The organism is Henriciella sp. (genome assembly GCF_029937755.1).
Classification (GTDB): Bacteria; Pseudomonadota; Alphaproteobacteria; order Caulobacterales; family Hyphomonadaceae; genus Henriciella.
The window spans coordinates 1-49021 of the sequence record NZ_JAPYPG010000010.1; the positions used below are offsets into that span (position 1 = coordinate 1).

Here is a 49021-nt window from a genome sequence, read left to right on the forward strand (position 1 = left end):
TCGCCATCCGCGAAGGCGGCCGCACCGTCGGCGCCGGCGTCGTCTCCAGCGTCAAGGAATAGGACATACGCTCAGGGCTGATGCAGCCCTGAGCCCGATCCATCGCGCCAGCGGGGATCAAGACATCAAAGGGCCGCTCCAGATGGGGCGGCCCTTTTTTTATTTGAGGGAGAAGCTGGAAGGCAGAAGTTCGGCAACCGTCATCACAGCGCGGATGCCCTCCGGGCCAGCCAGGCTTACCTTCACATCCGGCCCGGCAAACTCGGCGAGTTTCTGACGGCAGCCGCCGCAGGGCGCCACGGGTGTGTCGGCGTCGGCATAGACCAGGACTTCGAGAATCGCCTTGTCGCCGGCGGCCACCATGGACGTAATTGCGCCGCCTTCCGCGCAGATGCCTTCCGGGAAGGAGGCGTTCTCGACATTGCAGCCGACATGGATGCCTGACTTCGAGCGCACCGCGGCGCCGACCCGGAAACCGGAATAGGGCGCATGGGCATTTTCGCGGACGGCGCGGGCGGCTTCGAACAGGTCCTGGCTCAAGGATAATCTGCCTTGTTGGGGGCTGACGGCACCCTTCATACCACCGATTGTGAGGGCCGCCATACGGGGCAACTGCGCTTTCTGCATGTTGCTGCAAAGAATCCGTCATGCAGTGTTGACGAGCCCCCCACAATCTCATACACCGCGCCCTTCGAAGGGTCGGCTGTGCCTCGGGCAAACGCTTCCCACCGAACTAGACAATTCAGCCGATTGCGTCCGGGCGCTTCTAAGCGTGCGCCTTGGCGCGACATTTCATGTGGACGGGATACCGTACGATGGACAAACAAAATATCCGGATCAGGTTGAAAGCGTTCGACCACCGCGCCCTCGACATGTCGGCGAAAGAGATCGTTTCCACCGCGAAGCGCACTGGCGCTGATGTTCGCGGTCCGATCCCGCTGCCGACCCGCATCGAGCGTTTCACGGTCAACCGCTCGCCGCACATCGACAAGAAATCCCGCGACCAGTTCGAGATCCGTACGCACAAGCGTATTCTCGACATCGTGGATCCGACCCCGCAGACCGTCGACGCTCTGATGAAGCTCGACCTCTCGGCCGGCGTCGGCATCGAAATCAAACTTGAGGGAGCGCGCTAAAATGGCCCTTCCGGCAGAGCGTACAGGCGTCATTGCCAAGAAACTCGGCATGACCCGCATCTTCAACGAGGATGGCCGCCACGTTCCTGTGACGGTCCTCTCGCTTGATGGCTGCCAGGTTGTCGGCCTTCGCACCGATGAGGATCGCGAAGTCACCGTCAATCGCGGCAAGAAAAAAGAGAAGACCAAGGTTACCCGCAATGATGGCTACAAGGCCGTCGTGATGGGGGCCGGTGAGGCGAAAGCCAAGCGCACCGCGAAAGCCCAGCGCGAAGCCTTCGCCAAGGCTGGTGTCGCGCCGAAGCGGAAGCTCGTCGAGTTCCGCACCAAGGGCGAGACGCTGCCGGAAGTTGGCGCGGAAGTCCTGGCTGACCATTTTGTCGCCGGGCAGCGCGTTGACGTTGCTGGCGTGACCCTCGGCCACGGTTTCTCCGGCGCCATGAAGCGCTGGAACTTCGGCGGCCTGCGGGCCACCCACGGTGTGTCCATCTCCCACCGTGCCCACGGTTCCACTGGCCAGTGCCAGGATCCGGGCAAGGTCTTCAAGGGCAAGAAAATGGCCGGCCATTATGGCTCCGAGCGCGTGACCGTCCAGAACCTGGAAATCGTCCGCACCGATGCCGAGCGTGGTCTGATCCTGGTCAAGGGTGCGATCCCCGGCCATGACGGCGCTTATGTCGAAGTCCGCGACGCGGTGAAGACGGCACGTCATGCCGATGCACCGGTTGAGGGCTCGTTCCGTGGCAAGAATGGCGACGCGAAAGCCGCAGACGCCGAGAATGCGGAGGCTGGTGAATAATGGAACTCGCAGTCAAGACACTTGATAACAAGGCTGCCGGCAAGGCGACGGTTGATCCGGCGATCTTCGGCCTGGAAGACATCCGGTCCGACCTGCTGCACCGCACGGTTCGCTGGCAGCTGGCCAAGCGCCAGGCCGGTACGCACAAGACCCAGCGCCGTGACGAAGTTTCCGTCACGACCAAGAAGTATATCCGCCAGAAGGGCTCCGGCGGCGCCCGTCACGGTGCCCGTAATGCCGGTATCTTTGTCGGTGGTGCTGTGGCCCACGGCCCGCGTGTCCGCAGCCACGCGCACGATCTTCCCAAGAAGGTCCGCAAGCTGGCGCTGGCGCATGCGCTTTCGGCCAAGGTCAAGGAAGGCTCGCTCATCGTCCTGAACGAAGCGAAGCTGGACGAAGCCAAGACGAAAGAGCTTTCAGTCAAGTTCAAGGCGCTCGGTGTCGAGAATGCCCTGATCATCGGTGGCGCGGAAGTCGACGCGAATTTCGCCAAGGCAGCCCGCAACATTCCGAATATCGACGTCCTGCCGGTTGCCGGCCTGAACGTTTACGACATCCTGCGTCGCAAGCAGCTCGTCATCACGAAAGATGCCCTTGAGGCTATCGGTGCGCGCTTCGATGCCAAGGAAGGGAAGTAATCCATGGCTGACGTGAAAGCACATCATTACGACTCTCTTCTGCAGCCGGTGATCACCGAGAAATCGACGCTGCTGTCGGAAGAAAACAAGATCGTTTTCGAGGTTCCGCTGACCGCCAACAAGGCGGACGTCAAGGAAGCTGTCGAAGCGCTGTTCAAGGTCGACGTGACCAAGGTCAATACGATCAAGGTCAAGGGCAAGACCAAGCGCTTCCGCGGCAAGCTTGGCCAGCGCTCCGATTACAAGAAGGCGATCGTCACCCTTAAGGACGGTCAGTCCGTCGACATCACGACCGGACTGTAGGAGAGGATCATGGCACTTAAGACTTTCAATCCTACTTCGCCCGGCCAGCGCCAGCTTGTCATCGTCGACAAATCAGAGCTGCACAAGGGGCGCCCGGTCAAGTCGCTGACCGAAGGCCTGAGCAAGTCCGGCGGCCGGAACAATCGCGGCCGTGTAACGGTCCGTGGCATCGGTGGCGGCGCCAAGCGCCTGTATCGCAAGATCGATTTCAAGCGTAACCGCTGGGACGTTCCTGCGACTGTCGAGCGCCTGGAATACGATCCGAACCGCACGGCCTTCATCGCGCTCATCAAGTATGAGGATGGCCAGCAGTCCTACATCATCGCGCCGCAGCGTCTGGCAGTCGGTGACAAGGTCGTCACGTCGAAGACCGCAGACATCAAGCCGGGTAACGTCCTGCCGCTGAAGAACATTCCGGTCGGCACGATTGTCCATAATGTCGAGCTGAAGCCGCAGAAGGGTGCCCAGATGGCGCGCTCTGCCGGGACCTATGTCCAGATCGTCGGCCGTGACGCGGGCTATGCCCAGATCAAACTGTCCTCCGGCGAGCTTCGCATGGTTCCGGACAGCTGCCTGGCAGCCGTTGGTGCCGTGTCGAACCCGGACAATATGAACAAGGTGCTCTCCAAGGCGGGCCGGTCCCGTTATCTTGGCAAGCGCCCGAAGGTTCGCGGTGTCGCGATGAACCCGGTCGACCACCCGCACGGTGGTGGTGAGGGCAAATCGTCCGGCGGCCGTCACCCTGTGACGCCGTGGGGTCGCAAGACCCGTGGTCCGAAAACCCGCAAGACGAAGGCTTCGGATCGTCTGATCATCCGTCGCCGTAATTCGAAGCGCTAGGGAGCGAAGAGAGATGCCACGTTCCGTCTGGAAAGGCCCGTTTGTCGATGGCTACCTGCTCAAGAAAGCAGAGAAAGCCCACGCATCCGAGCGCCGCGAAGTCATCAAGACCTGGTCGCGCCGGTCTACCATCATGCCGCAATTCGTTGGCCTGAACTTTCAGGTTCACAACGGCAACAAGTTCGTGCCGGTCCTCATCAGTGAGGAAATGGTCGGTCACAAGTTCGGCGAGTTTGCGCCGACGCGGACCTACTATGGCCACGGCGCCGACAAGAAAGCGAAGAGGAAGTAAGCCATGGGTAAGGCAAAGAATCCTCCAAAGCAGGCGTCCAACGAGTCGCGCGCTGTCCTGCGCATGTACCGTTCCAGCCCGCAGAAGCTGAACCTCCTGGCTCAGCAGATCCGCGGTCTGCCGGTTCAGAAGGCGATGGACGAGATGAAATTCTCGCGCAAGCGCGCTGCCCAGGATGTCTACAAGACGCTCTATTCGGCCATGTCGAATGCCGAGAACAATCATGGTCTCGACATTGACAGCCTGGTCGTCGCTGAAGCGCATGTCGGCAAGAACCTGGTCATGAAGCGTATCCGCGCTCGTGCTCGTGGCCGCGCCGCGCGCATCATGAAACCTTTCTCGCAGCTGACCATCGTGCTGCGTGACTCCTCAGTTGAAGCGGAGGCCGCATAATGGGCCAGAAGATCAATCCCGTTGGGTTCCGTCTCGGTGTCAACCGGACTTGGGACAGCCGCTGGTATGCGGACACGGCTGATTACGGCCGTCTTGTCCACGAGGACCTGAAGATCCGCAAGACGATCAAGGACCAGCTGAAGCAGGCCGGTATTTCGCGCATCGTCATCGAGCGTCCGCACAAGAAGTGCATTGTCACGATCCACACTGCCCGTCCGGGCCTTGTGATCGGCAAGAAGGGCGCCGACATCGAAGTGCTTCGCAAGAAGCTTTCGAAGATGACGGAAGACGAGGTTCGCGTGAACCTGGTCGAGATCCGCAAGCCGGAAATCGACGCCACGCTCGTCGCCGAAGACATTGCCCGCCAGCTTGAACGCCGCGGCTCTTTCCGCCGCGCCATGAAGCGTGCAATCCAGAACTCGATGCGCCTTGGCGCACTCGGTGTTCGCGTGATGGTTGCCGGCCGCCTTGGTGGCGCCGAGATCGCGCGTACCGAGCAGTATGCAGAGGGCTCCGTTCCGCTGCACACGCTGCGCGCCGACATCGACTATGGCACCGCCGAAGCAGAGACGACCTACGGCATCATTGGCGTGAAGGTCTGGATCTACAAAGGCGAGATCATGGAGCACGACCCGATGGCACAGGACCGCAAGGCGGAAGATTCCGGCCAGGCCCGTGCCCGTTCGACCAACCAGCGCGGCCCGGCTTCCGGTCCGCAAGGCGCAGGAGCGTAACCGATGCTGCAGCCGAAACGCACCAAATACCGTAAGGCCTTCAAGGGCCGGATCACGGGCAACGCCAAGGGCGGCTACACGCTGTCCTTCGGCAGCTACGGTCTCAAGGCTCTCGAGCCGGAGCGCGTCACCGCGCGCCAGATCGAGGCGACCCGCCGTGCCGTGACCCGCGAGATGAAGCGCCAGGGCAAAGTGTGGATCCGCGTCTTCCCGGACACCCCGGTGTCTGCGAAGCCGATCGAGGTTCGCATGGGTAAGGGCAAGGGTTCGGTCGACCGTTGGGTCGCCCGCGTTGCCCCCGGCCGTATCCTTTTCGAGATCGACGGTGTTCCGGATGCCGTGGCCCTCGAGGCGCTTCGCCTCGGTGCCGCCAAGCTTCCGATCAAGACCAAGATCGTCAAGCGCATTGAGGGGATCTAGTCATGAACATCACTGATCTGCGTTCGAAGAGTGCCGACCAGCTGCGCGACCAGCTCAAGCAGCTGAAGAAGGAACAGTTCAACCTCCGTTTCCAGCAGGCCACCGGCCAGCTGGAGAAAACGGCCCGCGTCAAGGAAGTCCGCCGCGATATCGCGCGCGTGAAGACCCTCCTTGCCGAGCAGGCCAAGACGGAAGCCGAGGCGTAGGAGAGAAGATATGCCGAAACGCGTAATGGAAGGCGTCGTGGTTTCCACCAAGCAGGACAAGACGGCTGTGGTCCGTATCGACCGCACCTTCCTGCATCCTGTTCTGAAGAAGATCGTGCGCCGCTCGAAGAAGTATCACGCCCATGACGAGACCAATTCGGCCGTCGAAGGGCAGCGTATCACCATTCAGGAGTGCCCCCCGCGCTCCAAGCTGAAGACCTGGGAAGTTGTGCCGGGCGATGGAGCTGACGCATGATCCAGATGCAATCAAACCTCCGCGTCGCCGACAATTCCGGCGCCCGCCGCGTCCAGTGCATCAAGGTACTGGGTGGTGCAGGCCGCCGCTATGCGTCTGTTGGTGACATCATCGTGGTCTCGATCAAGGAAGCGATTCCGACCGGCCGCGTGAAGAAGGGCGATGTGCGCCGGGCAGTCGTGGTCCGCATCGCGAAAGATATTACCCGCCCCGATGGCTCCGTCATCCGTTTTGACACCAATGCCGCTGTGCTGGTGAACAATACCGGCGAGCCGATCGGAACCCGGATCTTCGGCCCGGTTCCGCGCGAACTTCGCGCCAAGAACCACATGAAGATCGTCTCACTGGCTCCGGAGGTGCTGTAACCATGGCTGCCAAGGTGAAAAAAGGTGACCGCGTCGTCATCACGGCCGGCCGGAACAAGGGTGCCACAGGCGAAGTCCTGAAGGTTATCCCGGCTGACTCCCGTGTTGTCGTGCAGGGTGTGAACGTCGTGAAGCGCCATCAAAAGCCGGGTCAGATGGATCCGGGCGGCATCAAGACGTTCGAAGCTCCGGTCCATGTCTCCAATGTGGCGATCATGGATCCGCGTGACGGCAAGCCGACCCGTGTCGGTTTCAAGGTAGACGAGCATGGGCGCAAGACGCGCTATGCCAAACGTTCTGGCGAGTCGATCGATGTCTGAGAATTATGAACCCCGCCTCAAGGCGAAGTACAAGAAAGAGATCCGGACCAAGCTGCAGGAGGAGTTCAACTACTCCAACGACATGCAGGTCCCGAAGCTCGACAAGGTCGTGATCAACATGGGTGTTGGCGAAGCTGTCGCTGACTCCAAGAAGATCAAGACGGCCCTGGCAGAGCTGGAGCGGATTTCCGGCCAGAAGCCGGTGCCGACCAAGGCCCGCAAGTCCATCGCCGGCTTCAAGCTGCGCGAAGGCATGATCATCGGTGCCAAGGTCACGCTCCGCCGCGACCGTATGTATGAGTTTCTCGATCGTCTGACCACGATGGCCCTGCCGCGTGTTAAGGACTTCCGGGGTCTGAACGGCAAGAGTTTCGATGGCCGTGGCAACTACGCCATGGGTCTCAAGGAGCAGATCGTGTTCCCGGAGATCAACTATGACGACATCGAAGACATTCGCGGTATGGACATCATTGTCTGCACCACCGCCAAGACGAACGAAGAAGCCAGGGCACTGCTTTCGCATTGCGGCTTCCCGTTCAGGAACTAGCGCTTGAGGACGAAACGAAATGGCTAAGAAAAGCGCAATTGAGAAGAACGAAAAGCGTCGCCGGATGGTCGCACAGTATGCGGCTCGCCGGGCGAAGCTCAAAGCGATGGCGATGGATGAGGATCTGCCGCTGGAACAGCGTTTCCAGGCACGCCTCAAACTCGCCGAGCTGCCGCGCAATTCCGCGCCCAGCCGTATTCGCAATCGCTGTGAGGTGACCGGGCGTCCGCGTGGTTACTATCGCAAGATGAAAATGTCGCGCATTGCGCTTCGTGAACTCGGCTCTCTCGGCATGGTGCCGGGGCTTGTAAAGTCGAGCTGGTAGGAAAGGAGGACCAGGATGAATATATCGGATCCCCTTGGCGATCTCCTGACCCGTATCCGCAATGCGCAGATGCGTGGCATGACCAAAGTCGTCTCGCCGTCGTCGAAACTGCGCATTCGTGTGCTCGACGTACTGCAGAGCGAAGGCTTCATCCGTGGGTACACGGAAGTCGAGAAAGACGGCCATCGCAATGTCGAGATTGAGCTTAAATATTTTGACGGTACGCCGGTCATCTCCGAGATCCGCCGGGTCTCGAAGCCGGGCCGCCGTGTCTACTCGTCGGTGAATGATCTGCCGCTGGTCCGTAACGGACTGGGTATCTCCATTCTCTCCACGTCCAAGGGTGTCATCTCTGATGCCGTGGCGCGGAATGAGAATGTGGGCGGCGAAGTTCTCTGCCGGGTATTCTAGGACGAGGATGAACTGACATGTCCCGTATTGGAAAACTGCCCATTCCGGTCCCGAACGGCACAACCGTGTCCGTCGAGGGAAACAAGGTCCAGGCCAAAGGCCCGAAAGGCGAACTCGCCTTTGTCGTCTCCGAGATGGTTACCGCCACGCTCGAAGACGGCGAGCTGTCGATCATGCCGCGCAAGGATTACGTCGAAGAGGCGAATGAGCGCATCAAGGCAAATGACGAGAAGGGCAAGAAGAAGATGACCTTCGCCGAGGCTCTGGATCCGAAGGTGCGCACCCAGTGGGGCACCGCACGGGCCAATGCCGCGAACGTTGTTCTCGGTGCCACCAACGGCTTTTCGAAGTCACTGGAGCTCGTCGGCGTCGGCTATCGTGCGCAGATGCAGGGTTCGGACCTGAAGCTTTCGCTCGGCTATTCGCACGACGTGATCTTCAAGGCTCCGGAAGGCATCAAGATCGAGACCCCGAAGCCGACTGAAATCACCGTTTCCGGTGCTGACAAGCAGGCTGTCGGACAGGCTGCCGCCGAGATCCGCCAGTTCCGCAAGCCGGAGCCCTTCAAGGGCAAGGGTGTGCGCTATGTCGGCGAATATGTCCGCCGCAAGGAAGGCAAGAAGAAGTAACCGCCATGAAGACGACACGCGAAAAGACACTCCGCCGCGCCCAGCGCGTTCGTGCCAAGCTCCGCAAGGTTGCCGAAGGCAAGCCGCGCCTGTCGGTTGCGCGCTCGCACAAGAATATCTCGGCGCAGATCATCGACGACGAGAAGGGCATCACTGTCGCTTCCGCCTCGACGCTGGAGCAAGGCCTGCGCGACAAGCTCAAGTCGACCAGCGACACCGGTGCTGCCCAGAAGATCGGTGAACTCATCGCCGAGCGCGCCAAGAAGGCGGGCGTCGACGACGTTGTCTTCGATCGCGGCGGCTACATGTTCCACGGCCGGGTGAAAGCCCTGGCAGACGCCGCCCGTGAGGGCGGCCTGAAGTTCTAGGAGTCCGATATGGCAGACGAACAGGGCAGAGGTCGCGGCCGCGGACGCGGACGTAACGACCGCAACGATGAGCAAAGCGAGATTGTCGACAAGCTAGTCGGCATCAACCGCGTCGCCAAGACGGTGAAAGGCGGCAAGAACTTCGGTTTCGCTGCCCTCGTCGTGGTTGGTGACCAGAAGGGCCGTGCCGGCTTCGGCAAGGGCAAGGCCCGTGAGGTTCCGGAAGCGATCCGCAAGGCAACTGAAGACGCCAAGCGCAACATGGTTCGCGTCCCGCTTCGCGAAGGCCGCACGCTGCACCATGACGGCAAGGGCCGCTGGGGTGCCGGCAAGGTCATCCTGCGCGCAGCCCCTCCCGGTACCGGTGTGATTGCTGGTGGTCCGATGCGTGCTGTCATGGAAGTGCTGGGCATTCACGATGTGGTCGGCAAGTCGACCGGTTCGTCGAACCCGTACAACATGGTTCGCGCAACTTTCGAGGCGCTCAAAGGCCAGGCGAGCCCGCGCTCGGTTGCGTCCAAGCGCGGCCTGAAGGTCCAGGACATTGTCGGTCGTCGCACCGATGGCGCGTCCGAGACCGGCATTTCCGAAACCGCCTGATTGAGTGAAAGGACCTGATGATGGCGAAGAAGAAATCAGACACGATCAAGCTGCGCCAGACCGGCAGCCCGATCCGCCGCAAGCCGGCCCAGCGTGGTACGCTGGTCGGTCTCGGCCTGAACAAGATCGGCCGCGAAAGCGAGCTTAACGACACCCCGGCCGTGCGCGGCATGATTGCCAAGGTGTCTCATCTTATTGAAGTCGTAGAAGAGTAGGCGTATAGGGGCGACCCTTTCGTACGCCAGTCAGGAATAGAGCGATGAAACTCAACGAACTCTCTCCCAATGCGGGCTCGACCCATGATCGCCACCGCGTTGGCCGCGGCGTCGGCTCCGGCAAGGGCAAGACTGGCGGTCGTGGTGTCAAAGGCCAGAAGGCACGTTCGGGTGTTGCCCTGAACGGGTTCGAAGGCGGTCAGATGCCGATCTATATGCGTCTGCCGAAGCGTGGCTTCAAAGCGCTGAACTCGAAGAATCATGCCTGGGTCAACCTGGGCCGCCTGACCAAGGCGATCGAGGCCGGCAAGCTGAAGGCCGACGACATCACCGAAGAGACGCTGGTTGCGTCCGGTGTGATCCGCCGCACGAAAGACGGTGTTCGCCTGCTTGCAAAGGGCGATGCGCCGAAGAAGGCCAACATTACGGTGACGGGCGCCAGCAAGGCTGCTATCGAAGCCATCGAAAAAGCGGGTGGGAAGGTGACCGTGACGGGTCCGGCAACTGCTGAAAAAGCAGAGTAAGCCGCGGCTTTTTCGTCTAAACACCTTCACAAACAGGTTTTCGCCGCCAATGTTGGCGGCGATTTCTTTTCCGGGAGGAGGGTCTCTTGGCCACAGCCGCTGAACAAATGGCGCGAAACATGAATTTCGGCACCTTCGCCAAGGCGAAGGACCTTCAGGCCCGAATTCTGTTCACGCTCTTCATTCTCGTTCTCTACCGTCTGGGTACGTTCATTCCCGTACCGGGCCTCGACGCCGAAGCCTTCTCACAATATTTCGCGCAGCAGTCCGGCGGGATGCTGGGCAGCCTCAACATGTTTGCAGGCGGTGCTGTTGAGCGGATGAGTGTCTTTGCGCTCAACGTCATGCCTTACATTACCGCGTCGATCATCGTGCAGATGATGACCAGCGCGGTACCTTCACTTGAAAAGCTCAAGAAGGAAGGCGAGGCCGGACGCAAGCAGATCAACCAGTATACGCGCTACCTGACCGTGGGCTTTGCCTTCTTCCAGGGCTTCGGCATCTCCATGGGGCTGTCGAACTTCGCGCATGAGGGCCTTGCCTCCTGGTTCTTCATCCTGACCTGCGTCACGACCTTTGTCGGCGGCACCATGTTCCTGATGTGGATGGGTGAGCAGATCACCGCACGCGGCATCGGTAACGGCATCTCGCTGATCATCTTCGCCGGCATCATTGCCGAAATGCCGAAGGCGATCTTCAACCTGTTCGCCGGTGGCCGGGAGCAGGGCATCAATGTTGTGTTCGTGCTCGCCATTGTGCTGCTGGTCATTGCCATCCTGCTGTTCATTGTCTTCATCGAACGCTCCCAGCGCCGGATCCTGATCCAGTATCCGAAGCGCCAGGTCGGCAACCAGATGCAGCAGGGCCAGTCCTCCTTCCTGCCGCTGAAGATCAATACGTCCGGCGTCATCCCGCCGATCTTCGCGATCGCAATCCTGATGCTGCCGCTGACAGCGGTTGGTCTGGGCGGCGGCAGCACCGTCGATCCGCAGGGCGGCGCGACCGATCCGGGCATCCTGCAATGGCTGGCGCTTCACTTCTCGCCGGGCAGCTGGACCTACATCGTCACCTATGGCGTGCTCGTCGCATTCTTCTGTTTCTTCTACACCTCCATCATGTTCAATCCGGAGGAGACAGCAGACAATCTGCGCAAGTATGGTGGCTTCGTTCCGGGCATTCGTCCCGGCAAGAACACCGCGGCCTATCTGGACTATGTCCTTACCCGGCTGACCACGATCGGTGCCGTCTATCTCGTCTTTGTCTGTCTGTTGCCGGAGGTTCTGCGGCGCTACGTCCCGGAAATTCCATTCTACATCGGTGGTACTTCGTTGCTTATCGTTGTATCCGTCACAATGGATACAGTGACACAGATCCAGTCCCAGCTGATCGCTCATCAGTATGAAGGGCTGATCAAGAAATCGCGGCTGGGAGGCAAGCGTAGACGATGAACCTGATACTTTTCGGTCCACCGGCCGCCGGCAAGGGGACGCAAGCCAAGCGTCTGGTCGAGCAGCATGGCTATATCCAGCTTTCGACCGGTGACATGCTTCGCGCAGCCCGCGCATCCGGATCCGAGCTTGGCAATCGTGTCGCCAAGATCATGGACGAGGGCGGCCTGGTCTCCGACGAGATCGTGATTGACCTGATCGACGAACAGCTGGCCGCCCACAAGGACGCGCCGGGTTTCATCTTCGACGGGTTCCCGCGTACGGTCGGCCAGGCGAAAGCGCTGGATGAACTGCTAGAAACGCGCGGCATGAAAGTGGATTGCGTGATCCGTCTCGTTGTCGACGAGACCCAGCTGATGGAGCGCGTGACCAAGCGCTTCGAGGAGCAGGGCCGCAAGGATGATAATCCGGCGACTTTTGCAGCCCGGCTCGAAAAGTATAATATGGATACAGCCCCGCTTCTTCCGTTCTATGCGGAGCGCGGAATCCTTCGCGAAGTCGATGGAATGGCGAGTATAGAAGAGGTAACGGAGGGCGTCGAACAGGCGCTGAAACAGACCGCATAAAAGCCGCACTTCACCAGTTGACGCGGCGATTTGCACGTCTATAACGACGCACTTCGTTAAGAGGTCGGGTTCGCGCGCGCGAGGCGTTGGTTTTCGTTTCGCGCCGAGCCCGTTTTCGGCAGTTTTAGGAGACAGGCCCGTGGCCCGTATTGCAGGCGTAAACATTCCGACGAACAAGCGTGTCGAGATCGCGCTTCGTTATATTCACGGCATTGGCCCGGCCAAGGCCCGCGAAATCACCGAGAAGATCGGCATTGAACGGGACCGTCGCGTCTCGGACCTTACCGACGCCGAGGTGATCCAGATTCGCGAAACCATCGACGGCGACTTTCTCGTCGAGGGCGACCTGCGCCGTGAAGTGTCGATGAACATCAAGCGCCTGATGGATCTTGGCTGCTATCGTGGCCTGCGTCACCGCAAGCGCCTGCCGGTCCGTGGCCAGCGGACCCATACAAATGCCCGTACCCGCAAGGGTCCGGCGAAACCCATCGCCGGCAAGAAGAAGTAGGACCAGACCGATATGGCTCGTGATACGACCCGCGTTCGCCGCCGTGCCCGCAAGAACATCTCCTCAGGTGTCGCGCATGTGACGTCGAGCTTCAACAATACGATGGTGACCATCACCGACGCGCAGGGAAATGCAATTTCCTGGTCGTCCGCCGGGACCATGGGCTTCAAGGGGTCGCGTAAGTCGACGCCTTATGCTGCCCAGGTTGCGGCTGAAGATGCCGCCAAGAAGGCCCAGGAGCATGGTCTCCAGACCATCGAGGTGAATGTCCGTGGTCCGGGGTCCGGCCGTGAAAGCGCTCTTCGCGCCCTGCAGGCGGCTGGCCTGACGATCACGTCCATCCGCGACACGACCCCAATTCCACACAATGGATGCCGCCCGCCGAAACGCCGCCGCGTCTAGGCTCAAGCCCCATCCATATATAGAGCAAGGAGGCCTTGAATGGCCGATACCGCGACCAGTGTGAATGACCGTAACTGGAAAGAACTGATCCGCCCGAACCGTCCGAAGGTCGAGGCAGGTCGTGATCCGCGCCGCCATGCCAAGCTCGTCATCGAGCCGCTGGAGCGCGGTTTTGGTACGACTCTCGGTAACGCGCTTCGCCGCGTGCTGCTCTCGTCGCTGCAAGGCGCCGCGATTACCGGTGTCTCCATCGACGGCGTGGTGCACGAATTCTCGTCCATTCCGGGCGTCCGCGAAGACGTGACCACCATCGTGCTGAACCTGAAGCAGGTCGCCATCGACATGGTTTCGGATACGCCGAAGCGCATGATCCTGAAGGCTGACGGCAAGGGCGAAGTGAAAGCCGGCCAGATCGAGACCTCGGGCGACGTGAAGATCCTCAACCCGGATCTCGTCATCTGTACGCTCGATGATGGCGCCTCGGTCCGCATGGAATTCACGGTTGCGACCGGCAAGGGCTATGTCCCGGCCGATCAGAGCCGTCCGGAAGATGCCCCGATCGGCTTCATCCCGGTCGATGCGATCTATTCGCCGGTTCGCCGCGTTGGCTACAGCGTGGAAGACACCCGCGAAGGCACCGTTCTGGACTATGACAAGCTGACGCTGACCGTCGAAACCGACGGCTCGATCACGCCGGAAGATTCCGTGGCATATGCCGCGCGTATCCTCCAGGACCAGCTGCAGCTCTTCATCACCTTCGACGAGCCGGAAACCGAGACCTCCTCTTCCAGCGAAGAGACCGATCTCGGCTTCAACCCGGTCCTTCTCAAGAAGGTGGACGAGCTCGAACTGTCTGTCCGCTCGGCAAACTGCCTGAAGAACGACAACATCGTTTATATCGGCGACCTGATCCAGAAGTCGGAAGCGGAAATGCTCCGCACCCCGAACTTCGGCCGCAAGTCGCTGAACGAGATCAAGGAAGTGCTCGCTGGCATGGGGCTGCACCTCGGCATGGAAGTGCCGGACTGGCCGCCGGAAGACATCGAGGCACTTGCCAAGAAATACGACGACCACCTCTAAAAGTCCGCCCGGGAGGGCGCGCAGGAGACCAAGTAAATGGCCCACGGAATTGCACATCGCAAGCTGAACCGCACCTCGTCGCACCGCAAGGCGATGTTCGCGAATATGGCCGCTTCGCTGATCGAGCATGAGCAGATCGTGACGACCCTTCCCAAGGCGAAGGAGCTCAAGCCGATCATGGACAAGCTGGTGACGCTGGCAAAGAAGGGCGATCTTCCGTCCCGCCGCCGTGCTATCGCGCAGGTCCGCAACAAGGAAGCGGTCCAGAAGCTCTTTGAAGTGTTCGGTGAGCGCTACAAGGACCGTAATGGCGGTTATACCCGCGTCCTGAAAGCCGGCTATCGCCATGGCGACAATGCTGCCGTGGCCGTGATCGAGCTGGTCGACCGCGACGAAGACGCCAAAGGTGCCAAGGACCGTGCCCGCCACGAGGCCGAACTCGAGGCGATGGAAGAATAGGTCTTCCGCCAGACGAATTTGGAAAAGCCCCGTCAGAACTGGCGGGGCTTTTTTTATGTCTAAAGCCCGAGCTGTCCCTTTGACAGGATGTTACGCTGAATCTCGTTGGAGCCGGCGTATATGGAGCCGGCGCGGTCGTTGAGATATTTCGGCGCGACGGTGACAAGGCTGTCGGGGCCGACCAGCCCCTGATTGGAGGAGTGGCGCGTGACGACAGGCCCGCCCGGGCTTGTATGTTCCGGCTGGAAGGGCTGGACGTGCAAGCCGGCCAGGTCGAGCGCGATTTCGGTGACGCGCTGGCTGAGTTCGGTGCCTTTGATCTTCATCATCGACGCCTTGAGGCCGGGTGTGCCGCCGCTCGACAGCTCCGACATCATCATCAGCTCGGCGGCTTCCAGCGCTTCGGCTTCCATCTCTGTGGCCGCAATCGCCATGTTCAGGTCTGCATCCAGCCGGCCGAGCTCGGCCGCAGTGCGGCGCAGCGCGCCAAGCCGCTGCAGCAGGCGCGGGCCGTAGGACGAGCCGCCGCGCTCGAATTCGAGCAGGTATTTGGCAACCGTCCAGCCTTTGTCGACATCTCCGATCACGTTCGCCTTGGACACACGCACATCGTCGAAGAAGACGGCATTCTGGATATGCTCGCCCGACAGCATGATGATCGGGTCAACGGTGACACCGGGTGCCGTCATGTCGATCAGGAGGAAGGTGATGCCCTGCTGGGGCTTGCCGGAGGCGTCGGTGCGCACCAGGCAGAACATCATGTTCGCCTCATGGGCATGAGTCGTCCAGATCTTCGAGCCGTTGCAGATGAAGGCGTCGCCATCGTCTTCGGCCGACATGGTCAGCGCGGCGAGGTCGGACCCGGCGTGCGGCTCTGAATAGCCCTGGCACCAGAAATCCTCGCCCGACAGGATGCGGGGCAGGTAATGTGCCTTCTGCGCTTCGGAGCCATGTCCGATCAGGGCCGGCCCACACATGCCGATGCCCATGGGCGAGAGCGGCGGCGCGCCCGCCTTGGCCATTTCGAGATCAAAGATGTAATGCTGCGCGACCGACCAGTCGCACCCGCCATGTTCCACCGGCCATGAGGGCGCCGCCCAGCCCTTCTCCAGCAGGATGGCCTGCCATTCGAGCGCGATGGGTTTCTCGGCATAGACGCTTGTCATGCGCGCGGCGTAGCGCTTCAGATCCTGCGTCAGCGCGTCGTCCAGAAAGCTCCGGACCTCGTCGCGAAAGGCTTCCTCGGCAGGGCTGAAGGTCAGTTGCATCGATGGCTCCACGGCTAAGCTTGATGCCATGATGGAGCGAGCCGTAGAGGCTTCAACCCATGCCCGCGGGTCACCCTGACCAATGGGCCTTCAGGGCTCCCGTAACGTCGTCGGTGCATTCAACGATCGACCAATGTCCGCAATTTCCGAGGAGCTCCAGTGTCGCGCCGGTGCGCTTGCAGAACGTCTCTGCCGTCTCGTCGGAGGTGTAGGGGTCGCTGCCGCCCCAGATGACGAGGCCGCGCGGGTGCACCTTGTCGATGTCGCTGTCCCAGCTTGCGCCGACTTTCATGCCGGAGCGGTAAAGCTTCAGGATGGCCCGCCGGCTTTCCCGCTTCCAGTGAACGGCTTCATGGGCAGCCAGGCCTTCCGACATGCGCTGGCGGACAAGCGCCTTCTCGAGGTCGCTCGGGGGCGAAATCGCCATCAGGAACTCACCGAGCAGAGGGGTTGCCCAGAGGTGTGCGATGAGCGGCCACGGGTCGTTCGGGTCGGGTACGGCGTTAGCGGCGGTCCAGCTACGGATAAGGTCAGGTCTGAGGCAGGCGGCGCGTACCACGAACAGGCCACCCCAATCATGGCCAACGAGGTCGATGGGACCGTCACGCTCGAAGGCGGCCTCCATTTCTGCGATCAACCAGTCCACATAGGCGTCAGGCGTGCCGGCGAAATCCATTGGCGCTGGCGTTGCGAGTCCAGGCAAGGCCGGACACATGGCGGTTTCTGAGAGGCCGAGGGCCTCCACGAGCGGTGACCACACGATCGGTGTGTCGGGTATGCCGTGAACAAAAAGTTTCACCAATCCGCCCTCACGTGCGGCGCGCGTTGCAGAGCTGGGCCCGCTTCAAGCCCAGTGGCTCCGAAGCAAGTCGGCGAACTTGCCTGCTCTCTCAACGACGGACCAGTGCCCTGTGTTCCCGCAACGGTGGAGGGGTACGCCGGTATGCTGGCAAAACCGCTCGGCCGTCTCGACCGGCACGAACGGGTCGTCATCGCCCCAGAAGACCATGCCCCTGTCGGGCAGCCGGTCGAGGTCCTTCGCCCACTCGGACGCGACATGTTTCGCCGAACGGTAGAGCTTCAGGATCGAGGATTTCATCGACCTGTCCCAGTGCTGGGCTTCAATTTCACCGATCTCCCTCGGCACACCCGATTGCACGAAAGCTTCGGTCAGGCGCTTGCGGCTTGTGAGCGCCATGAACAGTTCGCCAAGAAGGGGTGTCTGGAATATCCGGGCGGTGCGATGCCACTTGTAGTCTTGCTCCGGCAGGGCGTTCGACACGGCCCAGCTGCGCACAAGGTCCGGTCTCAAGCATGCCGCGCGGACGACCAGGAGCGCGCCCCAGTCATGCCCGACAAGGTCGACCTCGCCGTGCCTGGCGTGTTCGGTTTCGATAATACCGACCAGCCAGTCAGCATAAGCCTCCTTGGTGCAGTCGAAGCCATCGGGGACCGGAACGGAGAAGCCGGGCAGGGCGGGGCAGAGGGTTTCGCCGGCATCCTTGCCAAGCTCGCCAAGCAGCGGCTCCCACATGGCCGGCGTGTCCGGCACGCCGTGCACGAAGATTTTCATGATGTTGCTCCTCCCGGTGCGCGACCATATGCCATCACGCTTCTGCGCTCAATCAGGCCAGCTTCCGTTCCGGCAAGCTTGCCCTGATCGGGGCTCTGTTGGCATGGTGTCGCAAAACCCCAGTGGAGGACAGGTTCATGAAGACAGCCATCACCGAGATGTTCGGAATCGAGCACCCGATTGTTCAGGGCGGGATGCACTATGTCGGCTTCGCGGAAATGGCGGCGGCGGTCTCCAATGCCGGCGGCCTCGGCATCATCACCGCGCTGACCCAGAAGACGCCTGAAGATCTCGCCAATGAGATCGCGCGCTGCAAGGACATGACGGACAAGCCGTTCGGCGTGAACATCACTTTCCTGCCGTCCACCACGCCGCCTGACTATCCGGGCATCGTGAAGGCCGTCATCGACGGTGGCGTGAAGGTGGTCGAGACAGCCGGCAATAATCCGCAAGCGGTCCTGCCCCATCTCAAGGATGCCGGCATCAAGGTTATCCACAAGTGCACCGCAGTCCGTCACGCCCTGAAGGCGCAATCCATCGGATGTGACGCCGTCAGCGTCGACGGGTTCGAATGTGGTGGCCACCCGGGCGAGGATGATGTGCCGAACATGATCCTCCTGCCGCGCGCGGCCGACGAGCTGGAAATTCCGTTCGTCTCCTCAGGCGGCCAGGCCGATGGCCGCAGCCTCGTGGCGTCACTCGCCATGGGGGCCGCCGGCATGAACATGGGCACGCGTTTCATCGCAACGAAGGAAGCGCCGGTGCACCAGAACGTCAAAGACGCCATTGTGGCGGCGACCGAACTCGACACGCGTCTCGTGATGCGTCCGCTGCGCAATACCGAGCGCGTGCTCAACAATGCCGGCGTCGAGCGCCTTCTCGAGAAGGAAAAGAAGCTCGGCTCGGACATCAAGTTCGAGGACATCATCGAGGAAGTCGCTGGCGTCTATCCGAAGATCATGGTCGAGGGCGAAATGGATGCGGGCGCCTGGTCCTGCGGCATGGTAGCGGGTCTCATCCATGACATCCCGACCTGCCAGGAGCTGATCGACCGGATCATGAACGAGGCACACGAGATCATCGAGACCCGCCTGCGCGGCTTCCTCGGCACGCGGGAAGCGGTTGCGGCCGAATAGGCGGCACGGCATACATCTCTGAAACTTGGCTGGAGGGCGCTTATGCGTAATGGATTGATTGGTTTTACGCTGGGCGCCGCCTTGCTTGGCAGTGCTTGTACACCCGGTGAGACTGGCGGCATGTCCGCTCAGGACACCTGCGGACAGATGCTGTCAGGCGACCCGGAGATCGAGGCCGACCTCGCAGAGTTCGATGCGACGGTGGATGACTACTGCGCGTGCTTCGCGACGACGCTTGAGTCGCAGACCGAGGAAGACCGCGATGCGATCATGAAGGTCGTCAGCACGATTGCTGAACTTCGTACCGAGCGGAATATCGGACTCGAGGCTGCCGCAGAGCTTCTGGAAGAAGTGGCTGAGGGCCGGAATACGAATGAGTCCATCGATATTAGCGGGAGCGCCTTCGAGACTGCCGGCAGGTTCGTGGACGGGATCCGCAACGATCTCCGGGATAATGACGGGCAGTGCCCGGCGAGCTAGGCGCTAGTCCCTGACACGCGCTTCGACGGCGCCGAGCCGGGCCAGCTCGTCGGCGCGTTCGTTGCCTTCGTCGCCGTCATGGCCTTTCACCCAGCGCCAGTCGACGTCATGGCGTGCGCAAGCCTCCTCAAGCGCTTGCCACAAATCCTTGTTCTTGACCGGCTTTTTCGACGCGGTTTTCCAGCCATTGCGCTTCCAGCCATGGATCCACTTGGTCAGTCCGTCCTTCACATAAGTGGAATCGGTGTGCAGGCGGACTTTCGACGGCTTCTTGAGGGCTTTCAGCGCCTCGATCGCGGCCATCAGTTCCATGCGGTTGTTCGTGGTCGCGGCTTCGCCACCATATAGTTCCTTGCAGTGGTCGCCGGCCCGCATCACCGCGCCCCAGCCACCGGGACCGGGATTGCCGCTGCAGGCGCCATCCGTCCAGATTTCAATCAACTTCGACATGACAGACCGGTTCGCTCGCTTCGCCCGGTCCGTCAAGACGGGTGTCAGAAGACATCTGTGGCAAGATCGCTGATCTGCTGCTTCGGACGCACGATGGCGAGGAAGAGCGATGCGCAGACGAGGCCTGCCAGCGCCCCGATCAGGCCGCCGGTCAGGAGCGCTCCGAAGAAGCCATCCTGCTGCATCGACGCTCCAAAGAAGCCGGTCGTTCCGCCGACCAGAAGCGCGCCCCAGATCGCGCCCCAACGGTAATAGGGGGCAGTCCGGGTGATCCCGCGCTTGGGAAACCGCCCGATGGACAGCGCCAGGACAAGCCATGTGACGGGGATGACGATGAAGAACAGGTACCAGTTGAACGCTGCCATCATCACCGCCACAAAGGCGCCCATCATGAAGCCGCCACGCTCGGCGAACTGGGCTGGCTGGGCGCCGGCCAGGGATGTCAGCGTGGAAAATACAAAGGCCAGCATGGCCGCGATCAGGGCCACGCATATACAGGCGCAGATTCCGCACAGGAAGCAGGCCAGCGCCACGCGCTTTATCCTGGGCTTCTCGTCACCGGCTGCATAGTCGCGGACGGGGTTCGTCCCCGCATAATACACCGTGCCGTTCGGTCCGAAGTCGACCATTCTTGTCCCTCCACCGCGAGGCAGAATGCCACCTGTCAGGAGAAATGGAAACGCTTCAATCGGGCGCATGGAAGGCCCTGAGCGGGCAAGAATCAGGCGCCGTAGCTCGCCGCTGACACCGCCTTGCGGTGGAAGGCGAGGCGCGCGGAATAGTCGAGCGGGTTCTTCGGCTTCACCAGCGCGTCGGCAGGCGTGTCGGTCCAGTCGACCAGCCGTGTCAGGAAGAAGCGCAGCGCCGCGCCCCGGCACAGCAGCGGCAGGAATTCGCGCTCGGCCGGCTCAAGCGCGCGAACGGACTCATAGCCCGCAATGAGGGCAGCGCCCTTCGAATAGTTGAACTCGCTGCCTTCCTCGAAGGCCCAGGCATTGAGGCAGACGGCGAGGTCATAGGCGAGCGCGTCGGTGCAGGCGAAGTAGAAATCGATGGCGCCGGAGAAGTCATCGCCGATGAAGAAGGCGTTGTCGGGGAAGAGATCGGCATGGATGGTGCCGCGCGGCAGGTCGAGGCTGTGAGGTTTGGCCCGGCCGATTTCCGCGAGGTCTTCAGTGACGAGTGCGGCGAGCCCCGGTTGCAGCCCTTCCGCGGTCTCCTCCCGCCCATGCCACAGCTTTGGCCAGCTGGCCGGCCCCAGCGCGTTGGGGCGGGTCTGCTCGAAATCCCCCAGCGCGGCATGCATCAAAGCGAGGTTCTCACCCATCGAGCGGCATTGCGCGGGATTGGGCCGGGCAGGCGACAGCCCGTCGAGAAAGGAGACGATGACGGCGGGGCGGCCTTCCAGCTCACGCAGGACGTTACCTTCCCTGTCGGCAATAGGGGCCGGGCAGGGGAAGGCCTTCTCGGCCAGATGCTGCTTCACCGCCATGAAATAGGGCAGGTCCTTCGGATCGGCCCGGCGCTCGAACAGGGTCAGGATATACCGGCCCGTCTCGGTCTCGAGATAGTAGTTCGAGTTTTCGACGCCTTCGGCAATACCCTTGAAGGCGCGTGCCTTCCCGAGCGAATAATCGCTCAGGAAGGCCGCAAGCTTGTCGTCGCTGACACTCGTATAGACCGCCATGTGACGGCTTTATTCGCCACGGCCGATCATGTCACGCAGCAAGGTTTTGCCGGCCAGGAGATAGTGCAGCGCCGCCCACGCATAGAGCGAACAGAAGGCAATGATGGACCAGCGCAGGCCTTCGCTGTTTGCGCTGTTGCAGGCTGCGACCGCTGCGGTCGACAGCTCCGTTGTCACCTTGCAGGTTTCAAGGGACAGGTTGAGATCGTTTCCGGCCAGGAACATGCCTTTCAGGAAGGTCGACAGGATGCCGATGAGCGGCGGACCGAGCCCGTAGCCGAGCAGGTTCACGATGAAGAGCGTGATCGCCACCGAGGTTGCCCTCATGCGGCTGTCCACCACGCCGCCGACGATCGCGTACATCGGGCCGAGATAGAAATAGTGCAGCGTTGCAGCGGCCATGAGTGGCGGCAGGGCGAGCCAGACCGTCGGCGCAAGAAACCCGAGGGCATAGAGCGGGACGGAAACGATCATGCCCAGCGCGGGCATCCACGACAGGGCCTTCGGATGGCGATGCGCCAGCCGGTCTGCGAGATAGCCTGAGGAGAAGACGCCGAGCGCCGCCATCAGGCCAATGATCACACCGAACAGGACCGCAGCCGTCTGGAGGTCCAGACCATGTGTCCTGACCAGGAAGGATGTCGTGAACTGGGCAACGCCATAACCGACAAAGGAGGCAATTGTCGCGCCGGCAACGATGTGCCAGAAGGTCGGTTTCTTGGAGAGGACCTTGAAGACCTCACCCATGCTGGAGCGTTCAAGATGTTGCAGTTCTGGCGGATCGCTGTAGCCCCGTGGCGGTTCCTTGATCGTCATTCTCACGACGATGGCGAGGATCACGCCGGGAAAGCCGACGAGAATGAAGGCCACACGCCACCCTTCCACATTCTGCCAGTCGGCAAGGCCCAGCGCCCAGGTCCAGCCCCAGGCTTCAAACATGGCTGCCAGCGATGGTCCGTCCAGATTGCCGACGATGAAGCCTGCGAAAATAGCGGCAAACATGCCGCCCAGAGGCACGCCAAGGGCATAGATGGAGACCGCCGTCGCACGGCTCGAGGGTTTGAAATAGTCTGCAAGGAGGGACTGAGCGGGGGGCGTGCAACCGGCTTCACCGACACTGACACCGACCCTGAACAGGAACAGGACCATAAAGGATACCGCGACACCGCAAAGCGCCGTCATGAGGCTCCATACGAAGACCGAGATGGCAATGATCCAGACGCGGTGGAAGCGCTCCGCCATCCGGGCAATCGGGATGCCGAGCATTGTGTAGAGAATGGCGAAAGCCGGACCGCCCAACAGGCCCATCTGCCAGTCCTCGACCTGGAAGCTTTCCTTGATCGGCTCGGTCAGGATGTTGATGATCGAGCGGTCGATGAAATTGAAGATGTAGACCAGAAGGAGCGCGCCAAGCACGAAGCCGCGATAGCCTTTGGTGCCATAGCCTTCATTTGGCTCAGTAATACTTCCGGCAGTCGAATCGACTGTCGCCATTGTGGCCTCCCTTTACCTCCGGTGCGGACAGCTTCCTGAAGAAGTGCCCGTTTTATCGTTCGGATCAGGATTGCAAATCGGAATAGCCGAGACCAGACCAAATCGACGTTTCGCCGAAAAAACTTCACCTGTGAAGCATCGGCCCGGCCAGAGACACCTGGCCGGGCCGGACTGTCCTAAAGGTGCATGCCAGCGGCCGGTACATCGCCCCGGTAGCGGTCGCGCCCGAAGGAGACCGCAGCCATGAAGTAGGAGGCCGCCGCCAGGATCATGAACAGCACGGTGGCCGCCATGGAGTAACGCAGCCCGTTTGCATAAGCGCGGCAGAGCTCAGGGCCCGTCTCGCCAAGCGAGGTCGGATCCGTGCTGCACAGGCGGGGGTTGAAGTCCGCAGCCATGCTCGACAGGCCGGCATTGTTGATCTCCATGCCCATGAAGAAGTCACTCATTGCGCCGACGAAGAGCGGGCCGATACCGTTACCGATAAGGCTGACGATGAGCAGCAGCACGGAAATCGTGGTCGCTCTCGATTTCGGGCTGACGATGGCTGTGCCGACGGTGTATTGCGCGCCGAGATAGGCATAGTGCGCAATCGCCGCAACGATCCAGAGCGCGAAGGCCATCGACAGGGTCGGGGCGAAGAAGGCAGCGATATAGAACGGCACCGAGATCAGCAGGCCGACGCCCGGCAGCCACGCAGCCACTCGCGGAAAACGTCCCTCAAGCCGTTCCGACAGGAAGCCGCCAAGGAAGGTCCCGCCGGCAGCAACAGCAGCCAGTGGCGCGCCGTAGAGGACCGCTGCATCGCGGACGCCGATACCGTGGACACGCTGCAGGAAGGGCGCCTGGAAGTTGATCAGGCCATAGCCGACAAAGGCGACGAGGGCGGCCCCCAGCGAGAGCCACCAGAAGGTCGGCTTCTTGCCGAACTCCCTGAAGGCGTCGAAGAAGCCCGCCTTCGCGGTGCTGTCGAGCGCAGGTGGGTCGGAATAGCCCCGCGGCGGCTCCTTGATGGTCAGAAGCAGGATCAGCGCAACCAGCACGCCGGGCAGGCCAACCACGACGAAGGCGATTCGCCAGCCGCCGACGGTCGACCAGTCCATTCCGGGGAAGAGGCCGCCAAGGCCGAGCGTCCCAAGCCAGGCACCGAAGTCCTCGCCCTGGATACCGGCAATCAGGCCGCCGAAAAGCTGGGCGAGGACGCCGCCAATGGTGACGCCCATGGAGTAGATGCCAAGCGCGCCTGCCCGACTTCGGGGCGGGTAATAGTCGGTAATGAGGGAATTGGCGGGCGGCGTGCAGCCAGCCTCGCCCACAGCCACGCCGACGCGGAAGATGAGGAGCCAGATAAACCCGCTTGCGACACCGCAGAGCGCGGTCATGACAGACCAGATAATGATGCAGAGCGCGATGATCAGGACACGGTTTGCCCGGTCGGCCCACATTGCGATCGGAATGCCCATCAGGGCATAGAAGAGCGCGAAGGGCGGTCCCGACAGGAGGCCCCACTGGGTATCGTTCAGTCCGAACTCGTTGATGATCGGCTGGGCCACGACCGAAATCAGCGTGCGGTCGATGAAGTTCAGCGTGTAGACCAGCATCAGCGAGATCAGGACGTAGGACCGGTAGCCCTTCGTTCCGAAGCCCGTGATGTGGCCAGGTTCCTGCGCGGCCGTGGTATCGCTCATTGAATCTCTCCTCCCGAGCGTCTCTATCCCCGACGCTTCTCGGTCAGTGTTGTTGACTAGCGCGAAGCCGCTTGCAACCCCCGCCTAGTGTCACGTCCCGATGCATCAACGGATGGCGACGGGATTGATGATCGCCTGCACCGTGCCTTCCAGCTTGGGAACACCGAGCGAGAAGAAGAATTCCGTGACGTTGTCAGCAGCCAGTTCCGAAGTCACCATGTTTTCAAGCAGGTAGACGCCGTTCTTCGCGAGCAGGGTCAGATGAACGTCGAACGGCCGGTCTGCCGCCTCAAAGGGAATCACCTCGACCGCCCATGTATCGGCGCCCACGGCCACAACGCCGAGATCCGCGAGGTACTGCGCCCCCTCGACGCCGAGCCCCGGCTCGGTCTGTTTGAGGCCTTCAGCGTCCGCAGTCGCGGCCATGTAGCCGGTGTGAAAGAGGACCACATCGCCGGCTTCGATCTCGACTCCCGCCGCTTCCATGGCGGCATCGATCTCTTCTCGGTTGAAGGCTGTGCCATCCGGGACGGGGTCGGCGCCAACCACTTTCGTCATGTCGAGCAGGACGCCGCGCGTGGCAATCGGGGGCAGGGCATGAGTGCCGAACTGCGTCAGCCCGGCCGGCGTGACGAAGTCGGCGACGGGCACGCCATTATAGTATTGATGGTTGATGCCCATATGGCCGAGGCCGTCGATCTGGCTGCCGATGCCGACCCAGACATCGACGATGTCATCATTGCCGGTCGCCTTGTTGGCCCCCAGCGGCGTGCCGGATCCGTCGGAAAGCTGCAGCACGGTGACATCGTATTCACGTGGGCCATAGGCCGGCGTGTCGCGGCCGGTCACCATGCCAAGCGAATAGGTCTTGCCCGTTGTGATGAGCTTGGCGGCCTCCGCAGTCTTTTCTGCCGAAAGTTCATTCACCGCGCCAAGGCGGTCGTCAGCGCCATACTGGGATGGATACCAGCTCTCGGTTTCCTGAGCGCCAGCGGCGCATACAGCCAGCAGGGCAGCGCCTGTCGCGATCATCAGTCGTTTCATTTTTTCCTCCCGTCCCGTCTGTTTGGGCGACTGTGCGCCGAGGCGGGTGGACGTGTCCAGCGCTTCTTCCTGGGCAGGTCACTGCATGATCGTTTGCAACCGGTGCGAAAAGCATGTACGTAGACAATTCGAATTTGGCCGGACGATCAGGCAGGACCACCGCGATAGCGGTCAGACGCTCAGAATTTTCCCAAAAAAGACGAACTCCAGACGCGCAATGTCGCGCGCTTGGCCACAAATTGTGCACTGAAAGGAAATTCTGATGAATTCTGGCACCGTGAAATTTTACAACGACCAAAAAGGCTTTGGCTTTATCGCTCCGGACGATGGCGGCAACGACGTGTTCGTTCACGCCACCGCGCTCGAGCGTTCGGGCATGACCGCCCTGCGCGAAGGCCAGAAGGTCTCCTTCGACACCGCTGTTGATCAGCGTAGCGGCAAGACTGCCGTCAACACGATCGAAGCCGCCTAAGGCTGGCCGGCTGCTTCGGCAGCCAGCAGATTGTAGAAAAGCCGCCTTCGCGAGAAGGCGGCTTTTTTCATTTTGGCGGAAGAAAGTTTAGCCGCGGCCGTGCGGGGCCTCCCAGTCCATGACCGGACCGGCTGGAACGATACGGGTCGGGTTCACCATGTCGTGGCTTTCATAATAGTGACGCTGGGCGTGTTTCGCGTTCACGGTCTCGGCAATGCCGGGCCACTGATAAAGGTCGCGGGCATAGGGCCAGAGGTGCTCATAAGCTGCCAGGCGGCGGATATTGCACTTGAAGTGGCCATGATAGACCAGGTCGAACCGATAGAGCGTCGTCCACAGCCGCCAGTCAGCCTCGGTCGGCGTGTCGCCTGTCAGGAAACGTGAGCGCGACAGCTTGTCGTCCAGCCAGTCGAGCGACTCGAACAGCGGGTAGACGGCCTCTTCATATGCCTGCTGCGATGTCGCGAAGCCGGATTTGTAAACGCCATTATTTACAGTGTGGTAGACGCGTTCGTTGATCTCGTCGATCTCGGCACGCTTGTCTTCCGGATAGTAATCACCTTCCTTCGCGCCGACCCCGTCGAAGGCGGAATTGAACATGCGGATGATGTCGGCGGACTCGTTGGAGACAATGGTCTCCTTTTCCTTGTCCCAGATCGTCGGCACCGTAACGCGGCCGGTATAGTGCGGGTCGGCCTTGAGGTAGACTTCATAGAAGAATTCCGAGCCGAACAGCTTGTCCTCGACAATACCGTCCGGATCCTTCTGGAAGGTCCAGCCATTCTCGCCCATGAACCAGTGTGTCACGGAGACATCGATCATGTCTTCGAGGCCCTTGAGCTTGCGGAAGATCAGCGCCCGGTGAGCCCAGGGGCAGGCGTAGGAGACATAGAGATGATAGCGGCCCGGTTCGGCCTTGAAGCCGCCTTCGCCGCTCGGGCCCGGCGAGCCGTCGGCGGTAATCCAGTTGCGAAACTGGCTTTCAGAGCGCACGAACTTGCCACCCTGCGCGTCGGTGTCATACCACTTGTCCTGCCAGATGCCGTTATTGAGTAGGCCCATGATACGTCTGTCGCTCCTATGTCTGAATGCTGACAGACCAACTAGGAGGCCGGGCGCACCGTTCCAGCGCGAAGGCGGGATAAGGCCTATTCAGCCCGCGAATAGGCGCATGAAAAGGCGATCCGGTGAGCCACTGGGGAGGGTCAGGATTTCGGGCGTTTGGCCTTCGGGCGCTTTGGCGGGCTCATCCCCGATGGCCCGGTGCGGTGCTGATGCTTTTTAGGTTTTGACCGCTTCGGGGTTTCCCGGGGCCTGTTCTCAAGCTCGGACGGTGGTGTCGGCCGGGGTTTGCGGGGCTTGTCCTCGGGCGACCATTCGGCCCGGTGCGGCTTGGGCTTCTTCTTCTTTTTCGGCGCATCTGCAGAAGGTGCAGCGGCGCTTTTCTGGCCGGAATAGGCTGACCGGCCGGGCGGCTGGTCGCCCTCGCGCCAGGCCGTGATCGACTTTTCGAGCCGGCCTTCGGCGCCGATCGTGGCGAAGAAGGGCTCCACACTGTCGGGCTTCAGTTCGACGCGGCTATGGGCCTCCTCGATCCGGATTGCGCCGATCTGGCTGCGGTCGAGCCCGCCGGACTTGCACAGCATGGGCAGCAGCCAGCGCGGCTCGGCGCCGGACTTGCGGCCCACTGAAAGATTGATCCACACGCCGTTCTCGAAATCGTCGCGCGGTGCGCGGGGCTCTCTCGGGCCGCGCTGTTCCTGCGGCTTGCGGCGGCCATCGCGCTGTCCGCCCTGGCCACGGTCCTCGGGTACTGGCATGAGGTCTTCCGGCGCCGACCGTTTCGCGCGGTGCAGGGCAACAAAGGCGGCGGCGACCTGTTCGGCGCCGTGAATGTCGATCAGGGCCTTCGCCATCTCGCTGTCGGCGGTTGAGACCGGTTCGCTCAGCGAAGGGTGGTTGAGCAGGCGCTCATCGTCGCGGCGCTGGATGTCATCGGCGCCCGGCGCATCGCCCCAGCTGGCTTCCACCTTCGCATCGCCGAGCAACCGTTCGATGCGGCGGCGCGCCTTGAACGGCACGATCAGGACGCTGATCCCCTTGCGCCCGGCCCGGCCCGTGCGGCCGCTGCGATGCAGGAGGCTTTCCTGATTGGTCGGCAGGTCGGCATGGATGACGAGGTCAAGATCGGGCAGGTCGAGACCGCGCGCGGCAACATCGGTTGCGACGCAGACATTCGCCCGGCCATCGCGCAGCGCCTGAAGCGCATGTGTGCGTTCGGTCTGGCTGAGTTCGCCCGACAGCGCGACAACGCTCAGGCCGCGATTGTGGAAGCGGGCCAGAAGATGGTTCACATTCGCCCGCGTCTTGCAGAAGACGAGCGCATTCTTCGCCTCGTGGAAGCGCAGGACGTTGATGATCGCATTCTCGGTATCGACCGGGGCCACGACATGCGCGCGATATTCGATATCGGCATGGTGGCTAGTGGCCGAGATGGTGTTGACGCGCACGGCGTCGCGCTGGAAATTTGCGGCCAGTCTCGCGATCGGCTTCGACACGGTTGCCGAGAAGAGCAGGGTGCGTCGGCCTTCGGGCGCGGCCTTGAGGATGGTTTCGAGTTCCTCGCGAAAACCGAGGTTCAGCATCTCGTCGGCTTCGTCGAGGACGACCACCCGGATGTCGTCGAGCACAAGTCCGCCGCGATTGATGTGATCGACCAGCCGTCCCGGCGTGCCGACGACGATGTGGGCGCCGCGTGCAAGGGAGCGGCGCTCTTCGCGGGGATCCATACCCCCGACACAGGAGACGACCGACGCGCCGGCCTCGGCATAGAGCCACTGGAGTTCGCGGTGGACCTGCACGGCAAGCTCACGGGTTGGCGCGACGACCAGCGCCAGCGGGGAACCTGCACGGCCCAAGCGTTCCGCACCATCCAGCAGGGACGGCGCCGTTGCGATCCCGAACGCGACCGTCTTGCCGGAGCCTGTCTGCGCGGAGACGAGAAGGTCCTGTCCTTCCAGCTCCGGGTCGAGCATCGCGGTTTGCACGGGGGTGAGGCTGTCATAGCCACGCGCGGCGAGGGCCTGGCCCAAAGCGGGCGCAACAGCTGGGTGGTCGGTCATGGTCGGGCTTTCGGATCGTTTTGGCCGCTCAAACCAGGCGGCCTGACAGCGTGTATGAGGCCGAATGCCTGAACCCTGTCGAAGCGGGTCACATAATGGGATTTACCGCGTTTGGCTATGACCCCCGTCACCTACGGCTGATGAATCTCAGATCAGGCCCTGAGCCCGGAAGCTGAGCACGCCGGAGCGGGCGGCGATGAGGTGGTCATGCACGGTGATCTCGAGAGCATCGAGCGCGTCCATGATCTCGCGTGTCATGTCGATATCGGCTCGCGACGGTGTCGGATCACCAGACGGATGATTGTGGACAAGGATCAGGCTGCAGGCTTGCAGCTCCAGCGCCCGCCGGGCGATCTCACGTGGATAGACCGGCGCGTGATCGACAGTGCCGTGGCCGAGCGTTTCGTCGGTGATGAGCTGGTTCTTGCGATCAAGGAACAGCACCCGGAACTGTTCGCGGCCTTCGTGCTGGAGCTCACGCTTCACATAGTCCTGCAGGGCTGTCCAGCTGGAGATGACCGTGCGGGCCTTCAGGGTTTCCCGCGTGGCACGCGCGCCAATTTCGGCGGTCGCCTTGAGGTAGGCGGCGACGGTCTCGCCCACGCCGGCAACCTTGGTGAGGTCGGCCGGGCGGGCCGCGAGCACGCCACTCAGAGAGCCGAAGCGGGCCAGAAGCGCCTTGGCAATCGGCTTGACGTCCCGGCGCGGAATGAAAGCGAAGAGGAGTGTTTCCAGAAGCTCATAATCTTCCAGCGCATTCGCGCCCCGGTCGATGAGCTTTGTTCGCAACCGGTCACGATGGCCCTGCCAGTGCGGCTTGGGCGCGGAGACCGGGCGGGCCGTCCCGAAACCGGGCAAGGGGGCTTCTTCTACCTGTCGCATGCGTTTCCCCAACCTGCTGACCGTTCCTTTTATGTTCCAGGAAATCGGTGCGGTCAAGCTTGCCAGTTTTGAAGCGTTGTGGAAGCTTTCCGGACTCTATGGTGGAGGGAATAGATAATGTTGAAAAGTATTCTTGTGTCGGGGGCCATGATGGGCCTTGCAGCAGGCGCTCACGCGCATGAAGATGGGGGCGCTGACCATGCGTCGGATCATCCGGACAAGGTCGTGTCGGCGGATACGGGCGCCAGCGTGGAAAACCCGTTTCACCCTGTCCGCCTCCTGCTGGCAAATGATGAGTCCGCCGGATCGGTTACCATCTACGAATTCCTGCTGCCGCCGCAGAGCCCCGGCTCTCCACCGCATACGCATACGCAGGAAGACGAGTATTTCTATGTTCTGGAGGGGTCGCTCGACATCCTCTCCGGCGGTGAAGTAAAACGTCTTCAGCCGGGCGACTTCGCGGCGCTAAACCGCGGCCATGCGCATATGTTCTGGAACGGGTCGGACACCGACACCAAGCTGCTCATGATGACGACAGGCAGCTCGTTCGAAGCCTTCATGGAAGGCGTGAGCCCGCGTCTCGCTGAACAAAAGCCGGGGTCACCAGCCGAGGCCGGTGCCGTGATTGGCCAGCTTGCCGCTGAGCATGGTATCGAGATTTCGATGGAAACGATGCCGGAAGAGGCGGCACCGTATTATGCGCCGCCTGCCGAGGGTGACTAGGCGCTAGAGCTTCACCGTATGGGGTTTGTGCCAGCCTTTCGGGGAGGCGGTGAAAATCTCCACGCCGTCCTTCGTCACGCCAACCGAATGCTCATACTGGGCTGAAAGCTGGCGGTCGCGTGTCACGGCCGTCCAGCCGTCCGGCAGGATGGCGGCGTCCTTGCGGCCGATATTCAGCATCGGTTCGATGGTGAAGAACATGCCGGGCTTCAGCTCAGGGCCGGTGCCGGCCCGCGCCGAGTGAACGACGTTCGGTTCATCGTGGAAGAGCTGGCCGAGCCCGTGGCCGCAGAAATCCTCCACGACGGACAGGCGGTTTTTGGCCGCGACGGAGGAGATGGCCGCGCCGATGTCACCAAAGCGGTTGCCGGGTTTGACGGCAGCGATACCGGCCATCAGGGCGTCATAGGTGACGTCCATCAGCCGCTCAGCCTTCCGCTTCGGATTGCCAGCAGCGTACATGCGGGAATGGTCGCCATGCCAGCCATCGACGATCAGCGTCACGTCGATATTGGCGATGTCGCCATCCTTGAGCGGCCGGTCGCCGGGAATGCCGTGGCAGATCACATGGTTGAGCGAAATGCATGAGGCATGGCGATAGCCGCGATAGCCGATCGTCGCCGACTGGGCGCCATGATCGAACACGAATTCGCGGATAAGGTCATCGAGATGCGAGGTCGTCACGCCGGGCTTCACCTCAGGCACCAGCATGTCGAGGCATTCGGCCACTAGCTTGCCTGCGCGGCGCATGCCTTCAAACCCTTCTTCGTCATGGATCCGGATTTCTCCGGTGCGCATGGGCAGGATCAGGTCGGCTTCAGTCATATCGTCTCGAATGTCCGCTCAAAGTGAAGGGGCGTCGGTGCCCCACTTTCGCGCAATATGGCAGCGTTTGGCCCCGGATTCCACAGGGCCCGCTGCTCAGGCGCGCAGTTATTGCTGTTTGCGCGTTTCTTTTTCAGCCTCTTCGGCTTTTGCGGCGAGTTTGTCCTGGTCTTCGGCATACTGGTCGGGCGCTTCATACTCCTCGCGGATCGCTTCTTCGCGAATGGCGCGGGCCTTGGGCGATTTCAGACGGGGCATGATTACGGCCCAGGCGAGGATGCCGAGCAGGACAAGGGCACCAATTCCGTACAGGATTTCAGGGGGCATGAGAGGGTCCTTTGCTATACGGAAAACCAATGTGCGGCGGGCGCGAGCGTTCCGGTTCGCGCGCATGCTCTTCTCGAAATGGGCGGTCCGGCGTAAGCTGCTCTCATAAGAACAAGACCTTGGGAGGATATTGCATGAACGTACATGTCGGCGCGGAGGCCTTTGCGCGCTTTGAAGCCAGGCCGCTTACCCCGCGCATCGGTGCCGAGCTCTACGGCGTGGATCTCAGCCAGAACCTCGACGACGCGTTGATCGCCGACATCCGCGACGCCCTCCTCAAATACAAGGTCATCTTCTTCCGCGACCAGCAGATTACCGCGGAACAGCACATCGCTTTTGCCCGCCGCTTCGGGGACCTGGAAATCCATCCGGCAACGCCGAAGGGTCAGGAAAATCCCGAAATCCTGCGCATCACGCATAATGCCAAGAACAAGGGCCAGGAAAATTTCTGGCACTCCGACGTCACCTGGCGCGAAGAGCCGTCGCTCGGCTCAATCCTGCGCGCGATCGACCTTCCGGCGGTCGGTGGGGACACGCTCTTTTCGGACATGGTCGCCGCCTATGAGGGCCTGTCGGACAAGATGAAGGCGTTTTGCTGCGGCCTGACGGCAGTCCACGATATCGCGCGGGTTTTCGCACGCCGGCTCGGCAAGGATCCGAAAGAGCTGCACGAGAAATTCCCGCCCATGGAGCATCCGGTCATCCGGACCCATCCTGAGACGGGCGAACGGCTGATTTACGTCAACACTGCCTTCACCAGCCACATCAAGGACCTTTCGCGTGAGGAAAGCGACTGGCTGCTCAAGCACCTTTATGCGCAGGCCAATCTGCCGGAATACCAGTGCCGGTTCCGCTGGGCGCCGGGCTCGATGGCCTTCTGGGACAACCGCGCCTGCCAGCACTATGCCGCCAGCGACTACTGGCCGAACGTCCGCGTCATGGAGCGCGTCACCATCGCGGGCGACCGGCCGTATTTCGAGCCGCAAGATAATTGATGCAAAAATATTGACACAAATAGCATTGATGCAGTATTAGTGCACTATGCGATGCTATATTTTCATGGGCGATGTCACCGGAAGCCGGAAACTATCGTCGGCAAAGGTACAAGCGAGCCTTGAGACGCTCACGGCCCGTGCGAACGAACGGTTCGCTAGCCTGCTGCTGTCTCCGCTCACCGTCACGCTCGGCGACGAATTTCAGGGGGTTGCTGACAGTGCCGACACGCTGGTGCGGCTGGCTTTCTGGTTTCAGGAACAGATCCTGGCCGACCGTCTCTCCATACAGATGCATTACAGCATGGTGGAAGGCGAGATCGATACACCGATCAATCACGACATCGCCCATGGCATGCTGGGAGAAGGCCTGTCACGGGCGCGTGAAATGCTGGTGCGCAAGGACCGCTCGCGTCCGCGCTACCAGATCGATCTCGAGGATGCGGAAAGAACCGCCGTTATCCGGCAGCTCTTCGCCATCATGGAAGATCTTGAGGACCGCTGGAATGGCAAGGATTTCGACTACATTCTTGCGCTCCTGTCGCATGAGAGCGATGCAGAGGTGGCAGAAATGTTCGGCAAGGACCGGTCGCAGGTCTACAAACGCCGGCGGACCTTGCTGACGGATTCCTATGCCAGGGCCCGGTCGGTAATACGACAGGTCATTGCGCTCGATTGAACTGCTATGGAGGGGCTGCAGGCAGAATGACGGAACCGACCAGTGAAGCGCTGTCCTATATCCTCACCTGGTTCGGTGTCTTCATCATCGGCGAAGCGGTGGCCTCGATTGTGTTTGGCTTCATCCGGGCCATTCATGCGCGCCAGAAATTCCGGCTGCAGCGGCATGCCTATCACAGGGAAAGCCGGGCCGGCCCGGTCTTTGTGCTGCACATGGATATCGACTGGATGAAAGGACTGCTTGAGCGGACCGTCATGTCGATCGGCCTGCTTGCGGGCTTTGTCCATGTCCTGACCTTTTTCGGCGCGCTGAAAATCGCCACCGGGCTCAATCAGCGCGCGGCTGAAAAGGATGCGCCCACGCATGGCTGGAGCATGGACTACTTCCTCGTCGGAAATCTCGTCTCGGCCCTCTTCGCCATCCTCTACGTTCTGGTCGTGAGGCTGGTGCAGCCATGCGTGCTGAGCCTGCTTGCCTAGACAAGCTTTGCATCGAGCGTGATTTCGATCGCCCCAAGGGCTTTCGAGATCGGGCAGTTCGCCTTCGCATCGTTTGCCAGCTCCAGGAATTTCGCTTCCTCGATGCCGGGGACCTTGCCGGTGAGCGTCAGCGCAGAGGACTTCACCTCGAAGCCGCCTTCGATCTGCTCGACGGTAACAACGGCCCTGGCTTCCAGATTCTCCGCCGGTGTGCCGTTCTCGGCGAGGGCATGGGACAGCGCCATGGCGAAGCAGCCCGCATGTGAGGCACCGAGCAGTTCTTCCGGATTGGTGCCGGACTTGCCGCTTTCATCCTCGAAACGTGACTTGAAACTGTAGCCGTGGCTGGAAAGGGCGCCGCTCTGGGTATCGAGCGTGCCTTTACCGTCCGCGAGGGCGCCGGACCAGTTGGCGGTTGCATGGCGTTTCATGGGAAATCTCCTTCGATCAGGATTGAGGGCTCCGGGCAGGCCTTAGGTTGCCCGACATGACAGCAAGCGGCGCTGGCGGAAAATCGTTCCCTGAAAGGTGCTTGCCGGTCCTGTCGTGTGCGGCCACAGTATCGGCAGAATCCGAAGCATGAGGGGAGGCTCATTTGCTCAAATCCACATCGTCACTGATCGCTGCCGCAGTCCTGCTGGCGTCTTGCGCCGCCAACGAGGCGGCAACCGCCCTGCCGGAGACCTGGCCACCGCTGGGCGGCGAGCAGCCCGCGAGCACCGGCGCTTTCGATCCTGCAGGGCTGGAGGCGCTGTCAGCTGCCATGCAGGGCTATGTGGACGATGGCCATGTCATCGGCATGCAGACGCTACTGGTGAAGGATGGCAAGGTCATCCAGCACGGGTCGTATGGTGTCATGGATGTCGAGACCGCTGCGCCGGTGAGCGACGATACAATCTACCGTATCTATTCCATGACCAAGCCGATTACCGGCGTCGCGCTGATGCAGCTCCATGAAGAGGGCAAGTTCGAACTCGATGATCCGGTCACCGACTACATTCCGGAATTCGAGACCCTGAAGGTCCTCGCTGGAGAGAATGAGGACGGCTCGCCGAAACTCGTCGACATGGAGCGTCCGCCCACGATGCGCGAACTGATGACCCATACGGCGGGCTTTGCGTATGGTCTCGGCGGTGGAGACTATGTCAATCAGCAGTATCGCGAGCAGGGCGTGCTTGCCTCGCCGGACATGCAGACCTTCATCGACAAGGTTGCTGCCATCCCGCTGCTCTTCCAGCCGGGCGAGCGATGGTACTATTCGGCCGCTGTCGATGTGCAGGGCTACCTGGTCGAGAAATTCTCCGGGATGAGCTTTGGCGACTATCTGGACGCCAACGTCTTTGATCCGCTGAATATGGACGATACCGGCTTCTACGTGCCGGAGGAGGACTATCAGCGCCTGGCAGACCTGACGGTCTACAATCAGGAAGAGGGGAAATTCGTGCCTATGCCGACCTCCCCGGAAACACAGAGTCCTTCGACGACACCATTTCTTTTCAGAAAGGACACCATTTCCTTCGAATCCGGCGGTGGCGGTCTGGTCTCGACACTCGATGACTATGCGCGCTTCAGCCAGATGATGCTGAACAAGGGGGAGCTGAGCGGCAAGCGCATCCTCGAGCCTGAAACGGTTGAACTGATGACCACGAACCAGCTGCCCGAAGGCGTCGGCATCGGCTTTGATGGCACCAATCGCAACCGAGAGGAGGGCGAACGTCACAAGTTCGGTCTCGATTTCGGTCTGATCTCAGATCCGGAAGCGATGAACAGCCCTGCCGGCACCGGCACCTATTATTGGGGCGGGGCCGCCGGCACATGGTTCTGGATCGACCCTGAAAACAATCTCTTCTTCATCGGGATGATCCAGCGCTTCGGCGCGTTCCCGGGTGAAGAGGCAGATTTCCGGGGCAGGTCGGGCGAACTCGTCTACGAAGCGCTTGAAGAATAGACAGAGGCGTATCACTCTGCGGCGATGACAAACGCTCCCCTTACTGCTGCCATCTGCCTCATCGGCGACGAGCTTCTCTCGGGCCGCACCCGCGACATCAATGTCCAGCATATTGCCGGCTTTCTCGGCCCCTACGGTATCCCGGTCGAGGAAGTCCGCATCGTTCCGGATGTGCAGGCGCGCATCGTTGAGGCCGTGAACGCCCTGCGTGAGCGCTATACCTACGTCTTCACCACAGGCGGGATCGGTCCGACGCATGACGATATCACCGCAGATGCCATCGCGGCGGCCTTCGGTGTCGGTATCGGCAAGCATCCTGAAGTGATGGCGATGCTGCAGGCGCGCTATGACGAGATGGGCACCGAGTTTACCGAGCCGCGCCAGCGCATGGCGCGCATCCCTGATGGCGCAAGCCTTGTCGACAATCCCGTCTCCGGCGCGCCCGGTTTCCAGATGGAGAATGTTTTCACCCTGGCCGGTGTGCCCTCCATTGTTCAGGGCATGCTGCAGAGCATCGGCCCACGACTGGAGCGTGGCGTTCCGGTGCGCAGCCTGACCGTCCGCTCCGCCGGCCTGCGCGAGGGCGACGTGGCCGAGAAACTGTCGGCCCTGAATGGCGAGCTCGAAGGGGTCAATCTCGGCTCCTATCCCTGGTTCCGGTCAGTCACCGATCATGGCGTTGCACTGATCGCGCGATCGACGGATCCCGACAAGCTCAGGGAGGCTGGCGAGAAGCTTGTCGCGCTTGTCAGCGAGGTTGGCCGCGAGAGCGAGCTTATTGAAGGAGAGCCATCATGACACCGCTCATCCGGTCACTGACCACGCTGCCGGTCATCATCGGCAGTTTCATCCTGATGGTCGTGATCGGAATGAGCTTCGCGCCCGTCCAGTCTGCCATCGACGGCCCGCTGCTCGACATGATCTGGACGGGAGACGCCGCCAGGGCGCGGCTGAACGAGATGACCGAGGTCCAGAAGACCGCGCACTTCTGGGGGACGATCCTCAATGACACGGCCTATCCGCTCGCCTATGGCGCCTTCTTTGCCGGTCTCGCCGGGCGGTTTGCGCCGCCGCGTGTCACTGGCCTCGTCATGCTGCCGGCCCTGATGACCGTCATCGCCGATCTCGCCGAGAATACCGTTCAGGCCCTTGCCCTGACCGGCCAGCCCGGCCTGCTGACACTGAAGACGGTGCTCACGCCGCTCAAGTTCGGCCTGTTCCTGACAGCCGCCATCCTTGCGCTGGTGCTCGCGATCGCCGCGTTTGTGCGCTGGATCATGCGCCGGCGAGGGCCGTCTCGGTAGCGGCCTGAGCCTCGGCGATGGCGCGATGGATGTCGCTCACCACAACGGAACCTTCGCCGACACTTGAGGCCACACGCTTGACCGATCCGATCCGCACGTCGCCCACCGCATAGACGCGTGGCCAGCTCGTCTCGTAACGCGTCGGCATCCGCTCCAGCGACCAGCCCGCGCGCACAAGATCGATATTGGCAAGGTCGGTGCCGGTCTTCACGAAGCCTTTCTCGTCGCAGCTCATATGCTGCGGCAGCCAGTCGGTGAAGGGCGCCGCCCCGATGAAGAGAAAGACAAAGGGCGTTTCGCAACGCTCCGAGGTCCCGTTCGCGCCATTGCGGAAGGTTGTCCCGACAAGGCGGTCGGATATCGGGTCAGCGCCATCGATACCGTGCAGCGCCTCGATTTCCGTTGACGGGTGGAGATGGATGTTCGGCGTCTCCTCCAGACGCCGGACGAGATATTCCGACATGGTCTCGCGAATGTCGGGGCGGCGATAGAGGAGGTGCACGGTCCTGGCCGTCTGGCTGAGGAAGACGGCGCCCTGGCCGGCAGAGTTGCCGGCGCCGACAATGGCGACTTCCTGTCCGCCGCACAGCTGCGCCTCCATCGGTGTGGCGCCATAATAGATACCCCGGCCTTCGAAGCGGTCGAGATTGGGGATGGGCAGGCGGCGGTATTGCGCGCCCGTCGCGATCACCACAGCCCGCCCGCAGATTTTCCGGCCATCTTTCAGGCTGACGCAATAGCCGTCGTCATCCGGCTCAAGCGACATGGCGTGCGCTGGGGCCGCGATCCGCGCACCGAATTTCTGCGCCTGGATGGCGGCCCGCGCGGCGAGTTCGCGGCCCGATACGCCCATCGGGAAGCCGAGATAATTCTCGATCTTGGAGGAGGTGCCCGCCTGCCCACCGGGGCCGTCAGTGTCGAGCGTGATAACGCTCAGCCCTTCGGAGGCGGCATAGACCGAGGCGGCGAGCCCGGCCGGCCCGGCGCCGACCACGATGACATCCACAGCGCTGCCGTCGGGCAGAAGGTCTAGCCCGAAGGCTTCCGACAGCTCCTCCACGCTCGGCCGCGACATGATGCGAGACCGTCCGCGAATGACCACGGGCAGGGTGGCCTCGTCGATTTCGCGGGCATCCATGATCCGGCGGGCCAGCGGGTCTCTCGCCGGGTCGAGCCATTTGTGCGGCACCATGTGTTTCGACAGCAGGTCGCGCGCGGCGAAGACATCGCGGTCATGCGCGTCACCGATGACGATAACGGAACCGTGGTGGGCGTCCTGTGCAAAGGCGCGCCGCGCCGTCAGCGTGCGCACGAAGACGTCGGAAATGGCGGAGTTCTCGACCAGCAGGCGCTGGAATGCGCTGTGCCGAATGTGCAGCACATCGCCTTCCTCGCCCATTTCCACGCGAGACAGCGAGGCCTGTCCGGTCAGCACCGTAATGTCTCCGGCAAACTGGCCACGCTCCATCCAGCCAGCGCGCTTGTCGCCTTCAGCGGTTTCGATGAAGATGTTGGTATGGCCTGACAGCGTGATCAGGCAGTCCACGCCGGCATCACCTTCCTGGACGAGCAAGTCGCCGGGCCGGTGGTGCCGGATCTCGCCATAGGGTTTCAGCTGTTCGAGCTGGGCGTCACTGAAGGTGAAATTCACATCGGCAGGCGGCTTGGTCATGGATTGCCTCTTGGATGACGCTACGCCAGCAGGCTAAGTCTGGCGCATCTGAAAATAGGTCTGCTGCCGGAGGAAAGCCATGTCTGATCCAATCGTCCTCGTCGAAAAGGACGGCCCTGTCGCCGTCGTGACGCTGAACCGCCCCGATGCCCTGAATGCGCTCAGCCGCGATTTGCGCCGGGAGATCGTGAAAACTTTCCAGGCGCTCGCAAAGGATGACGATGTCCGCGCTGTCGTGCTGACCGGTGCCGGACGGGCCTTCACCGCAGGCGTGGACCTGAAGGAAGCAGGCCAGACCGGCTTCGCGCTCGGCGCCGATGGCGGCGACATCGATCTCGCCAAGGGGCTGGAAGCCTTTCCCTGGCCGATCATCGGCGCGATCAACGGCTTTGCCATCACAGGCGGTTTCGAGCTTGCGCTGATGTGTGACGTGTTGCTGGCCTCGGAGAATGCCAAGTTTGCCGATACCCATGCCCGCGTCGGCATCATGCCCGGCTGGGGGCTCAGCCAGAAGCTGTCGCGCCTCATCGGTATCAGCCGGGCCAAGGAACTCTCTCTGACCGGCAACTTCCTCGATGCCGAGACCGCTGAGCGCTGGGGCCTGGTCAATCGTGTCTATGCGGCTGACGAGCTGGTGCCGGCCGCCATCAAGATGGGTCACGATATGGCGAGCTGCATTCCGGACATGCTGAAGAAGTACAAGAAGGTCATCGATGACGGGTTTGACGTGCCCTTTGGCGAGGCGATGGACCTTGAGATCAAGCGCTCTGCAGAGCATGCCGCGAGCGTCACGGCGGAAAGCGTCGAGGAAGCGCGCAAGGCGGTCACCCAGCGTGGCCGCGGCCAAAATTAGCAATCGGTCACGAACGGCAACCCGTCCGTGAGGTTTTGCGTTTAACCCGTGAAACCTCATGGAGCCTGCTATGAAGCACCCTCAATTCCTCGCCATCGCTGCAGCTGCCGCGCTTTCAATGCCCGCCAGCGCGCAGATCGCCACCAGCAATGAGGATGGTGCAACAGGCGCCTACACCTCTGACGTGGAGTCCTCCTACACCTCGGAAGGCCGGTATGGCCCGAGGACCGCGATCGATGACCTGCGCGCCGGTGTCGACAAGGACAGGGAACAGATGGAGCGCGTCCGCCAGCGGCAGCTGAGCGAGCGCTCCAAGCCCGAGACAGACATTGAGCCCCTGATATTCGGGCCCCAGCCCGAAGCGGCCCCGGAAGACACCGACGCGGACCCCGAGACCGACTAGGCACGGAACTGCCTCATCCGGTCTCCGTTGATCTGGCAACAGATTTACAGACAACGGAGACCGCATTTGAGACAGAACGTCCTGCTATGCGTCACAGCGTTTGCCCTTGCGCCGGGGGCGGTTGCCCAGACGGCGAATACCTATGCCTATGCCAGCGACTATGAGGTCGCCAGCTGGCCGGTCGAAGACCGCGTCCGGCCTGAGCCGCGTGATCCGAATAAACTTCAGACGAACAGTGAACTCCTCGGTGGCCCCGTGCCCCAGGTCGAACGCCACCAGATAAGGAACGGCGAAGACAATAATGTTCGCGTCGTCATGACGGATGCCACGCGAGCGCGTGTAAACGCTTCGAATGCGGGCGGCCTGCCGGGCCGTGAAGTTGAAAACCGGCTGGGCACCTCGCTCGGCCGGATCGCCGTCGCCGAGCGTGACCGGGCAGGGGGTATCAGCACGATCTGGGTGCAGCCGCCCTTCCGCGAGACTGGCGAGTTGCGTCAGGTCGATGTGCGCTCCGTTACGCTGCGGAATGGCCGCGTGATTGTCGAAACCCGCTAGGGAAAGGCCGTCTGCGGCGAGATTGCACTTGTCAGCCAAGGCCAGATTGAGTGTAACGCACTCCAATAAACAAGGGAGTGCCTGCCATGAGAGACGTCGTCATTTGTTCCCCGCTTCGCACAGCCGTTGGCGGCTTTGGCGGCAGTTTCCGCGATGTTCAGGCGCCTGATCTCGCCTCCCATATCGTCAAGGCGCTGATGGAAAAGACGAAGCTTCCCGCAGAAGCCGTCGAGGACAGCGTGTTCGCGCAGTGCTATCCGTCCATGGAAGGTCCGGCGCTTGGCCGCATGGTCGCCCTGGATGCAGGGCTGACCACAGGGACGGCTGGCATCCAGATCGACCGGCGCTGCGGCTCCGGCCTGCAGGCGGTCATCTACGCCATCATGCAGATCGCGACCGGCGCCAGCGACGTGATGATCGCAGGCGGCGCTGAAAGCATGTCGAACGCGCCCTTCTTCTCGAACCATATGCGCTGGCAGATCAAGGGTGACGGGCTGATGCTGCATGATGCGCTCACGCGTGGGCGCTATACCGCCGGCGGCAAGAACCATCCTGTTCCGGGCGGCATGATCGAGACTGCAGAAAATCTCCGCAAGGAGTATCAGATCAGCCGCGAAGCCCAGGATGAGTTCGCCTACAACTCCCACATGAAGGCGGCGGCCGCGCAGAAGAGCGGCAAGTTCGCCGAAGAAATCGTCCCCTTCACGATCAAGGGCCGGAAGGGCGACACAGTCGTGTCCGAGGACGAGCATATCCGTCCTGATTCCAGCCTCGAAAAGCTTTCCAGCCTGCGTGCGATCTTCGGCAAGAAGGACGCGGAAGCCACTGTCACGGCAGGCAATGCTTCCGGCCAGAATGATGGCGCGGCCGCCTGCATCGTCTGCACGCGCGAGGCAGCAGAGAAATACGGCCTGAAACCGCTGGCCCGGCTCGTCTCCTGGTCGGTCGCGGGCGTTGGCCCGGAAGTCATGGGCATCGGCCCCGTCCCCTCAAGCCAGAAAGCGATGGATCGCGCCGGGCTGAAGCTCGCCGATATCGATGTCATTGAGCTGAACGAAGCCTTCGCCGCGCAGGTACTCGCTTGCACCAAGGCGCTCGGCTTTGAGGACGGCGACTATGAGCGCCTCAACCCGAACGGCTCCGGCATTTCGCTCGGACATCCCGTCGGCTGTACCGGCGTGCGCATCCTGACGACCATGCTCAATGAAATGGAGCGCCGGGAAGCGCGTTACGGTCTGGAGACGATGTGTATCGGTGGCGGCCAGGGCCTCGCCGCGATCTTCGAACGGGTCGCGTAGAAGGCTGGCGCTTCTTCTTGCGGGCAGCGTCCAAGCTGCATATGAGGCAAGGGGCGGTCATGCCGTCAGCGGGCGTGGCGAAATTGGTAAACGCAAGGGACTTAAAATCCCTTAGAAGCTTTGCCCAAATCATTGTTTTCTTGCCTTTTTTCTGCTCTTGCTTGTGACCGCTTCGGGACTATTGGGGGACAGGCCGTCAAGAGCGGCCCTCAGATCGTCCTCGCTAGCATTGGCGTATCGCACTGTCGACTGGATGCTTGCGTGTCCGAGCAAGCGCTGTGCCAGCTTTAGGTTGCCGGTCTTGCGAAGCATCGTCGTGCCGGCATGGTGGCGAGCGCCGTGGATCACGCGGGGCATATCCAGCCCGGCATCCTTCGCCGCCTTGCGCAGCCGGTAGTCGAGTGAGCCGAAACTGATGGCCTGGTCGCCTTCATGCCAGATGTATTCCAGCTTGAGCGCGGTCGCTCGCGAGGCCATTGCCGCCATGATGCGCGCGTCTTCATCCCTGAGCGGCAGAAGCAGGGCCTCATCGTGCTTGCGGTACTTTCCGGGGATGGTCAGCCGCTTGGCCTCTCCATCGACGTCAGCGGGCCTTATTTTCAATTCGCTGCGGCGGAGGCCGTAGGTGAGCAGAAGGTGAAGCGCGAACCGGGCGACCGGATCGAGGGCGGATTTCCATGCGGCCATCTGCCTCTGGCTGTATTCGCGGTGCTGCGGCTTCGGTTCCGAAAGCCTGAGCGAACGCCAGTCGATCTCCGGCATGCCCTTGGCCTTCCATACCTTACGGGCGCGGTTGAGCAGGGGTCTTAATGTTGTGTCGATCAGATCCCGGTTGACGGTGGTGTTCGATGGCCTGCGGCCCTTGTGATTGAGCCCGCGGCGCTTTGCGATCGCTTCCACGATATCGGGCGCGTCGATCTCTCTCAGAAGCTTGTGCGGGCCGACGCAGGCGAGCATCATGGCGAGGCGGCGTTCAACGGTCTTTGCGTCCCGCTTGTCCTGGCCGACTTCATCCCAATACCGGGACGCGGCCATGTCGAGGGTCATCTCTCCCGCGTCCTTGCCAATGCCGGTAGCGGCTTCAAGTCGTCTCTGTCGCTCCACGGCTTCGGCTGACCGTTTCGTGTCCTGCCCCGTCGAGCCGTAGTAACGCCGCCCTTTGAGGACGAAGTCATAGTGGAAGAATCGGCCTTTCCGGTAGACTGACATTTTGCCCTCTCGATATAGTCCAGCACGTCAGACAGGCTGAACCGATAATCCCGGCCCTCCCTGATGGCGGGCAGCATACCGGCTTGCACGCGGTTTCTGACCGTCTTCGGATCTCTGCCCAGCATCTCGGCCACCTCATGCGTGGAAAGCAAGGGGGTGCGAGAAAATCTCTGCCCGGATGCCACCCGTCCTGTCATGGGCGGTCCTTGGGGGTGGGGCTCTGCGTTGTTTGCGTACGGCATTTGCGCTCCGGGAACTTCCCGGGTTGCACGAACTCCAGACACACGCGGCAATACTTGCCATTGCCGACGATGACCCAATCATGTTTTGGATTGTCTGGTGGCCCCATATCACTCCCCTCCATCCGATAGAGAAGCTGCGCGGCGGGGCTTGGCGATGCCGTCAGGAAATTCAGCCAGCAACGATTTGCTCTTTGGAAGGTCGCCTATTTCGCGGTAATGTGTCGGCTCGGAGAACGTCGGAAGTGATGTCTCGTTTTCATCGCCAGACAGCAACCATTTTCCGTTGTCGTAATAAGCGGTCCACGCTTCACCGACTGACCAGTAAGGCGGCCCATCCCAGCCATCATTGACGCAGACAAGCCAAGTGTCACCATTCTTCGCTGTTTCATCAATCTCCCGCCACCCAGCGGGGATGAGAGAGGCGGAGCGGAGACGGCGGGCGGCTTCGAGCATAACGTTTGACACCCTGTCCCATTCGATCAGCGAGAGTCCCAGCGGGACGTTTGCAAGCCGTTCTGTGATGTGCTCCACATGTTCCGCCAGCGCTTCCGCGCTCAATTCCTTCAAAATATCAGTCATGAAGCTCTCCCGTGGTTGGGGTGAAAGTTGTGCCGATGCTCTGCGCCTTTGCGCGCTTTGATGGCGTCGGTTTTGTTTGGGAATGAGCCGATATGCTGGCGGCGACAATTGACTTGAATGAACGCTATCCAGCGGCCATTTCGCTTGTCGTGATAAACGCCGGGATGGCCGGACTTATTATTTGCCTGAAGCTTACTGTTTTTTCGGTTATCGGCTTTAGTAACCGATCTTAAGTTGGCCCAGCGGTTGTCCGTCCTGTTGCCGTTTATGTGGTCGACTTCGTGCTCAGGCCAATCGCCTGTCATCATGCAAAAAATGACGCGGTGCGCTTTGTAGGCTTTGTTGAAAACAAGGCCTAGATGATAGCCGTCATCACTTATTCGCCTGAAAGTTTCTTGGCCGCAGAACCTTTTGTTCCAGCTATCGGCTTTGCCCCGGCTGCTTCCGTATTTGCATAATTTAAATAGCCACGCAGGCCGCTCTCTCCAGTACAGCTTGCCCGTATCTGAATCATATCGCAGCAGGCGGTTTAGTAGTTTGGAGGAAGGAAGCTTTCTAGTCATTTTCAACCTCCACCAAACGCCCGCTTCGATAGGCGTTGACGAGGGCGACGATGAAGGAGGCGTCCGCGTCGTAGGTTGGGCTTGACAGAAACGTATCAGCCAATCGTCGCTCAACCGCGTTGCCGAACACCGTATTACCTTCAAACGTGCCGATCGTGCTTCCTTTGATCCATGAGTCGTTCTTGGGGTCTGTGCAGACAATCCAGTCACCCTGTGCAGCAGCCGCACTCAGTTCTTCCAGCTTACTCGTCATTGGGAGTTTCCTTTGAGGGTTCCAGATCATTTTCGTCCAGCTGGTCGATCAGGTCTTCAATCGCTACACTGGCAAGCATGGCGGCCGCCTTGACGTAAGCTTGCGTGGCCCGCTCGTCCTTGAATGTCGGAGACCAATCCTTGTGTGACTTGAAGCCTTTGCAGAGGATCGATCTGGCGTCGTTCATCATTTCGTAAGCGCGATAGATGGCGTGCGGGTCACTCATCTCTCAAATCCCTTGCTTGCTAGTTTCCGGCCCTTGGGCCATTCCGGTTTGCGATAAAAGCGATTGTCCTTCGACAGCCCCGACACCTTCGGCTTTGGGATGGAGCCGTGGCCGCGCTCTCGCAGGCGCTTCTGCTGGCCGGTCTTGCCCTGCCTGCGCCGGATCTTCGCCTGCACAGGCTTCTCGCCAGCCGTCTTGACCTTGGCGCATGGATCGGTGACGTAGAGTGCCCGGTTGTCGAGGTCGTTTGATCCGCCTTCGAACAGTGCCAGGATATGCTCGTCCGTGATCGCGCGCGGCGTCTGGAAGTCGAGCTTGCGCCCGCATCCGCATCCGCACTTGCCTTCCTGCCGGAGCGCCAGCATTGCGAACTGGTGCTTGGTCAGGGGTTTGCGAGGTTCGGCTGGTAGGGGGCGGGTCATGCTGCGCTGTCCTCCCAATGCTCGAAGTACACAGTGAAGCCGGTTTTCACCTTTTTGATCGAAGCTTTGATGCCGTAGTTATGAATGCCGCAGATGCTTCCCGTGGCCGGATCATGCTGCTGAACCCACCATGCGATCTGGTCGTAGGCCCAGCGCGCCGCGAATGCTGACGGGCAGTTGTTCAGGATAATCTTCATCACTCCCCATCCTTCTGAAAGACTGGGGTGGGGGCGGAGCGTTCAACACGACCAGCACAATCGCTGCATGGCTGGCAATGACCGCCAGTATACCCGCACGCAGTGCCCGGCTTTGAGTGGTAGGCGCTAAAAACTGGCCGAACCGGAATAGCCAAGGGGCAGTTTCCCGCGTGATATAGTACGCTTCTTCCCTCTGTGTCTGTGACGGTGTGGGTCATGAGTTGGCGCCCTTCAGAATAAACGGTTCAACAGGTGTCTCGGATTTCAAATAAAGAGGGTGCCGAGGGTGCCCATCCTTGGACATGCCGAGACAGTACAGGTCTCGCCCGTGCATGGCGGCAATGAACTTCTCAGCCTGCGGTATGGCGCGGCGGTCAGCGCCCCACGCGCAGATGATGGTCGCGCTGGATTTCTTGAGGGCCTGCCAGTGTTCGAGATTGTCAGGACCTTCAGGATCGTCCATCTTGAACAGGTCGGCGGGCTTGGTTGCTCGCCCGGCAAACAGGTTCATCACGCAGATTTCGTCATAGTCATCGCGCCGCGCAAAGCCGACACACCGACGGATTGTCGGGTCGTCCTCGTAAGCATCGGCAGTTGACGGATTCAACATCACGAAGGCCATCACGCGAGGGGGCGTGTACCAAGCTAAAGCCATGCTCTCCAAAGGCATTGGTTCCCGCATGATCCGCCCAAGCCGGTAGCGGTAAGTGCCGCAGTCCGACAAAGTGGCCACGCGCCGGATATCTTGTGTCTCGCTCATACCTTCATCCTTCCTGGGTGTCTGTGAACTTGGTCATCCGATCCTCGCAGTCGCGCGCGCGTTGCTTTGCTCTGTGCGCCACGCCTCGATGATGGCGGATGCTGCCGACCGTCGGTCACGCTTAGAATAGTCCATCTCGGCCAGCTCTTTCTTGGCGGCGAGGTGGTTCTCATAATCGGGGTGTGCGCGTGCCCAGGCCTCTTTCGCGGCTGCGGACTTCTCACCACTCTGAGCCATCAGCTTCGCCAGAACGACCTTATCCAGATCGGCCATGTGCTCGTGAGCGGCGCGGGCCTTCGCGGACTCGTTGTGCCTGTCGATGAGAATTTCCATCGCCCATTCGAGTTGCTTCTCGGTGATCATGCTGCAGCCTCCGCATCCATCATCCCGCGAAGCTCGGCTTCGGTGGCGGCGACTTCCTCCAGGAACTCCTCGACGGCTGCCTCTGTCTCGGCAATGAACTTGTCATCACGGGGAACGCGCTTCACGCTGATCTGAAGCTCTGGCGGTAAACGCGGATCGAAGGATGCGAAGTCGCACCACTCCCGATTGGTGCACGCCATTTGCCACTGCATCTGCGTGAGGTATTCATCCTTGATGGATCGGGTTCGCAGGAAATCGACATGCTGGGCGGTGTTTGGACATTTGATTTCCAGCAGCCCGGTATCCATCACAAGGCCGTCAGGCGATGCGTGGGTGCCCTTGATGTGCGGGTGCCGGACCAAGCCCTCTTCCTGAACCGCGATGTTGCGCAGAAAGGTGTAGGCAGCCCGCGCCTGTGACTCGGTGTCCTTGCCCCACTGCATGGCGGTGCTGGTGAACGTCTCGGTCGGTTCGCCCGTCAGGCGCTCCGCAACAAGCTGAAAGAGCGTGTCTTTCCGGGTCGCCGCGTAACCGCCGCTCTTGATCGTCTTGATAGCCCCGTGCACCTGAGACGCCCCGAGGGAGCCGGCACGCGCGCGGAGCCATTCATCGCTCCCCTGGATCATTGCTCCGACCCCTTCTGCTTGGCGAGATAGACAAGCCACTGACGGGCGGTCTCGAACTCCTTGGCCGTCAGGTCGGCAAGCTCCTCGATCTGCGTGCCCTTGCTGTTCAGGAAGTCGATGAAGTCGGGCTCATTGCGTCCGGCCTTCACGAGCCCTTGGCGAAGCTCCTGGACCTGCTTGGCGGAGATGGCAGATTGCGGAACATTGCCGTCATTGTCTTCGCCAGCCACACGAATGCCGAGAAGGGCGCAGGCCGTGTAGCGCTTGCCGTAGCTGACGGCCGACGCGACCGCCTGCAGGTCGTTCTTGCTGCCTGACTTGTCTGGCGGCAGAGGCAGGTCCGTACTGTCGGAGTGCCCGTCACGATGGCGAAGGATGCAGGTCACGATAACCTGACCGTTCTCCACGCGCGTCTTGTGCGATATCGAGAAGCCGTAACGAGACGTGACAGGCAGAACCTTGTCCTGAATGTCCTCCCACTTGGCATAGGCGCCGTGGTGAGACGTGCCTTTTTTCTCAATTGCTGGCAGATTTGGCTGCATTTCCGCGAAGGCGTCAGAGAAGGTTGTTTCGGCCTGCCGCGCTTGCATCTTTTCGTGCATCGCGTAGAGCCGCTCCATCTTCTCGACATCGACTTCAGGGTTCGTCGCGGCCCGCTCGATCATTGAGACGAAAGCCGTTGCTTCCTCCCGAACCGCTACTTCATTCTTCTTTTCGATCATTGCGCTATCGGGCATTGTCTTCTCCTTTGAGGGTGGCGCGGTAGGCTTCACGGGCGCGGCGGAAAATGCCGATGCTGAAGTCCGGATCGGGCATTGGCCAATGGTCGGGCATCTCATCAAACTTCCGATAGCCAAGCTCTGTCGTCTCGTACCTCTGGGCGTACCGGGTGCGCTCGTATTCGAACTTTGCGGCGATCGGTCCCAAGGCCTCTTCCATCGCGTCTGCTTGTGCTAGACGGTCGATTATGGCGGGGAGCGACTCCATCACGGTATTTGATGCGCAGTCGGCCTCATCGTCGTCGCCAAGCTGCCAAGCGCGATGCACCTTCTTCAGCCTATCAATGTCCAGTGTCATGACTGGCCTCCTGCAATCTGAGCCGCTTCCTTGCGGGCCAGCATTTCAGCGACTTCCAGCCGGTCGCGTTCGTCCAGGTGAGCCTCCGCAATCGCGGTGTGCTCTGCCATGCGGCGGCGGATATCCATGATCTTGATGTTGATCCGGTTGGCCTCGCGAATGCGTTCGGCGTGGCGTTCGGTTTCCCGCTCGCGGACCATCTGCGCTCTTGGGCAGGATGGCTCATGGCGGGAAAGGCGGGTGTGTAACTCAATCATCGAGTTGCTCCATCAGGTCTTCGATAGCCTCGGCTTCGGTCGCGCCGTAGCCGCATGGCGTATCCATGTCGTGGGTTCGGTCGTCGTAGGCGCACCAGTCGAAGCTGCG

General features: G+C 61.3%; 72 protein-coding genes and 1 pseudogene (1 of these 73 cut by a window edge). 41 read left to right on the plus strand and 32 right to left on the minus strand.

The window, feature by feature from the left end:
* Positions 1 to 159: 159 nt before the first annotated feature.
* Positions 160 to 579: a cytidine deaminase gene (locus Q1K29_RS16395; protein WP_366524227.1), complete on the minus strand. Its 420-nt coding sequence runs from the start codon at positions 577 to 579 to the stop codon at positions 160 to 162.
* Positions 580 to 815: 236 nt separating this feature from the next.
* On the opposite strand from Q1K29_RS16395, the gene rpsJ reads away from it, so the two are divergent.
* The 27 genes from rpsJ (at position 816) to rplQ (ending at position 14784) form a co-directional block, all read left to right on the plus strand.
* Positions 816 to 1136: a 30S ribosomal protein S10 gene (rpsJ, locus tag Q1K29_RS16400; protein WP_119376172.1), complete on the plus strand. Its 321-nt coding sequence runs from the start codon at positions 816 to 818 to the stop codon at positions 1134 to 1136.
* A gap of 1 nt (position 1137) precedes the next feature.
* Positions 1138 to 1935 carry a 50S ribosomal protein L3 gene (gene rplC / locus Q1K29_RS16405; RefSeq protein WP_300396218.1) on the plus strand — a complete coding sequence of 266 codons (798 nt, stop codon included), beginning with the start codon at positions 1138 to 1140 and terminating at the stop codon, positions 1933 to 1935.
* Complete coding sequence (rplD, locus tag Q1K29_RS16410; protein WP_300396220.1) at positions 1935 to 2573, plus strand: 50S ribosomal protein L4; 639 nt, start codon at positions 1935 to 1937, stop codon at positions 2571 to 2573. Before rplC ends, rplD begins: the two co-directional genes overlap by 1 nt.
* Before the next feature lie 3 nt (positions 2574 to 2576).
* Positions 2577 to 2876, plus strand: coding sequence for a 50S ribosomal protein L23 (locus Q1K29_RS16415; RefSeq protein WP_300396222.1), 300 nt, complete (start codon positions 2577 to 2579; stop codon positions 2874 to 2876).
* Between the two features lie 9 nt (positions 2877 to 2885).
* On the plus strand, positions 2886 to 3716 hold the full coding sequence (gene rplB, locus Q1K29_RS16420) for a 50S ribosomal protein L2 (protein WP_300396224.1): 831 nt from the start codon (positions 2886 to 2888) through the stop codon (positions 3714 to 3716).
* Between the two features lie 13 nt (positions 3717 to 3729).
* The gene (gene rpsS, locus Q1K29_RS16425; protein WP_300396226.1) at positions 3730 to 4008 is read left to right on the plus strand and encodes a 30S ribosomal protein S19; all 279 of its coding nucleotides are present in this window, start codon (positions 3730 to 3732) and stop codon (positions 4006 to 4008) included.
* A gap of 3 nt (positions 4009 to 4011) precedes the next feature.
* Complete coding sequence (rplV, locus tag Q1K29_RS16430; protein ID WP_300396228.1) at positions 4012 to 4401, plus strand: 50S ribosomal protein L22; 390 nt, start codon at positions 4012 to 4014, stop codon at positions 4399 to 4401.
* The gene (gene rpsC, locus Q1K29_RS16435) at positions 4401 to 5135 is read left to right on the plus strand and encodes a 30S ribosomal protein S3 (protein WP_300396230.1); all 735 of its coding nucleotides are present in this window, start codon (positions 4401 to 4403) and stop codon (positions 5133 to 5135) included. Before rplV ends, rpsC begins: the two co-directional genes overlap by 1 nt.
* A 3-nt stretch (positions 5136 to 5138) precedes the next feature.
* Positions 5139 to 5555, plus strand: a complete 417-nt coding sequence (gene rplP, locus Q1K29_RS16440) for a 50S ribosomal protein L16 (RefSeq protein ID WP_300396232.1) — start codon at positions 5139 to 5141, stop codon at positions 5553 to 5555.
* A gap of 2 nt (positions 5556 to 5557) precedes the next feature.
* Complete coding sequence (gene rpmC / locus Q1K29_RS16445) at positions 5558 to 5761, plus strand: 50S ribosomal protein L29 (RefSeq protein WP_300396234.1); 204 nt, start codon at positions 5558 to 5560, stop codon at positions 5759 to 5761.
* A gap of 10 nt (positions 5762 to 5771) precedes the next feature.
* On the plus strand, positions 5772 to 6017 hold the full coding sequence (rpsQ, locus tag Q1K29_RS16450; protein WP_300396236.1) for a 30S ribosomal protein S17: 246 nt from the start codon (positions 5772 to 5774) through the stop codon (positions 6015 to 6017).
* Positions 6014 to 6382, plus strand: a complete 369-nt coding sequence (gene rplN, locus Q1K29_RS16455; RefSeq protein ID WP_300396238.1) for a 50S ribosomal protein L14 — start codon at positions 6014 to 6016, stop codon at positions 6380 to 6382. Before rpsQ ends, rplN begins: the two co-directional genes overlap by 4 nt.
* 2 nt (positions 6383 to 6384) lie before the next feature.
* On the plus strand, positions 6385 to 6702 hold the full coding sequence (gene rplX, locus Q1K29_RS16460; RefSeq protein ID WP_300396240.1) for a 50S ribosomal protein L24: 318 nt from the start codon (positions 6385 to 6387) through the stop codon (positions 6700 to 6702).
* Positions 6695 to 7249, plus strand: coding sequence for a 50S ribosomal protein L5 (rplE, locus tag Q1K29_RS16465; protein WP_300396241.1), 555 nt, complete (start codon positions 6695 to 6697; stop codon positions 7247 to 7249). Before rplX ends, rplE begins: the two co-directional genes overlap by 8 nt.
* A 19-nt stretch (positions 7250 to 7268) precedes the next feature.
* On the plus strand, positions 7269 to 7574 hold the full coding sequence (gene rpsN, locus Q1K29_RS16470) for a 30S ribosomal protein S14 (RefSeq protein ID WP_300396243.1): 306 nt from the start codon (positions 7269 to 7271) through the stop codon (positions 7572 to 7574).
* A 15-nt stretch (positions 7575 to 7589) separates the two neighbouring features.
* On the plus strand, positions 7590 to 7985 hold the full coding sequence (rpsH, locus tag Q1K29_RS16475; protein WP_300396245.1) for a 30S ribosomal protein S8: 396 nt from the start codon (positions 7590 to 7592) through the stop codon (positions 7983 to 7985).
* 17 nt (positions 7986 to 8002) lie between these two features.
* The gene (rplF, locus tag Q1K29_RS16480; RefSeq protein WP_300396247.1) at positions 8003 to 8614 is read left to right on the plus strand and encodes a 50S ribosomal protein L6; all 612 of its coding nucleotides are present in this window, start codon (positions 8003 to 8005) and stop codon (positions 8612 to 8614) included.
* Positions 8615 to 8619: 5 nt separating this feature from the next.
* Complete coding sequence (gene rplR, locus Q1K29_RS16485) at positions 8620 to 8982, plus strand: 50S ribosomal protein L18 (RefSeq protein WP_300396249.1); 363 nt, start codon at positions 8620 to 8622, stop codon at positions 8980 to 8982.
* Between the two features lie 9 nt (positions 8983 to 8991).
* Positions 8992 to 9582 carry a 30S ribosomal protein S5 gene (rpsE, locus tag Q1K29_RS16490; RefSeq protein WP_300396251.1) on the plus strand — a complete coding sequence of 197 codons (591 nt, stop codon included), beginning with the start codon at positions 8992 to 8994 and terminating at the stop codon, positions 9580 to 9582.
* A gap of 20 nt (positions 9583 to 9602) precedes the next feature.
* Complete coding sequence (rpmD, locus tag Q1K29_RS16495) at positions 9603 to 9797, plus strand: 50S ribosomal protein L30 (protein WP_300396443.1); 195 nt, start codon at positions 9603 to 9605, stop codon at positions 9795 to 9797.
* A gap of 44 nt (positions 9798 to 9841) precedes the next feature.
* A complete protein-coding gene (gene rplO, locus Q1K29_RS16500; protein ID WP_300396253.1) occupies positions 9842 to 10321 on the plus strand; it encodes a 50S ribosomal protein L15 in 480 nt (159 codons plus the stop codon).
* A gap of 86 nt (positions 10322 to 10407) precedes the next feature.
* Positions 10408 to 11769 carry a preprotein translocase subunit SecY gene (gene secY, locus Q1K29_RS16505; protein WP_350208756.1) on the plus strand — a complete coding sequence of 454 codons (1362 nt, stop codon included), beginning with the start codon at positions 10408 to 10410 and terminating at the stop codon, positions 11767 to 11769.
* Positions 11766 to 12335, plus strand: a complete 570-nt coding sequence (locus tag Q1K29_RS16510; RefSeq protein ID WP_300396255.1) for an adenylate kinase — start codon at positions 11766 to 11768, stop codon at positions 12333 to 12335. The genes secY and Q1K29_RS16510 overlap by 4 nt, the downstream gene beginning before the upstream one ends.
* 139 nt (positions 12336 to 12474) lie before the next feature.
* A complete protein-coding gene (rpsM, locus tag Q1K29_RS16515) occupies positions 12475 to 12843 on the plus strand; it encodes a 30S ribosomal protein S13 (protein WP_300396257.1) in 369 nt (122 codons plus the stop codon).
* 12 nt (positions 12844 to 12855) lie between these two features.
* A complete protein-coding gene (rpsK, locus tag Q1K29_RS16520) occupies positions 12856 to 13245 on the plus strand; it encodes a 30S ribosomal protein S11 (protein WP_300396258.1) in 390 nt (129 codons plus the stop codon).
* A 60-nt stretch (positions 13246 to 13305) separates the two neighbouring features.
* Positions 13306 to 14325 carry a DNA-directed RNA polymerase subunit alpha gene (locus Q1K29_RS16525; RefSeq protein ID WP_350208836.1) on the plus strand — a complete coding sequence of 340 codons (1020 nt, stop codon included), beginning with the start codon at positions 13306 to 13308 and terminating at the stop codon, positions 14323 to 14325.
* Between the two features lie 36 nt (positions 14326 to 14361).
* Positions 14362 to 14784: a 50S ribosomal protein L17 gene (gene rplQ / locus Q1K29_RS16530; RefSeq protein ID WP_300396262.1), complete on the plus strand. Its 423-nt coding sequence runs from the start codon at positions 14362 to 14364 to the stop codon at positions 14782 to 14784.
* 59 nt (positions 14785 to 14843) lie between these two features.
* Here the strand turns inward: rplQ and Q1K29_RS16535 are convergent, their stop codons facing one another.
* From Q1K29_RS16535 to Q1K29_RS16545, 3 genes are all read right to left on the minus strand, one after another.
* Positions 14844 to 16052: an acyl-CoA dehydrogenase family protein gene (locus Q1K29_RS16535; protein WP_300396264.1), complete on the minus strand. Its 1209-nt coding sequence runs from the start codon at positions 16050 to 16052 to the stop codon at positions 14844 to 14846.
* A gap of 70 nt (positions 16053 to 16122) precedes the next feature.
* A complete protein-coding gene (locus Q1K29_RS16540) occupies positions 16123 to 16851 on the minus strand; it encodes an alpha/beta hydrolase (RefSeq protein WP_300396266.1) in 729 nt (242 codons plus the stop codon).
* Between the two features lie 45 nt (positions 16852 to 16896).
* Entirely contained in the window at positions 16897 to 17625 is a 729-nt protein-coding gene (locus tag Q1K29_RS16545) for an alpha/beta hydrolase (protein ID WP_300396268.1), read from the minus strand.
* Positions 17626 to 17762: 137 nt separating this feature from the next.
* Between Q1K29_RS16545 and Q1K29_RS16550 the strand changes: the two genes are divergently transcribed.
* Together Q1K29_RS16550 and Q1K29_RS16555 are read left to right on the plus strand one after the other, a co-directional pair.
* Positions 17763 to 18761: a nitronate monooxygenase family protein gene (locus Q1K29_RS16550; RefSeq protein WP_300396270.1), complete on the plus strand. Its 999-nt coding sequence runs from the start codon at positions 17763 to 17765 to the stop codon at positions 18759 to 18761.
* A gap of 42 nt (positions 18762 to 18803) precedes the next feature.
* The gene (locus Q1K29_RS16555; protein ID WP_300396272.1) at positions 18804 to 19241 is read left to right on the plus strand and encodes a hypothetical protein; all 438 of its coding nucleotides are present in this window, start codon (positions 18804 to 18806) and stop codon (positions 19239 to 19241) included.
* A 3-nt stretch (positions 19242 to 19244) separates the two neighbouring features.
* Here the strand turns inward: Q1K29_RS16555 and rnhA are convergent, their stop codons facing one another.
* The 6 genes from rnhA to Q1K29_RS16585 all read right to left on the minus strand — a co-directional run bounded on the left by rnhA (position 19245) and on the right by Q1K29_RS16585 (position 25604).
* The gene (rnhA, locus tag Q1K29_RS16560) at positions 19245 to 19691 is read right to left on the minus strand and encodes a ribonuclease HI (protein WP_300396274.1); all 447 of its coding nucleotides are present in this window, start codon (positions 19689 to 19691) and stop codon (positions 19245 to 19247) included.
* 44 nt (positions 19692 to 19735) lie between these two features.
* On the minus strand, positions 19736 to 20320 hold the full coding sequence (locus tag Q1K29_RS16565) for a hypothetical protein (RefSeq protein WP_300396276.1): 585 nt from the start codon (positions 20318 to 20320) through the stop codon (positions 19736 to 19738).
* A 92-nt stretch (positions 20321 to 20412) separates the two neighbouring features.
* Complete coding sequence (gene thrB, locus Q1K29_RS16570) at positions 20413 to 21378, minus strand: homoserine kinase (protein WP_300396277.1); 966 nt, start codon at positions 21376 to 21378, stop codon at positions 20413 to 20415.
* A gap of 9 nt (positions 21379 to 21387) precedes the next feature.
* On the minus strand, positions 21388 to 22872 hold the full coding sequence (locus Q1K29_RS16575) for an MFS transporter (RefSeq protein ID WP_300396279.1): 1485 nt from the start codon (positions 22870 to 22872) through the stop codon (positions 21388 to 21390).
* Between the two features lie 176 nt (positions 22873 to 23048).
* Complete coding sequence (locus Q1K29_RS16580) at positions 23049 to 24560, minus strand: MFS transporter (RefSeq protein WP_300396281.1); 1512 nt, start codon at positions 24558 to 24560, stop codon at positions 23049 to 23051.
* Positions 24561 to 24665: 105 nt separating this feature from the next.
* Positions 24666 to 25604 carry a cyclase family protein gene (locus Q1K29_RS16585; RefSeq protein WP_300396283.1) on the minus strand — a complete coding sequence of 313 codons (939 nt, stop codon included), beginning with the start codon at positions 25602 to 25604 and terminating at the stop codon, positions 24666 to 24668.
* A 262-nt stretch (positions 25605 to 25866) separates the two neighbouring features.
* Between Q1K29_RS16585 and Q1K29_RS16590 the strand changes: the two genes are divergently transcribed.
* Positions 25867 to 26076 carry a cold-shock protein gene (locus Q1K29_RS16590; RefSeq protein ID WP_300396285.1) on the plus strand — a complete coding sequence of 70 codons (210 nt, stop codon included), beginning with the start codon at positions 25867 to 25869 and terminating at the stop codon, positions 26074 to 26076.
* 87 nt (positions 26077 to 26163) lie between these two features.
* Here Q1K29_RS16590 and Q1K29_RS16595 read toward each other — a convergent pair whose 3' ends face one another.
* From Q1K29_RS16595 to radC, 3 genes are all read right to left on the minus strand, one after another.
* Positions 26164 to 27138: a glutathione S-transferase family protein gene (locus Q1K29_RS16595; protein WP_300396287.1), complete on the minus strand. Its 975-nt coding sequence runs from the start codon at positions 27136 to 27138 to the stop codon at positions 26164 to 26166.
* A gap of 143 nt (positions 27139 to 27281) precedes the next feature.
* On the minus strand, positions 27282 to 29198 hold the full coding sequence (locus Q1K29_RS16600) for a DEAD/DEAH box helicase (protein WP_300396289.1): 1917 nt from the start codon (positions 29196 to 29198) through the stop codon (positions 27282 to 27284).
* A 147-nt stretch (positions 29199 to 29345) separates the two neighbouring features.
* The gene (radC, locus tag Q1K29_RS16605) at positions 29346 to 30080 is read right to left on the minus strand and encodes a DNA repair protein RadC (RefSeq protein ID WP_300396291.1); all 735 of its coding nucleotides are present in this window, start codon (positions 30078 to 30080) and stop codon (positions 29346 to 29348) included.
* A 117-nt stretch (positions 30081 to 30197) separates the two neighbouring features.
* On the opposite strand from radC, the gene Q1K29_RS16610 reads away from it, so the two are divergent.
* A complete protein-coding gene (locus tag Q1K29_RS16610) occupies positions 30198 to 30803 on the plus strand; it encodes a cupin domain-containing protein (RefSeq protein ID WP_300396293.1) in 606 nt (201 codons plus the stop codon).
* A gap of 3 nt (positions 30804 to 30806) precedes the next feature.
* On the opposite strand, the gene map is transcribed toward Q1K29_RS16610, so the two are convergent.
* Together map and Q1K29_RS16620 are read right to left on the minus strand one after the other, a co-directional pair.
* Complete coding sequence (gene map, locus Q1K29_RS16615; protein WP_300396295.1) at positions 30807 to 31628, minus strand: type I methionyl aminopeptidase; 822 nt, start codon at positions 31626 to 31628, stop codon at positions 30807 to 30809.
* A gap of 108 nt (positions 31629 to 31736) precedes the next feature.
* Entirely contained in the window at positions 31737 to 31955 is a 219-nt protein-coding gene (locus Q1K29_RS16620; protein ID WP_300396297.1) for a hypothetical protein, read from the minus strand.
* Positions 31956 to 32089: 134 nt separating this feature from the next.
* On the opposite strand from Q1K29_RS16620, the gene Q1K29_RS16625 reads away from it, so the two are divergent.
* From Q1K29_RS16625 to Q1K29_RS16635, 3 genes are read left to right on the plus strand one after another with little or no spacing between them, the layout of a single operon-like run.
* Positions 32090 to 32950 (plus strand): TauD/TfdA family dioxygenase, encoded by an 861-nt coding sequence (locus Q1K29_RS16625; protein WP_300396299.1) that lies wholly within the window; start codon positions 32090 to 32092, stop codon positions 32948 to 32950.
* Between the two features lie 46 nt (positions 32951 to 32996).
* Entirely contained in the window at positions 32997 to 33626 is a 630-nt protein-coding gene (locus Q1K29_RS16630; RefSeq protein WP_300396300.1) for a SatD family protein, read from the plus strand.
* Between the two features lie 26 nt (positions 33627 to 33652).
* Positions 33653 to 34105, plus strand: coding sequence for a hypothetical protein (locus Q1K29_RS16635; RefSeq protein ID WP_300396302.1), 453 nt, complete (start codon positions 33653 to 33655; stop codon positions 34103 to 34105).
* On the opposite strand, the gene Q1K29_RS16640 is transcribed toward Q1K29_RS16635, so the two are convergent.
* Entirely contained in the window at positions 34102 to 34536 is a 435-nt protein-coding gene (locus Q1K29_RS16640) for an OsmC family protein (protein ID WP_300396304.1), read from the minus strand. The two genes, Q1K29_RS16635 and Q1K29_RS16640, sit on opposite strands and share 4 nt — an antisense overlap.
* Positions 34537 to 34700: 164 nt before the next feature.
* Between Q1K29_RS16640 and Q1K29_RS16645 the strand changes: the two genes are divergently transcribed.
* Genes Q1K29_RS16645 through Q1K29_RS16655 form a run of 3 tightly spaced genes read left to right on the plus strand, consistent with a single transcriptional unit; the run spans position 34701 to position 37357 of the window.
* Entirely contained in the window at positions 34701 to 36053 is a 1353-nt protein-coding gene (locus Q1K29_RS16645; RefSeq protein WP_300396306.1) for a serine hydrolase domain-containing protein, read from the plus strand.
* 24 nt (positions 36054 to 36077) lie between these two features.
* Entirely contained in the window at positions 36078 to 36851 is a 774-nt protein-coding gene (locus Q1K29_RS16650) for a molybdopterin-binding protein (RefSeq protein WP_300396308.1), read from the plus strand.
* Complete coding sequence (locus Q1K29_RS16655; protein ID WP_300396310.1) at positions 36848 to 37357, plus strand: hypothetical protein; 510 nt, start codon at positions 36848 to 36850, stop codon at positions 37355 to 37357. The genes Q1K29_RS16650 and Q1K29_RS16655 overlap by 4 nt, the downstream gene beginning before the upstream one ends.
* Here Q1K29_RS16655 and Q1K29_RS16660 read toward each other — a convergent pair.
* Entirely contained in the window at positions 37329 to 39029 is a 1701-nt protein-coding gene (locus Q1K29_RS16660; protein WP_300396312.1) for an FAD-dependent oxidoreductase, read from the minus strand. The two genes, Q1K29_RS16655 and Q1K29_RS16660, sit on opposite strands and share 29 nt — an antisense overlap.
* 79 nt (positions 39030 to 39108) lie before the next feature.
* Between Q1K29_RS16660 and Q1K29_RS16665 the strand changes: the two genes are divergently transcribed.
* From Q1K29_RS16665 to Q1K29_RS16680, 4 genes are all read left to right on the plus strand, one after another.
* Entirely contained in the window at positions 39109 to 39882 is a 774-nt protein-coding gene (locus Q1K29_RS16665; RefSeq protein WP_300396314.1) for an enoyl-CoA hydratase, read from the plus strand.
* A gap of 70 nt (positions 39883 to 39952) precedes the next feature.
* Positions 39953 to 40285: a hypothetical protein gene (locus Q1K29_RS16670; protein ID WP_300396316.1), complete on the plus strand. Its 333-nt coding sequence runs from the start codon at positions 39953 to 39955 to the stop codon at positions 40283 to 40285.
* Positions 40286 to 40351: 66 nt separating this feature from the next.
* Positions 40352 to 40840, plus strand: a complete 489-nt coding sequence (locus Q1K29_RS16675) for a hypothetical protein (protein ID WP_300396318.1) — start codon at positions 40352 to 40354, stop codon at positions 40838 to 40840.
* A gap of 86 nt (positions 40841 to 40926) precedes the next feature.
* Positions 40927 to 42138: an acetyl-CoA C-acetyltransferase gene (locus Q1K29_RS16680; RefSeq protein ID WP_300396320.1), complete on the plus strand. Its 1212-nt coding sequence runs from the start codon at positions 40927 to 40929 to the stop codon at positions 42136 to 42138.
* Positions 42139 to 42267: 129 nt separating this feature from the next.
* Here the strand turns inward: Q1K29_RS16680 and Q1K29_RS16685 are convergent, their stop codons facing one another.
* The 15 genes and pseudogenes from Q1K29_RS16685 to Q1K29_RS16750 form a co-directional block, all read right to left on the minus strand.
* Entirely contained in the window at positions 42268 to 43347 is a 1080-nt protein-coding gene (locus Q1K29_RS16685; protein WP_300396323.1) for a site-specific integrase, read from the minus strand.
* A gap of 14 nt (positions 43348 to 43361) precedes the next feature.
* Positions 43362 to 43589: pseudogene (locus tag Q1K29_RS18525) on the minus strand (helix-turn-helix domain-containing protein); the annotation flags it as partial.
* 108 nt (positions 43590 to 43697) lie between these two features.
* Positions 43698 to 44168, minus strand: a complete 471-nt coding sequence (locus tag Q1K29_RS16690; RefSeq protein ID WP_300396325.1) for a hypothetical protein — start codon at positions 44166 to 44168, stop codon at positions 43698 to 43700.
* The gene (locus Q1K29_RS16695; protein WP_300396327.1) at positions 44165 to 44731 is read right to left on the minus strand and encodes an HNH endonuclease; all 567 of its coding nucleotides are present in this window, start codon (positions 44729 to 44731) and stop codon (positions 44165 to 44167) included. The genes Q1K29_RS16690 and Q1K29_RS16695 overlap by 4 nt, the downstream gene beginning before the upstream one ends.
* Positions 44724 to 44984, minus strand: a complete 261-nt coding sequence (locus Q1K29_RS16700) for a hypothetical protein (RefSeq protein WP_300396329.1) — start codon at positions 44982 to 44984, stop codon at positions 44724 to 44726. Before Q1K29_RS16700 ends, Q1K29_RS16695 begins: the two co-directional genes overlap by 8 nt.
* A complete protein-coding gene (locus Q1K29_RS16705) occupies positions 44974 to 45210 on the minus strand; it encodes a hypothetical protein (protein WP_300396331.1) in 237 nt (78 codons plus the stop codon). The genes Q1K29_RS16700 and Q1K29_RS16705 overlap by 11 nt, the downstream gene beginning before the upstream one ends.
* Positions 45207 to 45632 (minus strand): hypothetical protein, encoded by a 426-nt coding sequence (locus Q1K29_RS16710; protein WP_300396333.1) that lies wholly within the window; start codon positions 45630 to 45632, stop codon positions 45207 to 45209. The genes Q1K29_RS16705 and Q1K29_RS16710 overlap by 4 nt, the downstream gene beginning before the upstream one ends.
* Entirely contained in the window at positions 45629 to 45829 is a 201-nt protein-coding gene (locus Q1K29_RS16715; protein WP_300396335.1) for a hypothetical protein, read from the minus strand. Before Q1K29_RS16715 ends, Q1K29_RS16710 begins: the two co-directional genes overlap by 4 nt.
* A gap of 214 nt (positions 45830 to 46043) precedes the next feature.
* Positions 46044 to 46589 (minus strand): DUF1643 domain-containing protein, encoded by a 546-nt coding sequence (locus Q1K29_RS16720; protein WP_300396336.1) that lies wholly within the window; start codon positions 46587 to 46589, stop codon positions 46044 to 46046.
* A 33-nt stretch (positions 46590 to 46622) separates the two neighbouring features.
* Positions 46623 to 46952 carry a hypothetical protein gene (locus Q1K29_RS16725; protein WP_300396337.1) on the minus strand — a complete coding sequence of 110 codons (330 nt, stop codon included), beginning with the start codon at positions 46950 to 46952 and terminating at the stop codon, positions 46623 to 46625.
* On the minus strand, positions 46949 to 47578 hold the full coding sequence (locus Q1K29_RS16730; protein ID WP_300396339.1) for a lambda exonuclease family protein: 630 nt from the start codon (positions 47576 to 47578) through the stop codon (positions 46949 to 46951). The genes Q1K29_RS16725 and Q1K29_RS16730 overlap by 4 nt, the downstream gene beginning before the upstream one ends.
* Positions 47575 to 48315, minus strand: coding sequence for an ERF family protein (locus Q1K29_RS16735; protein ID WP_300396341.1), 741 nt, complete (start codon positions 48313 to 48315; stop codon positions 47575 to 47577). The genes Q1K29_RS16730 and Q1K29_RS16735 overlap by 4 nt, the downstream gene beginning before the upstream one ends.
* Positions 48305 to 48655, minus strand: a complete 351-nt coding sequence (locus Q1K29_RS16740) for a hypothetical protein (protein ID WP_300396343.1) — start codon at positions 48653 to 48655, stop codon at positions 48305 to 48307. The genes Q1K29_RS16735 and Q1K29_RS16740 overlap by 11 nt, the downstream gene beginning before the upstream one ends.
* Positions 48652 to 48912 (minus strand): hypothetical protein, encoded by a 261-nt coding sequence (locus Q1K29_RS16745; RefSeq protein WP_300396345.1) that lies wholly within the window; start codon positions 48910 to 48912, stop codon positions 48652 to 48654. Before Q1K29_RS16745 ends, Q1K29_RS16740 begins: the two co-directional genes overlap by 4 nt.
* A protein-coding gene (locus Q1K29_RS16750; protein WP_300396347.1) for a hypothetical protein crosses the window boundary here: on the minus strand, positions 48905 to 49021 show its 3' portion. It continues 78 nt past the right edge of the window; 117 of the gene's 195 nt are visible here — the last part of the coding sequence; the start codon falls outside the window, past its right edge; it ends in the stop codon at positions 48905 to 48907. Before Q1K29_RS16750 ends, Q1K29_RS16745 begins: the two co-directional genes overlap by 8 nt.

What these genes read in the sequence shown, in the direction of transcription:
- Q1K29_RS16395 (WP_366524227.1), bottom strand. Translation starts at nt 579, where the DNA reads ATGAAGGGTGCCGTCAGCCCCCAACAAGGCAGATTATCCTTGAGCCAG.
- rpsJ (WP_119376172.1), top strand. Translation starts at nt 816, where the DNA reads ATGGACAAACAAAATATCCGGATCAGGTTGAAAGCGTTCGACCACCGC.
- rplC (WP_300396218.1), top strand. Translation starts at nt 1,138, where the DNA reads ATGGCCCTTCCGGCAGAGCGTACAGGCGTCATTGCCAAGAAACTCGGC.
- rplD (WP_300396220.1), top strand. Translation starts at nt 1,935, where the DNA reads ATGGAACTCGCAGTCAAGACACTTGATAACAAGGCTGCCGGCAAGGCG.
- Q1K29_RS16415 (WP_300396222.1), top strand. Translation starts at nt 2,577, where the DNA reads ATGGCTGACGTGAAAGCACATCATTACGACTCTCTTCTGCAGCCGGTG.
- rplB (WP_300396224.1), top strand. Translation starts at nt 2,886, where the DNA reads ATGGCACTTAAGACTTTCAATCCTACTTCGCCCGGCCAGCGCCAGCTT.
- rpsS (WP_300396226.1), top strand. Translation starts at nt 3,730, where the DNA reads ATGCCACGTTCCGTCTGGAAAGGCCCGTTTGTCGATGGCTACCTGCTC.
- rplV (WP_300396228.1), top strand. Translation starts at nt 4,012, where the DNA reads ATGGGTAAGGCAAAGAATCCTCCAAAGCAGGCGTCCAACGAGTCGCGC.
- rpsC (WP_300396230.1), top strand. Translation starts at nt 4,401, where the DNA reads ATGGGCCAGAAGATCAATCCCGTTGGGTTCCGTCTCGGTGTCAACCGG.
- rplP (WP_300396232.1), top strand. Translation starts at nt 5,139, where the DNA reads ATGCTGCAGCCGAAACGCACCAAATACCGTAAGGCCTTCAAGGGCCGG.
- rpmC (WP_300396234.1), top strand. Translation starts at nt 5,558, where the DNA reads ATGAACATCACTGATCTGCGTTCGAAGAGTGCCGACCAGCTGCGCGAC.
- rpsQ (WP_300396236.1), top strand. Translation starts at nt 5,772, where the DNA reads ATGCCGAAACGCGTAATGGAAGGCGTCGTGGTTTCCACCAAGCAGGAC.
- rplN (WP_300396238.1), top strand. Translation starts at nt 6,014, where the DNA reads ATGATCCAGATGCAATCAAACCTCCGCGTCGCCGACAATTCCGGCGCC.
- rplX (WP_300396240.1), top strand. Translation starts at nt 6,385, where the DNA reads ATGGCTGCCAAGGTGAAAAAAGGTGACCGCGTCGTCATCACGGCCGGC.
- rplE (WP_300396241.1), top strand. Translation starts at nt 6,695, where the DNA reads ATGTCTGAGAATTATGAACCCCGCCTCAAGGCGAAGTACAAGAAAGAG.
- rpsN (WP_300396243.1), top strand. Translation starts at nt 7,269, where the DNA reads ATGGCTAAGAAAAGCGCAATTGAGAAGAACGAAAAGCGTCGCCGGATG.
- rpsH (WP_300396245.1), top strand. Translation starts at nt 7,590, where the DNA reads ATGAATATATCGGATCCCCTTGGCGATCTCCTGACCCGTATCCGCAAT.
- rplF (WP_300396247.1), top strand. Translation starts at nt 8,003, where the DNA reads ATGTCCCGTATTGGAAAACTGCCCATTCCGGTCCCGAACGGCACAACC.
- rplR (WP_300396249.1), top strand. Translation starts at nt 8,620, where the DNA reads ATGAAGACGACACGCGAAAAGACACTCCGCCGCGCCCAGCGCGTTCGT.
- rpsE (WP_300396251.1), top strand. Translation starts at nt 8,992, where the DNA reads ATGGCAGACGAACAGGGCAGAGGTCGCGGCCGCGGACGCGGACGTAAC.
- rpmD (WP_300396443.1), top strand. Translation starts at nt 9,603, where the DNA reads ATGGCGAAGAAGAAATCAGACACGATCAAGCTGCGCCAGACCGGCAGC.
- rplO (WP_300396253.1), top strand. Translation starts at nt 9,842, where the DNA reads ATGAAACTCAACGAACTCTCTCCCAATGCGGGCTCGACCCATGATCGC.
- Q1K29_RS16510 (WP_300396255.1), top strand. Translation starts at nt 11,766, where the DNA reads ATGAACCTGATACTTTTCGGTCCACCGGCCGCCGGCAAGGGGACGCAA.
- rpsK (WP_300396258.1), top strand. Translation starts at nt 12,856, where the DNA reads ATGGCTCGTGATACGACCCGCGTTCGCCGCCGTGCCCGCAAGAACATC.
- rplQ (WP_300396262.1), top strand. Translation starts at nt 14,362, where the DNA reads ATGGCCCACGGAATTGCACATCGCAAGCTGAACCGCACCTCGTCGCAC.
- Q1K29_RS16535 (WP_300396264.1), bottom strand. Translation starts at nt 16,052, where the DNA reads ATGCAACTGACCTTCAGCCCTGCCGAGGAAGCCTTTCGCGACGAGGTC.
- Q1K29_RS16545 (WP_300396268.1), bottom strand. Translation starts at nt 17,625, where the DNA reads ATGAAAATCTTCGTGCACGGCGTGCCGGACACGCCGGCCATGTGGGAG.
- Q1K29_RS16550 (WP_300396270.1), top strand. Translation starts at nt 17,763, where the DNA reads ATGAAGACAGCCATCACCGAGATGTTCGGAATCGAGCACCCGATTGTT.
- Q1K29_RS16555 (WP_300396272.1), top strand. Translation starts at nt 18,804, where the DNA reads ATGCGTAATGGATTGATTGGTTTTACGCTGGGCGCCGCCTTGCTTGGC.
- rnhA (WP_300396274.1), bottom strand. Translation starts at nt 19,691, where the DNA reads ATGTCGAAGTTGATTGAAATCTGGACGGATGGCGCCTGCAGCGGCAAT.
- Q1K29_RS16565 (WP_300396276.1), bottom strand. Translation starts at nt 20,320, where the DNA reads ATGGTCGACTTCGGACCGAACGGCACGGTGTATTATGCGGGGACGAAC.
- thrB (WP_300396277.1), bottom strand. Translation starts at nt 21,378, where the DNA reads ATGGCGGTCTATACGAGTGTCAGCGACGACAAGCTTGCGGCCTTCCTG.
- Q1K29_RS16575 (WP_300396279.1), bottom strand. Translation starts at nt 22,872, where the DNA reads ATGGCGACAGTCGATTCGACTGCCGGAAGTATTACTGAGCCAAATGAA.
- Q1K29_RS16580 (WP_300396281.1), bottom strand. Translation starts at nt 24,560, where the DNA reads ATGAGCGATACCACGGCCGCGCAGGAACCTGGCCACATCACGGGCTTC.
- Q1K29_RS16585 (WP_300396283.1), bottom strand. Translation starts at nt 25,604, where the DNA reads ATGAAACGACTGATGATCGCGACAGGCGCTGCCCTGCTGGCTGTATGC.
- Q1K29_RS16590 (WP_300396285.1), top strand. Translation starts at nt 25,867, where the DNA reads ATGAATTCTGGCACCGTGAAATTTTACAACGACCAAAAAGGCTTTGGC.
- Q1K29_RS16595 (WP_300396287.1), bottom strand. Translation starts at nt 27,138, where the DNA reads ATGGGCCTACTCAATAACGGCATCTGGCAGGACAAGTGGTATGACACC.
- Q1K29_RS16600 (WP_300396289.1), bottom strand. Translation starts at nt 29,198, where the DNA reads ATGACCGACCACCCAGCTGTTGCGCCCGCTTTGGGCCAGGCCCTCGCC.
- radC (WP_300396291.1), bottom strand. Translation starts at nt 30,080, where the DNA reads ATGCGACAGGTAGAAGAAGCCCCCTTGCCCGGTTTCGGGACGGCCCGC.
- Q1K29_RS16610 (WP_300396293.1), top strand. Translation starts at nt 30,198, where the DNA reads ATGTTGAAAAGTATTCTTGTGTCGGGGGCCATGATGGGCCTTGCAGCA.
- map (WP_300396295.1), bottom strand. Translation starts at nt 31,628, where the DNA reads ATGACTGAAGCCGACCTGATCCTGCCCATGCGCACCGGAGAAATCCGG.
- Q1K29_RS16620 (WP_300396297.1), bottom strand. Translation starts at nt 31,955, where the DNA reads ATGCCCCCTGAAATCCTGTACGGAATTGGTGCCCTTGTCCTGCTCGGC.
- Q1K29_RS16625 (WP_300396299.1), top strand. Translation starts at nt 32,090, where the DNA reads ATGAACGTACATGTCGGCGCGGAGGCCTTTGCGCGCTTTGAAGCCAGG.
- Q1K29_RS16630 (WP_300396300.1), top strand. Translation starts at nt 32,997, where the DNA reads ATGCGATGCTATATTTTCATGGGCGATGTCACCGGAAGCCGGAAACTA.
- Q1K29_RS16635 (WP_300396302.1), top strand. Translation starts at nt 33,653, where the DNA reads ATGACGGAACCGACCAGTGAAGCGCTGTCCTATATCCTCACCTGGTTC.
- Q1K29_RS16640 (WP_300396304.1), bottom strand. Translation starts at nt 34,536, where the DNA reads ATGAAACGCCATGCAACCGCCAACTGGTCCGGCGCCCTCGCGGACGGT.
- Q1K29_RS16650 (WP_300396308.1), top strand. Translation starts at nt 36,078, where the DNA reads ATGACAAACGCTCCCCTTACTGCTGCCATCTGCCTCATCGGCGACGAG.
- Q1K29_RS16655 (WP_300396310.1), top strand. Translation starts at nt 36,848, where the DNA reads ATGACACCGCTCATCCGGTCACTGACCACGCTGCCGGTCATCATCGGC.
- Q1K29_RS16660 (WP_300396312.1), bottom strand. Translation starts at nt 39,029, where the DNA reads ATGACCAAGCCGCCTGCCGATGTGAATTTCACCTTCAGTGACGCCCAG.
- Q1K29_RS16665 (WP_300396314.1), top strand. Translation starts at nt 39,109, where the DNA reads ATGTCTGATCCAATCGTCCTCGTCGAAAAGGACGGCCCTGTCGCCGTC.
- Q1K29_RS16670 (WP_300396316.1), top strand. Translation starts at nt 39,953, where the DNA reads ATGAAGCACCCTCAATTCCTCGCCATCGCTGCAGCTGCCGCGCTTTCA.
- Q1K29_RS16680 (WP_300396320.1), top strand. Translation starts at nt 40,927, where the DNA reads ATGAGAGACGTCGTCATTTGTTCCCCGCTTCGCACAGCCGTTGGCGGC.
- Q1K29_RS16685 (WP_300396323.1), bottom strand. Translation starts at nt 43,347, where the DNA reads ATGTCAGTCTACCGGAAAGGCCGATTCTTCCACTATGACTTCGTCCTC.
- Q1K29_RS16690 (WP_300396325.1), bottom strand. Translation starts at nt 44,168, where the DNA reads ATGACTGATATTTTGAAGGAATTGAGCGCGGAAGCGCTGGCGGAACAT.
- Q1K29_RS16695 (WP_300396327.1), bottom strand. Translation starts at nt 44,731, where the DNA reads ATGACTAGAAAGCTTCCTTCCTCCAAACTACTAAACCGCCTGCTGCGA.
- Q1K29_RS16700 (WP_300396329.1), bottom strand. Translation starts at nt 44,984, where the DNA reads ATGACGAGTAAGCTGGAAGAACTGAGTGCGGCTGCTGCACAGGGTGAC.
- Q1K29_RS16705 (WP_300396331.1), bottom strand. Translation starts at nt 45,210, where the DNA reads ATGAGTGACCCGCACGCCATCTATCGCGCTTACGAAATGATGAACGAC.
- Q1K29_RS16710 (WP_300396333.1), bottom strand. Translation starts at nt 45,632, where the DNA reads ATGACCCGCCCCCTACCAGCCGAACCTCGCAAACCCCTGACCAAGCAC.
- Q1K29_RS16715 (WP_300396335.1), bottom strand. Translation starts at nt 45,829, where the DNA reads ATGAAGATTATCCTGAACAACTGCCCGTCAGCATTCGCGGCGCGCTGG.
- Q1K29_RS16720 (WP_300396336.1), bottom strand. Translation starts at nt 46,589, where the DNA reads ATGAGCGAGACACAAGATATCCGGCGCGTGGCCACTTTGTCGGACTGC.
- Q1K29_RS16725 (WP_300396337.1), bottom strand. Translation starts at nt 46,952, where the DNA reads ATGATCACCGAGAAGCAACTCGAATGGGCGATGGAAATTCTCATCGAC.
- Q1K29_RS16730 (WP_300396339.1), bottom strand. Translation starts at nt 47,578, where the DNA reads ATGATCCAGGGGAGCGATGAATGGCTCCGCGCGCGTGCCGGCTCCCTC.
- Q1K29_RS16735 (WP_300396341.1), bottom strand. Translation starts at nt 48,315, where the DNA reads ATGCCCGATAGCGCAATGATCGAAAAGAAGAATGAAGTAGCGGTTCGG.
- Q1K29_RS16740 (WP_300396343.1), bottom strand. Translation starts at nt 48,655, where the DNA reads ATGACACTGGACATTGATAGGCTGAAGAAGGTGCATCGCGCTTGGCAG.
- Q1K29_RS16745 (WP_300396345.1), bottom strand. Translation starts at nt 48,912, where the DNA reads ATGATTGAGTTACACACCCGCCTTTCCCGCCATGAGCCATCCTGCCCA.